General features: G+C 72.4%; 46 protein-coding genes, 2 tRNA genes and 1 riboswitch (2 of these 49 only partly in view). Of the genes, 30 read left to right on the forward strand and 18 right to left on the reverse strand.

What is annotated here, in order from left to right; genetic code table 11:
* Positions 1-1,988, forward strand: partial view of a phosphoenolpyruvate carboxylase gene (ppc, locus tag AB0E62_RS08305; RefSeq protein ID WP_362189887.1) — the 3' portion only. 745 nt of this gene lie to the left of the window's left edge; only the last 1,988 of its 2,733 coding nucleotides appear in the window; its start codon lies beyond the left edge, outside the window; it ends in the stop codon at positions 1,986-1,988.
* Positions 1,989-2,081: 93 nt separating this feature from the next.
* Here the strand turns inward: ppc and AB0E62_RS08310 are convergent, their stop codons facing one another.
* From AB0E62_RS08310 to AB0E62_RS08340, 7 genes are all read right to left on the reverse strand, one after another.
* On the reverse strand, positions 2,082-2,588 hold the full coding sequence (locus tag AB0E62_RS08310; RefSeq protein WP_362189889.1) for a hypothetical protein: 507 nt from the start codon (positions 2,586-2,588) through the stop codon (positions 2,082-2,084).
* Between the two features lie 92 nt (positions 2,589-2,680).
* Complete coding sequence (gene pth, locus AB0E62_RS08315) at positions 2,681-3,283, reverse strand: aminoacyl-tRNA hydrolase (protein WP_362189891.1); 603 nt, start codon at positions 3,281-3,283, stop codon at positions 2,681-2,683.
* Between the two features lie 70 nt (positions 3,284-3,353).
* Complete coding sequence (locus AB0E62_RS08320) at positions 3,354-3,947, reverse strand: 50S ribosomal protein L25/general stress protein Ctc (protein WP_362189894.1); 594 nt, start codon at positions 3,945-3,947, stop codon at positions 3,354-3,356.
* Positions 3,948-4,153: 206 nt separating this feature from the next.
* Positions 4,154-5,134, reverse strand: a complete 981-nt coding sequence (locus AB0E62_RS08325) for a ribose-phosphate diphosphokinase (protein ID WP_362189897.1) — start codon at positions 5,132-5,134, stop codon at positions 4,154-4,156.
* 154 nt (positions 5,135-5,288) lie between these two features.
* The gene (glmU, locus tag AB0E62_RS08330; RefSeq protein ID WP_362189900.1) at positions 5,289-6,737 is read right to left on the reverse strand and encodes a bifunctional UDP-N-acetylglucosamine diphosphorylase/glucosamine-1-phosphate N-acetyltransferase GlmU; all 1,449 of its coding nucleotides are present in this window, start codon (positions 6,735-6,737) and stop codon (positions 5,289-5,291) included.
* 115 nt (positions 6,738-6,852) lie between these two features.
* Positions 6,853-6,924, reverse strand: a tRNA-Gln gene (locus tag AB0E62_RS08335).
* A 29-nt stretch (positions 6,925-6,953) separates the two neighbouring features.
* Positions 6,954-7,811, reverse strand: a complete 858-nt coding sequence (locus tag AB0E62_RS08340; RefSeq protein WP_362189903.1) for a hypothetical protein — start codon at positions 7,809-7,811, stop codon at positions 6,954-6,956.
* A gap of 166 nt (positions 7,812-7,977) precedes the next feature.
* On the opposite strand from AB0E62_RS08340, the gene AB0E62_RS08345 reads away from it, so the two are divergent.
* Positions 7,978-9,291 carry a histidine kinase gene (locus tag AB0E62_RS08345; protein WP_362189906.1) on the forward strand — a complete coding sequence of 438 codons (1,314 nt, stop codon included), beginning with the start codon at positions 7,978-7,980 and terminating at the stop codon, positions 9,289-9,291.
* Positions 9,292-9,306: 15 nt separating this feature from the next.
* Here the strand turns inward: AB0E62_RS08345 and AB0E62_RS08350 are convergent, their stop codons facing one another.
* The gene (locus AB0E62_RS08350) at positions 9,307-9,837 is read right to left on the reverse strand and encodes an SUKH-3 domain-containing protein (protein WP_362189909.1); all 531 of its coding nucleotides are present in this window, start codon (positions 9,835-9,837) and stop codon (positions 9,307-9,309) included.
* 49 nt (positions 9,838-9,886) lie between these two features.
* Positions 9,887-10,402 carry a YwqJ-related putative deaminase gene (locus tag AB0E62_RS08355; protein ID WP_362189912.1) on the reverse strand — a complete coding sequence of 172 codons (516 nt, stop codon included), beginning with the start codon at positions 10,400-10,402 and terminating at the stop codon, positions 9,887-9,889.
* 290 nt (positions 10,403-10,692) lie between these two features.
* Between AB0E62_RS08355 and AB0E62_RS08360 the strand changes: the two genes are divergently transcribed.
* From AB0E62_RS08360 to AB0E62_RS08370, 3 genes are all read left to right on the forward strand, one after another.
* The gene (locus tag AB0E62_RS08360) at positions 10,693-11,688 is read left to right on the forward strand and encodes an SMI1/KNR4 family protein (protein WP_362189915.1); all 996 of its coding nucleotides are present in this window, start codon (positions 10,693-10,695) and stop codon (positions 11,686-11,688) included.
* Between the two features lie 10 nt (positions 11,689-11,698).
* Positions 11,699-14,371, forward strand: coding sequence for an SUKH-4 family immunity protein (locus AB0E62_RS08365; protein ID WP_362189917.1), 2,673 nt, complete (start codon positions 11,699-11,701; stop codon positions 14,369-14,371).
* A gap of 203 nt (positions 14,372-14,574) precedes the next feature.
* Entirely contained in the window at positions 14,575-15,462 is an 888-nt protein-coding gene (locus AB0E62_RS08370; protein WP_362189920.1) for a cellulose-binding protein, read from the forward strand.
* 15 nt (positions 15,463-15,477) lie between these two features.
* Here AB0E62_RS08370 and AB0E62_RS08375 read toward each other — a convergent pair whose 3' ends face one another.
* The gene (locus tag AB0E62_RS08375) at positions 15,478-16,974 is read right to left on the reverse strand and encodes an MFS transporter (protein ID WP_362189923.1); all 1,497 of its coding nucleotides are present in this window, start codon (positions 16,972-16,974) and stop codon (positions 15,478-15,480) included.
* Between the two features lie 444 nt (positions 16,975-17,418).
* On the opposite strand from AB0E62_RS08375, the gene AB0E62_RS08380 reads away from it, so the two are divergent.
* From AB0E62_RS08380 to AB0E62_RS08395, 4 genes are all read left to right on the forward strand, one after another.
* Positions 17,419-18,207 (forward strand): ABC transporter ATP-binding protein, encoded by a 789-nt coding sequence (locus AB0E62_RS08380; RefSeq protein ID WP_362189925.1) that lies wholly within the window; start codon positions 17,419-17,421, stop codon positions 18,205-18,207.
* Positions 18,204-20,783 (forward strand): FtsX-like permease family protein, encoded by a 2,580-nt coding sequence (locus AB0E62_RS08385; protein WP_362189928.1) that lies wholly within the window; start codon positions 18,204-18,206, stop codon positions 20,781-20,783. The genes AB0E62_RS08380 and AB0E62_RS08385 overlap by 4 nt, the downstream gene beginning before the upstream one ends.
* A gap of 248 nt (positions 20,784-21,031) precedes the next feature.
* Complete coding sequence (gene mfd, locus AB0E62_RS08390) at positions 21,032-24,568, forward strand: transcription-repair coupling factor (RefSeq protein ID WP_362189931.1); 3,537 nt, start codon at positions 21,032-21,034, stop codon at positions 24,566-24,568.
* A gap of 64 nt (positions 24,569-24,632) precedes the next feature.
* Complete coding sequence (locus AB0E62_RS08395) at positions 24,633-24,992, forward strand: MerR family transcriptional regulator (protein WP_362189934.1); 360 nt, start codon at positions 24,633-24,635, stop codon at positions 24,990-24,992.
* A gap of 31 nt (positions 24,993-25,023) precedes the next feature.
* On the opposite strand, the gene AB0E62_RS08400 is transcribed toward AB0E62_RS08395, so the two are convergent.
* Positions 25,024-25,800 carry an SDR family oxidoreductase gene (locus AB0E62_RS08400; RefSeq protein WP_362189937.1) on the reverse strand — a complete coding sequence of 259 codons (777 nt, stop codon included), beginning with the start codon at positions 25,798-25,800 and terminating at the stop codon, positions 25,024-25,026.
* A gap of 188 nt (positions 25,801-25,988) precedes the next feature.
* Here AB0E62_RS08400 and AB0E62_RS08405 point away from each other — a divergent pair, with 188 nt between their 5' ends.
* Together AB0E62_RS08405 and AB0E62_RS08410 are read left to right on the forward strand one after the other, a co-directional pair.
* Entirely contained in the window at positions 25,989-26,705 is a 717-nt protein-coding gene (locus AB0E62_RS08405; RefSeq protein WP_362189939.1) for an HNH endonuclease family protein, read from the forward strand.
* A gap of 49 nt (positions 26,706-26,754) precedes the next feature.
* The gene (locus AB0E62_RS08410) at positions 26,755-27,498 is read left to right on the forward strand and encodes an N-acetyltransferase (RefSeq protein ID WP_362189942.1); all 744 of its coding nucleotides are present in this window, start codon (positions 26,755-26,757) and stop codon (positions 27,496-27,498) included.
* A 31-nt stretch (positions 27,499-27,529) separates the two neighbouring features.
* On the opposite strand, the gene AB0E62_RS08415 is transcribed toward AB0E62_RS08410, so the two are convergent.
* Together AB0E62_RS08415 and AB0E62_RS08420 are read right to left on the reverse strand one after the other, a co-directional pair.
* Entirely contained in the window at positions 27,530-28,276 is a 747-nt protein-coding gene (locus tag AB0E62_RS08415) for a hypothetical protein (RefSeq protein WP_362189945.1), read from the reverse strand.
* Between the two features lie 137 nt (positions 28,277-28,413).
* Positions 28,414-29,136: a hypothetical protein gene (locus tag AB0E62_RS08420; protein ID WP_362189948.1), complete on the reverse strand. Its 723-nt coding sequence runs from the start codon at positions 29,134-29,136 to the stop codon at positions 28,414-28,416.
* A gap of 190 nt (positions 29,137-29,326) precedes the next feature.
* Here AB0E62_RS08420 and AB0E62_RS08425 point away from each other — a divergent pair, with 190 nt between their 5' ends.
* The 15 genes from AB0E62_RS08425 (at position 29,327) to AB0E62_RS08495 (ending at position 49,020) form a co-directional block, all read left to right on the forward strand.
* The gene (locus AB0E62_RS08425; protein WP_362189950.1) at positions 29,327-31,834 is read left to right on the forward strand and encodes an N-6 DNA methylase; all 2,508 of its coding nucleotides are present in this window, start codon (positions 29,327-29,329) and stop codon (positions 31,832-31,834) included.
* 159 nt (positions 31,835-31,993) lie between these two features.
* A complete protein-coding gene (locus AB0E62_RS08430) occupies positions 31,994-32,650 on the forward strand; it encodes a hypothetical protein (RefSeq protein WP_362189953.1) in 657 nt (218 codons plus the stop codon).
* A gap of 38 nt (positions 32,651-32,688) precedes the next feature.
* Positions 32,689-34,182, forward strand: a complete 1,494-nt coding sequence (locus AB0E62_RS08435) for a protein kinase (RefSeq protein WP_362190144.1) — start codon at positions 32,689-32,691, stop codon at positions 34,180-34,182.
* Between the two features lie 71 nt (positions 34,183-34,253).
* A complete protein-coding gene (locus AB0E62_RS08440; protein ID WP_362189956.1) occupies positions 34,254-35,081 on the forward strand; it encodes a glycoside hydrolase domain-containing protein in 828 nt (275 codons plus the stop codon).
* A 151-nt stretch (positions 35,082-35,232) separates the two neighbouring features.
* Positions 35,233-35,883: a SurA N-terminal domain-containing protein gene (locus AB0E62_RS08445; protein WP_362189959.1), complete on the forward strand. Its 651-nt coding sequence runs from the start codon at positions 35,233-35,235 to the stop codon at positions 35,881-35,883.
* A 221-nt stretch (positions 35,884-36,104) separates the two neighbouring features.
* Positions 36,105-37,145, forward strand: coding sequence for a nucleoside triphosphate pyrophosphohydrolase (locus AB0E62_RS08450; RefSeq protein ID WP_362189961.1), 1,041 nt, complete (start codon positions 36,105-36,107; stop codon positions 37,143-37,145).
* A gap of 356 nt (positions 37,146-37,501) precedes the next feature.
* Positions 37,502-38,791 (forward strand): cytochrome P450, encoded by a 1,290-nt coding sequence (locus tag AB0E62_RS08455; protein ID WP_362189964.1) that lies wholly within the window; start codon positions 37,502-37,504, stop codon positions 38,789-38,791.
* A gap of 168 nt (positions 38,792-38,959) precedes the next feature.
* Complete coding sequence (locus AB0E62_RS08460; protein ID WP_362189967.1) at positions 38,960-40,120, forward strand: transglycosylase family protein; 1,161 nt, start codon at positions 38,960-38,962, stop codon at positions 40,118-40,120.
* A 138-nt stretch (positions 40,121-40,258) separates the two neighbouring features.
* Positions 40,259-40,479, forward strand: a riboswitch (cyclic di-AMP (ydaO/yuaA leader).
* A 5-nt stretch (positions 40,480-40,484) separates the two neighbouring features.
* The gene (locus AB0E62_RS08465; RefSeq protein WP_362189969.1) at positions 40,485-41,246 is read left to right on the forward strand and encodes a transglycosylase family protein; all 762 of its coding nucleotides are present in this window, start codon (positions 40,485-40,487) and stop codon (positions 41,244-41,246) included.
* 1,001 nt (positions 41,247-42,247) lie between these two features.
* The gene (eno, locus tag AB0E62_RS08470) at positions 42,248-43,537 is read left to right on the forward strand and encodes a phosphopyruvate hydratase (protein WP_362189972.1); all 1,290 of its coding nucleotides are present in this window, start codon (positions 42,248-42,250) and stop codon (positions 43,535-43,537) included.
* A gap of 121 nt (positions 43,538-43,658) precedes the next feature.
* Positions 43,659-44,135 carry a septum formation initiator family protein gene (locus AB0E62_RS08475; RefSeq protein ID WP_362189975.1) on the forward strand — a complete coding sequence of 159 codons (477 nt, stop codon included), beginning with the start codon at positions 43,659-43,661 and terminating at the stop codon, positions 44,133-44,135.
* 28 nt (positions 44,136-44,163) lie between these two features.
* Positions 44,164-44,700 (forward strand): DUF501 domain-containing protein, encoded by a 537-nt coding sequence (locus tag AB0E62_RS08480; protein WP_362189978.1) that lies wholly within the window; start codon positions 44,164-44,166, stop codon positions 44,698-44,700.
* Positions 44,697-45,650 carry a Ppx/GppA phosphatase family protein gene (locus AB0E62_RS08485; RefSeq protein WP_362189981.1) on the forward strand — a complete coding sequence of 318 codons (954 nt, stop codon included), beginning with the start codon at positions 44,697-44,699 and terminating at the stop codon, positions 45,648-45,650. The genes AB0E62_RS08480 and AB0E62_RS08485 overlap by 4 nt, the downstream gene beginning before the upstream one ends.
* Before the next feature lie 488 nt (positions 45,651-46,138).
* Positions 46,139-47,518, forward strand: coding sequence for an NAD(P)/FAD-dependent oxidoreductase (locus AB0E62_RS08490; protein WP_362189983.1), 1,380 nt, complete (start codon positions 46,139-46,141; stop codon positions 47,516-47,518).
* 209 nt (positions 47,519-47,727) lie between these two features.
* On the forward strand, positions 47,728-49,020 hold the full coding sequence (locus AB0E62_RS08495; protein WP_362189986.1) for a cyclopropane-fatty-acyl-phospholipid synthase family protein: 1,293 nt from the start codon (positions 47,728-47,730) through the stop codon (positions 49,018-49,020).
* A gap of 95 nt (positions 49,021-49,115) precedes the next feature.
* Here AB0E62_RS08495 and AB0E62_RS08500 read toward each other — a convergent pair whose 3' ends face one another.
* On the reverse strand, positions 49,116-51,644 hold the full coding sequence (locus AB0E62_RS08500) for an FtsX-like permease family protein (RefSeq protein WP_362189989.1): 2,529 nt from the start codon (positions 51,642-51,644) through the stop codon (positions 49,116-49,118).
* Positions 51,644-52,414, reverse strand: a complete 771-nt coding sequence (locus AB0E62_RS08505; RefSeq protein ID WP_362189991.1) for an ABC transporter ATP-binding protein — start codon at positions 52,412-52,414, stop codon at positions 51,644-51,646. The genes AB0E62_RS08500 and AB0E62_RS08505 overlap by 1 nt, the downstream gene beginning before the upstream one ends.
* A gap of 415 nt (positions 52,415-52,829) precedes the next feature.
* Between AB0E62_RS08505 and AB0E62_RS08510 the strand changes: the two genes are divergently transcribed.
* The 3 genes from AB0E62_RS08510 (at position 52,830) to AB0E62_RS08520 (ending at position 55,342) form a co-directional block, all read left to right on the forward strand.
* A tRNA-Leu gene (locus AB0E62_RS08510) sits at positions 52,830-52,913 on the forward strand.
* A 247-nt stretch (positions 52,914-53,160) separates the two neighbouring features.
* Positions 53,161-54,336: a 4-hydroxybenzoate 3-monooxygenase gene (locus AB0E62_RS08515; protein ID WP_362189994.1), complete on the forward strand. Its 1,176-nt coding sequence runs from the start codon at positions 53,161-53,163 to the stop codon at positions 54,334-54,336.
* 148 nt (positions 54,337-54,484) lie between these two features.
* Positions 54,485-55,342, forward strand: a complete 858-nt coding sequence (locus tag AB0E62_RS08520; protein ID WP_362189997.1) for a Bax inhibitor-1/YccA family protein — start codon at positions 54,485-54,487, stop codon at positions 55,340-55,342.
* A 57-nt stretch (positions 55,343-55,399) separates the two neighbouring features.
* Here AB0E62_RS08520 and AB0E62_RS08525 read toward each other — a convergent pair whose 3' ends face one another.
* Complete coding sequence (locus tag AB0E62_RS08525; protein WP_030615555.1) at positions 55,400-55,630, reverse strand: DUF4287 domain-containing protein; 231 nt, start codon at positions 55,628-55,630, stop codon at positions 55,400-55,402.
* Positions 55,631-55,728: 98 nt separating this feature from the next.
* On the opposite strand from AB0E62_RS08525, the gene AB0E62_RS08530 reads away from it, so the two are divergent.
* A complete protein-coding gene (locus AB0E62_RS08530) occupies positions 55,729-56,040 on the forward strand; it encodes a hypothetical protein (RefSeq protein WP_362190000.1) in 312 nt (103 codons plus the stop codon).
* 61 nt (positions 56,041-56,101) lie between these two features.
* On the opposite strand, the gene AB0E62_RS08535 is transcribed toward AB0E62_RS08530, so the two are convergent.
* Both AB0E62_RS08535 and AB0E62_RS08540 read right to left on the reverse strand, forming a co-directional pair.
* Complete coding sequence (locus AB0E62_RS08535) at positions 56,102-56,887, reverse strand: hypothetical protein (protein WP_362190146.1); 786 nt, start codon at positions 56,885-56,887, stop codon at positions 56,102-56,104.
* Between the two features lie 300 nt (positions 56,888-57,187).
* A protein-coding gene (locus AB0E62_RS08540) for an acetyl-CoA C-acetyltransferase (RefSeq protein WP_362190003.1) crosses the window boundary here: on the reverse strand, positions 57,188-57,671 show its end. 737 nt of this gene lie beyond the right edge of the window; 484 of the gene's 1,221 nt are visible here — the last part of the coding sequence; the start codon falls outside the window, past its right edge; its stop codon occupies positions 57,188-57,190.

Raw genomic sequence — 57,671 nt, forward strand, 5'->3', positions numbered from 1 at the left:
ACCCCAACGTCACCCCCCAGGTCACCTGGGACATCCTCATCCTCCAGCACGAGCACGGCATCAACGACGCCCTCGAGACCATCGACGAACTGCGCGGCCTGCTCTCCAACTCCATCCGCTACGCCGGAGCCACCCAGGAACTGCTCGACTCCCTCCAGCAGGACCTGGAACTGCTCCCCGAGATCAGCCCCCGCTACAAGCGCCTGAACGCCGAGGAGCCCTACCGGCTCAAGGCCACCTGCGTCCGGCAGAAGCTGGTCAACACCAAGCGGCGCCTCGCCAAGGGCACCCCGCACGAGGACGGCCGCGACTACCTCGGCACCGGCGAGCTGCTGAAGGACCTCCGGATCATCCAGGCCTCCCTGCGCGAACACCGCGGCGGCCTGTTCGCCGACGGCCGCCTGGCCCGCACCATCCGCACCCTGGCCGCCTTCGGCCTCCAGCTCGCCACCATGGACGTCCGCGAACACGCCGACGCCCACCACCACGCCCTCGGCCAGCTTTTCGACCGCCTCGGCGAGGAGTCCTGGCGCTACGCCGACATGCCCCGCGAGTACCGGGCCAAGCTCCTCGCCAAGGAACTCCGCTCCAGAAGGCCGCTCGCCCCGAGCCCGGCCCCCGTCGACGCCGCCGGGGAGAAGACCCTCGGCGTCTTCCAGACGGTCAGGAAGGCCCTGGAGGTCTTCGGCCCCGAGGTCATCGAGTCCTACATCATCTCCATGTGCCAGGGCGCCGACGACGTCTTCGCCGCCGCCGTCCTCGCCCGCGAGGCCGGCCTGATCGACCTGCACGCCGGCTGGGCCCGGATCGGCATCGTCCCGCTGCTGGAGACCACCGACGAGCTGAAGGCCGCCGACACCATCCTGGAGGACATGCTCTCCGACCCGTCCTACCGGCGCCTGGTCGCGCTGCGGGGCGACGTCCAGGAGGTCATGCTCGGCTACTCCGACTCCTCCAAGTTCGGCGGCATCACCACCAGCCAGTGGGAGATCCACCGCGCCCAGCGCCGGCTGCGCGACGTCGCCCACCGCTACGGCGTCCGGCTGCGCCTCTTCCACGGCCGCGGCGGCACCGTCGGCCGCGGCGGCGGCCCCTCCCACGACGCCATCCTCGCCCAGCCCTGGGGCACCCTGGAGGGCGAGATCAAGGTCACCGAGCAGGGCGAGGTCATCTCCGACAAGTACCTCATCCCCTCCCTCGCCCGGGAGAACCTGGAGCTGACCGTCGCGGCCACCCTCCAGGCCTCCGCCCTGCACACCGCCCCCCGCCAGTCCGACGAGGCCCTCGCCCGCTGGGACGCGGCCATGGACGTCGTCTCCGACGCCGCCCACGCCGCCTACCGCCGCCTGGTCGAGGACCCGGACCTGCCGACGTACTTCCTCGCGTCGACGCCGGTCGACCAGCTCGCCGACCTCCACCTGGGCTCCCGGCCCTCCCGCCGCCCCGGCTCCGGCGTCTCGCTCGACGGCCTGCGCGCCATCCCCTGGGTGTTCGGCTGGACCCAGTCCCGGCAGATCGTCCCCGGCTGGTTCGGCGTCGGCTCCGGCCTGAAGGCCCTGCGCGAGGCCGGCCTGGACACCGTCCTCGCCGAGATGCACCAGGAGTGGCACTTCTTCCGCAACTTCATCTCCAACGTCGAGATGACCCTCGCCAAGACGGACCTGCGGATCGCCCAGCACTACGTCGACACCCTCGTCCCCGACCAGCTCAAGCACGTCTTCGACACCATCAAGGCCGAGCACGAGCTGACCGTCGCCGAGGTCCTGAAGGTCACCGGCGAGAAGGAACTGCTGGACGCCCAGCCCGTCCTCAAGCAGACCTTCGCCATCCGCGACGCCTACCTGGATCCCATCTCCTACCTCCAGGTGGCCCTGCTCAAGCGCCAGCGCGACGCGGTCGCGGCCGGCGTCGACCCCGACCCGCTGCTCTCCCGCGCTCTGCTCCTCACCGTCAACGGCGTGGCGGCGGGCCTGCGCAACACCGGCTGATCACCGTCCGGTCACCGGCCGGTCATCTGCGGAAAAAGGGTGCCCCCGAGGTCGTACGACCCCGGGGGCACCCCCCTTCTGTCCCGGTCCGGCTCACTGCACCGCCACGAACGCCGCCGTCAGCAGCCCCACACCGGCCAGCCCCAGCACCCACGCCGCCCGCGCCAGCCGCATCCCGCCCGCGACCACCACCGACGCCAGCAACAGCGCCCCGCCCAGCGGCAGCCAGGCCAGCAGGATCCCCGCCGGACCCGACCGCACCGCCTCACCGGTACCGGGCTTGAGCACCACGTCGTACGCCGTCCCCGTACGCACCGCCACGGACCGGTCCAGCTCCACCCGCGCCCGGGCCCGTCCCCCCGCCGACGCCGGGGTGAACGGCCCCGTACAGACGTCCCCGGCACACCGCGCCACCCTCATCGTGCCGGCCTCACGCCCCTTCGCGAACATCACATGCTGTGCGGTCCCCCAGGAACCCCACACCCCGGCGGACAGGATCAGCGCGGCGAGCGCACCCATCACGGCGACCCGGCCGAACCGCAACGCGGCCCCGGACGCCTCACGAGCGGTACTGGCGGTGGCAGGCATGGCCGGGATCATTGGCCATACCCCTACGACCGGTCAACTCCCGTGGGCGGCCCGGACGGACATGTCACCAGTTGTACGACACCCCGCCCGCCGAACACCCGCCCTCACGAGTTGTACGCGCTCTGCGCCCGCTCCAGCCCCTCCGCCACCAGAGCCTCCACCGCGTCCGCCGCACGGTCCACGAAGTAGTCCAGCTCCTTGCGCTCCGCCGACGAGAAGTCCTTCAGCACGAAATCGGCCACCTGCATCCGCCCCGGCGGCCGCCCGATCCCGAACCGCACCCGGTGGTAATCCGGCCCCATCGCCTTCGTCATCGACTTCAGACCGTTGTGCCCGTTGTCCCCGCCGCCCAGCTTCAGCCGCAGCGTGCCGTAATCGATGTCCAGCTCGTCATGGACCGCCACGATGTTCCCCACCGGAACCTTGTAGAAATCCCGCAACGCGTTCACCGGACCACCGGACAGGTTCATGAACGACATCGGCTTCGCCAGGATCACCCGACGGCTCGCCGGCCCCGCGGGACCGATCCGGCCCTCCAGCACCTGCGCCTGCGCCTTGCCCGCCCGCTTGAACTTCCCCCCGATCCGCTCCGCGAGCAGGTCCGCCACCATGAAACCGACGTTGTGCCGGTTCATCGCGTACTCCGGCCCCGGATTGCCGAGCCCGACGATCATCCAGGGGGCACTGGCGGGAGTGGTCACGTCCATCTCTCCTTGCATACGCGCCAGCCGCTGCCCCCCACGGGAACAGCGGCTGACGAAACGACGACTACGAGGATCAGGCCTCGGCGGCCTCTTCGCCCTCGCCGGCCTCGCCCGCGGTCTCCTCGGCCTGCGCGGCCAGGACCTGGAGGACGACCGCGTCCTCCTCGACGGCCAGCGTGGTGCCGGCCGGCAGGGGGATGTCCTTGGCGAGGATGGAGGCGCCGGCCTCCAGGCCCTCGATGGAGACGGTGACCGACTCCGGAATGTGCGTGGCCTCGGTCTCGACCGGCAGCGCGTTCAGAACGTGCTCCAGCAGGTTGCCGCCGGGCGCCAGCTCACCCTCGGTGTGCACGAAGATGTCGACGTTGACCTTCTCGCCCCGCTTGACCAGCAGCAGGTCCACGTGCTCCAGGAAGCCCTTCAGCGGGTCACGCTGCACGGCCTTCGGAATCGCCAGCTCGTTGGTCTTGCCGTCGATGTCCAGCGAGATCAGGACGTTCGGCGTACGCAGCGCCAGCAGCAGCTCGTGACCCGGCAGGGTCAGGTGCACCGGCTCGGTGCCGTGGCCGTACAGCACGACCGGCACCTTGTTCTCACGGCGGATACGACGGGCCGCACCCTTGCCGAACTCGGTACGCGACTCGGCGGCGAGCTTCACCTCGGACATAACAATCACTCCTCGCAGGAACTAGGAACGGACGTGGTCACCCGGCCACGAACGGCCTGCTACGAAGAGCGCGTCGATAACGGACCGCCGTATTCGCAGACGCGAGTACGGCCTCCCTCGCCGAGCAACTCCAGCAGTCTACTCGGAGAGGGAGGCCGCACCCAAAAGGATCAACCGCTAGCCCGCGCCACGGACCAGCAGAAACCTCACTGCTCGTCGAACAGGCTCGTCACCGAACCATCCTCGAACACCTCACGCACCGCACTCGCGATCGTCGGAGCGATCGACAGCACCGTGATCTTGTCCAGATCCCGGCCCAGCTCCGCCGGCGTCGGCAGCGTGTTCGTGAACACGAACTCACTCACCCGCGAGTTCTTCAGCCGGTCCGCCGCCGGACCCGACAGCACACCGTGCGTCGCCGTCACGATGACATCCTCCGCACCGTGCGCGAACAGCGCGTCCGCCGCCGCACAGATCGTGCCGCCCGTGTCGATCATGTCGTCCACCAGCACACACACGCGACCCTTGACCTCGCCCACGACCTCGTGGACCGTCACCTGGTTCGCCACGTCCTTGTCACGGCGCTTGTGCACGATCGCCAGCGGCGCACCGAGCCGGTCGCACCACCGGTCCGCCACCCGCACCCGGCCCGCGTCCGGAGACACCACCGTCAGCTTGTTCCGGTCCACCTTCCGGCCCACGTAGTCCGCCAGCAGCGGCAACGCGAACAGGTGATCCACCGGACCGTCGAAGAAGCCCTGGATCTGGTCCGTGTGCAGATCCACCGTCAGAATCCGGTCGGCACCCGCCGTCTTCATCAGATCCGCGATCAGACGCGCCGAGATCGGTTCACGACCCCGGTGCTTCTTGTCCTGCCGCGCGTAACCGTAGAACGGCACGATGACGGTGATCGACCGCGCCGAAGCCCGCTTCAGCGCATCGATCATGATCAGCTGCTCCATGATCCACTGATTGATCGGAGCCGTGTGGCTCTGGATCACGAAGCAGTCCGCACCACGCGCCGACTCCTGGTAACGGACGTAGATCTCACCGTTCGCGAAGTCGAAGGCCTTCGTCGGGACGACCCCGACACCCAGCTGCTGGGCGACCTCCTCGGCAAGCTCGGGGTGGGCGCGGCCGGAGAAGAACATCAACTTCTTCTCGCCGGTCGTCTTGATCCCGGTCACAGCACAGTCTCCTCAGAGGTTGTCTCAGCCAGCCGGCTGCTCTGCGACCTCTCGGCTGGGCAGGAGAGGCCGAATCAGCTGGTAAGGGTGCGGGGTGCACATGTGCGGATGTGCACTTATCACGGTACGCCGACTTTGACGCACACGTTTCCGGTCAGTCCTCGCTCTCGCCCCGCCGGGACACCGCCTCGGCCGCCTTCGCCGCCGCGCTCCCCGGCCGCTTCCGGGCCACCCAGCCCTCGATATTCCGCTGCTGACCACGGGCCACGGCCAGCGAACCCGGCGGTACGTCCTTCGTGATCACCGACCCGGCGGCGGTGTAGGCACCGTCCCCGACCGTGACAGGAGCCACAAACATGTTGTCCGAACCGGTCCGGCAGTGCGACCCGATCGTCGTGTGATGCTTGTCCTGCCCGTCATAGTTCACGAACACGCTCGCCGCGCCGATGTTCGTGTACTCCCCGATCGTCGCGTCCCCGACATACGACAGGTGAGGCACCTTCGTGCCCTCCCCGACCGACGCGTTCTTCGTCTCCACGTACGTCCCGATCTTGGCCTTCGCACCCAGCCGGGTACCGGGCCGCAGATACGCGTACGGACCCACGGACGCCCCCGCGCCGATCCGGGCCCCGTCGGACACCGTGTTGTCCACCCGGGCGCCCGCGCCCACGTGCGTGTCCTTCAGCCGGCTGTTCGGCCCGACCTCGGCCCCCTCGCCCAGATGCGTCGACCCGGTCAGCTGCACACCCGGCTGCACCACCGCGTCCCGCTCGAACGTCACGGTCACATCCACCCAGGTCGTGGCCGGGTCGACCACCGTCACCCCGTCCAGCATCGCCCGCGTCAGCAGCCGGTCGTTCAGGATGCGGCGCGCCTCGGCCAGCTGCACCCGGTTGTTGATGCCCGCGATCTCCCGGTGATCCTCCGCGATGGACGCGCCCACCCGGTGCCCCGCGTCCCGCAGGATCCCGAGCACGTCCGTCAGGTACTCCTCGCCCTGGCTGTTGTCCGTCCGCACCTTCTTCAGCGCGTCCGCCAGCAGCTGCCCGTCGAACGCGAACACACCGCTGTTGATCTCCCGGATCGACCGCTGGGCGTCGGTCGCGTCCTTGTGCTCCACGATCGCGGTGACGGCGCCCGTCGCCTCGTCCCGCACGATCCGGCCGTAACCGGTGGCGTCCGGCACCTCGGCGGTCAGCACGGTCACGGCGTTGCCGTCCGCGTGGTGCGTCTCGGTGAGCCGTCGCAGCGTCTCGGCGGTCAGCAGCGGGGTGTCGCCGCACACGACCACGACGGTGCCGTCCACGGCGCCGCCCAGTTCCTCCAGGCCCATCCGCACGGCGTGCCCGGTGCCGTTCTGCTCCGCCTGTACGGCGGTCCGGGTCTCCGGGTCGATCGCGGCGAGGTGGGCGGTGACCTGCTCACGGGCGTGGCCGACCACGACGACGAGGTTCTCGGGGGTCAGCGCGCGGGCGGCGGCCAGGACATGGCCGACGAGGGAGCGGCCGCAGATCTCGTGCAGGACCTTCGGTGTGGCCGACTTCATACGGGTGCCCTCACCCGCTGCGAGAACGACGACGGCTGCCGGGCGGATGGCACTCACGGGGTTGCCCTTCGGCTGGGGTGGGTGGGGTGACAGCCGCAGGATACCGGGGGGTGGGGCGGGGGGTATGGGGGCGGGCCCTGACGGTGGTGTCAGGGCCCGGTGATGGTGTGAGCTCCCCTGCCAGGACTCGAACCTGGAACAAATCATCCAAAGTGACCCGTGTTGCCCATTACACCACAGGGGAGTGTATAGACCACCTAAACGGACATTTCGCTAGCCCGCTGAGGTCGCCGCCCCTACTATGCCGCACCACCAGCCTTCGATGCGACGGTACAACTCGGCGCCCTTCAGGACTTTGATCACCAGGCAGCCGCGATAGGCGTCCCCGGTGTTCTTGCGGACCGTCTTGGGGTTGTGCTTCTTCAGGGTGGTCTTGTTGAAGGCCGAGATGTCGGCGCCGATCAGGTCGGCCCAGTAGCGCTCGGCCCCCTCGACGTCGGCGTTCTCGTGGATCATCACGTTGAATCGCAGGCGCTCGCGTTCCACTTGGAGCAGGTCGAGCCATGCCAGATAGACTTTGATCATCCCGGGATCGCTGTTCACGAAGATGACGTTCTCCCGGCGGGCGTATGGCTTGTCCTTGCTGCCCTCGGCCCAATACAGGCCCACGCCCACCAGGAAGAGTTCGCGTCCCGACAGCTCGCCGACCGACCGCTTGGCCTTCTCCTTCGTCCGGCGCCGTTCCTCGTCCCGGATGCGCAGCTTCTCCTCCCAGCCCCTGCGGGCGATGGCCGCCGCTTCCTCGCGGGTTCGTCGCCGCTCCGGCTTCGGCAGATCCCGTACCCACAGCGAGATCGAGCTCTTGGAGCACCCCAGCTCCAGCTGGATCCGGTCGTACGTCCAGCCCTGGAGGCGCAGCTCCCTCGCCCGGTCCCGCAGGTCGTCCTTGGCGTTCGGGCGCTTTGTCCACTCGGGTGGTGGCTCGCCCTCCAGGAGGCGGTTGAGGATGTCGTTGTTGTCGACGTGCAGCCGGTCGCGGATCTGGCGCCGGCTCAGTCCTTCCCGACGCAGCGCCACCGCCCGCTCCCGCAGCCCCTCGAAGTCGGTGTATTTGCCGAATGTCTGTGCCATGGACATACCGTCCGGCCGGAATGGGAGGTTCCGGGGTCGAACGGGAAAGGTTCATCAGTTCGAGGGATAGGGGGAGGTTTCGAGGGCGTTCGGTTACGGAGTGTGGTGTGTGGAGGCAGGGGAAAGTCACCGGAAAAGCCGCACCCGGCGCCCGTAGGCTGGAGGCATGACCACGACGGGGGAAGACCATGCCAGGGCCCTGACCGGCCCGTGGTGGTGGGCGAGGTGGCGCAGCGCGGTGCTCGACGGGGGTCTCGCGCTGCTGTCCGCCGCGGAGTGTGCCGCGGAGGGGGTTCCGTTCGCCCGGGAGGCGGGGATCCCGGTGTCCGTGGGCATCGTGTTCGGGCTGATCGCCGGTGCGGTGCTGCTGGTGCGCCGGAAGTGGCCGATCGCGGTGGTGCTGGTGGCGATCGCGGTGACGCCGGCCGAGATGGGCTTCCTGATGGGGGTCGTCGGCCTGTACACGCTGGCGTCGTGCGAGCTGCCGCGCCGGGTGATCGGTGCGCTGTCGGGAATGTCGTTGCTGGGCACGGCGGTGGTGACGTTCGTGCGGGTGCGGCAGGACATGGCGCGCGGTGATCTCACGCTGGGTGACTGGTTCCTGCCGTTCGCGGCGGTGACGACGTCGTTGGGGCTGACGGCTCCGCCGGTGCTGCTGGGGTTGTACGTGGGGGCGCGGCGGCGGTTGATGGAGAGTCTGCGGGAGCGGGCGGATTCGCTGGAGCGGGAGCTTCAGCTGCTCGCGGAGCGGGCGGAGGAGCGGGCCGAGTGGGCGCGCAACGAGGAGCGGACGCGGATCGCGCGGGAGATGCACGATGTGGTGGCGCACCGGGTGAGTCTGATGGTGGTGCATGCGGCGGCGTTGCAGGCGGTGGCGCGGAAGGATCCGGAGAAGGCGGTGCGGAACGCGGCTCTGGTGGGGGACATGGGGCGGCAGGCGTTGACGGAGTTGCGGGAGATGCTCGGGGTGTTGCGGGCGGGTGGGGAGGCGGTGCGGCGTCCGGGTGCGGTGCCGTTGGCCGCGATGGGGGAGGCGGCCGAGGCGGCGGCGTCGCGGGCGGCGGTGGCGTCGGAGGCGGTGGAGGGGCCGTGTCTGTCGGAGCTGGAGGAGTTGGTCGGGCAGTCGGCGGCCGCGGGGATGGTGGTGGATCTGTCGGTGGAGGGGGAGGTGCGGTCGTATCCGGCGGAGATCGAGCAGACGGCGTACCGGGTGGTGCAGGAGGCGCTGACGAACGTCCACAAGCACGCGGCGGGTGCGAAGACGTATGTGCGGTTGGCGCACCGGGTGTCGGAGATCGCGATGCAGGTGGAGAACGAGCCGCCGCCGGAGCCGGCGTCGGCGTCGGCGGCGGGGCTGCCGTCGGGTGGGAACGGTCTGGTGGGGATGCGGGAGCGGGTCGTGGCGCTGGGCGGGGTGTTCGTGTCGGGGCCGACGGACGCGGGTGGGTTCCGGGTGTCGGCGGTGATTCCGGCGGCGTGAGGGGTGGGTGCGGGGTCAGCCGGCGGTGAGGCGGACGGGCTGGACGCCGGTGAGGAGGGTGGTGAGGGCGTGGTCGATGTCGGGGCCCGCGTACCAGTCGCCGGTGTGGTCGATGGTGTAGACGCGGCCTTCGGTGTCGATGGCGAGGAGGGCGGCGGTGTCGGTTTCCTCGCCGAGGGGGCAGAGCTGGGTGCCGAGGGCGCGGCCGAGGTCGCCGAGGGTGCGGGCGAGGTGGAGGCCGTGCAGGGGGTCGAGGTGGAGGGTGGCGGGGGCGATCTGGCGGCCGGGGCCGGTGGGGGTGACGGTGAGGCCGCCGAATTCGGCCCAGGCTTCGACGGCGGCGGGGAAGACGGTGTGCCGGTGGCCGGCGGGTGAGGTGTGGGTGCGCAGGGCGTCGGCCCAGATCTCGGCCTGTTTGATGTCCCAGCGTCCGGGGTGCCAGCCGGCGGCGCGCAGGGCGGCGTCGACGGGTACGGGGAAGCGCGATGGGGGTCCCCCCGGTCGAGCGGAGCCGGGATGGGGGGAGGAGGTGCGGTCGGGGTGCATCTGCCCTTCGTTCGTCGAGCTTGCCGGGGTGGTTCGGGTGGTGGCGGGGTCAGCCGTCGGTGGGGGTGGGGTCGACGATGCGGATGCCGAAGTGGGCGCTGAGGGCGGTGCAGGCGCGGCAGGGGGTGGCGAAGCGGCCGTGCAGGGGGTCGCCGTCCTCGCGTATGCGGCGGGCGGTGAGTTTGGCGTGTTTGAGGGCTTTGCGGGCTTCGCCGTTGGTCATGGGTCTGCGGGCGGCGCGTTTGCTGCGTGCGGCGTCGGCGGTGGTGAGGTGCCGGGAGATGAGGATGGTTTCGGCGCAGCGGCCGGTGAAGCGGTCGCGTTGGGCGCTGGTGAGGGTGTCGAGGAAGTCCTGGACGAGGGGGTGCAGGGTGGGGGGCTGGTCGCCGCGGGCGGCGGTGCAGGTGAGGGTGGTGCCGCGGACGGAGAGGGCGGCGGCGACGGCGGGCAGGATGCCGTCGCGGCGGTGCCGGAGGGTGGGGGTGGGGGGTGTCTCGGTGCCGCTCCAGTCGATGCGAGGGTCGCCGGCCCGCACGTCGGCACCTCCGGTCTGCATGGTCGTCATGATCGTTTCCCTCCCCTGGGGCATCCCCCCGAAGGACTTAGGGTGCCAAATGCCGTGGCTGGTGGGGAAGCTGGGGCGGTGTGACACGCCCGTTCCGGGGCGTGCGGTGACGGTGGGGTGACGGCCGGTCACGGCGGTGGGCGGGGGTGTGGCCGGGGGGGCGCGGGCGGGGGGTGTGGGCGGGTTGCGGCGGGCCGGTGACCGGGGTGGGCGTACCGCATAGGCTGGGCGGCGTCCGCGATCGACACCGCCGTTTACGGCCAGAGAGAACGCCGCAGGGGGCATCCGCCATGACGACAGGTCGGCTGGGGCAGCGAGCCGCGCCGCCGAACGCGGCCTACGCCGGGCAGGTCGTGCACTTTCCGGATCCGGTGCGGGCGGCGCGTCACCCGAGAGGGGTACGGGTCGATGAGCGGGGTTACCCGGATTTCTCGCCGTACGCGCGGGTGGCGGTGGAGATCGCCGAGCCGCCGGAGGGGTTCGGGGTCGATGAACTGCGGCTGACGGACTATGTGTCGGCGAACGCGGCGCTGGCGGCGACGGGGCACGAGTGGTGGGACACGGTGCCGAAGGTGGCGACGCCCCATGGCTGGACGTGGCATCACGTGGCGGGTACGCGGCGGCTGGAGCTGGTTCCGGTCGAGGTGAAGGCGTTGCTGAGGCATCACGGCGGGGTGGCGACGGCGGCGGTGGACCACGCGAAGCGGGGGACGCGGCCGTTGCAGGAGTCGCGGCCGGCGCACTTCGGGCTGCCGAAGTCGGGGGTGGCGGTGTCGGAGGCGCAGGTGCAGGGGGTCGAGGAGGAGCTGGGGTACCGGTTGCCCGGTGCCTACCGTTCGTTCCTGAAGGCGGCGGGCGGTTGTGCGCCGGTCGGTACGGCGCTGGACGCCGGGCTGGGTCTGCTGGTGGACCAGCCGTTCTTCACGGTGCGGGACGAGGCGGCGGTCAACGACCTGGTGTATGTGAACAAGTGTCTGCGGGACCACCTGACGAAGGATTATCTCGGGGTGGGGTTCGTGCAGGGCGGGCTGCTCGCGGTGAAGGTGAAGGGTGAGCGGGCCGGTTCGGTGTGGTTCTGCGCGTACGACGATGTGCGGGACGTGGATCCGTCGTGGTCGCCGGCGGAGCGGGTGGAGCGGCTGCTGCTGCCGTGCGGTGACGACTTCGACGCGTTCCTGTCCCGGCTGGCGGGCAGTCCGCCGGAGTTGGAGACGGTGGCGGGTCTGATGGTGGACGGCGGATTCGCCCGGGTCGTCCCGGTGTCTTCCGGTCCGGTGGGGGAGTGAGCTGCAGGCGATGGTGACGTACGCGCAGGCGCAGGAGCGCGCCGAGGAGTGGATCAACGGCGACGTGCCCGTGTACCAGCACCGTGAGGTGCGGGTGCGGGAGTTCGAGCTGGGGTTCGTGGTGTGGGGTGAGGACCGGGCGGAGGGTCCGCGGTCGGACGCGGGGGGCCAGCGGCTGGTGATCGCCCGGGACAGCGGGGAGGCCACGCTGTGGCCGGCGCTGCCGGTGGGTGAGGTGATCCGCCGGTACGAGGAGGAGTACGGCCGGGCCGGCGAGCCGCAGGACGCGGTTCCGGCGCCGGTGCGGCTGGACCTCAACCAGACGTCGTTCCTGCTGACTCCGCCGGAGTGGTTGCAGGAGGCGGCGGACAAGCTGGGGCTGGGAGAGCGGGGGGCGGATGGTGCGCCCTCGGCTTCGGCTCCTTCCTCGGCTTCGGCTTCGGCTTCGGCTCCGTCCTCGGCTTCCGCTTCCGCTTCGGCTTCGGCTTCGGCTTCGGCGGAGTCCGATGGTGGTACGGCGCCGGGCACTCCGGGCGCGTCCGGTGCGCCGGGAGTGCCCGCTTCCGCGGAGGTGCCCGCGGGTGCCACGCCCTGGGCCGGGACCGACACGAACGCGGGGTCCGGTGAGGACGACCGTTCCGTACCGCTGCCCGCGACGGTGTTCGCGCCCCCGTTGAGCGACCCGGACGACGCGGCGCGTCCCCCGGCGGTCGCGGCGGACGCGCCGACGGCGTTGATGTCGGGCGGCAGTCAGCTGCCGCCGACGGCGGTCGCGCCGGCGCAGACGGCTCCGGGTACGCCTCCGCCGGGTGTACCCCCGTACTCTCCGGCGCCCGGCGCTGTGCCTCCCGCGGCTCCCGGTGCGCCGGGGCACGGCTATCCGCCGGCGCCGGGCGGCGCGCCGCAGCCCCCTGCGGGGCCGGGTGCGCCCGGGCGTCCGCTGCCGCCCCACGCGGGGGACATCGCGGACGCCGCGACGAGCAAGGCGGCGCCGCCGCCGAGGAAGGGGCGCGGGGGAGTGGGTGCGCCGCCTCCGCCTCCGCCGCCGGGCGCTCCGGGCATGCCGGGCGTGCGCCCGGGGAGTGCGACGCCGCCGCCCGCGCCGGGTGCCCCCGGTGGCGGGTACGTACCGACGCAGCTGGTGTCGGCGCTCGGGCCGGAGGGTTCCGAGGGGCAGGCCGGTCCGGGGAGCGCGGAGGGAGCGGGGGCGCCGGGCGCGCCGAACGTTCCGGGTGCCCCCCGTCCGCCCGCCGCGCCGCCGGGCGGCCCGGGTGGTACGCCTCCGGGCGGTGTGCGCCAGGCGGTCACGATGCCGGCCGACCCGAGCCGACCGGGCACAGCCGCCCCGCAGCCTCCGGGTGCCCCCGGCATGCCTCCGGTGCCGGGCGCCCCCCAGCCTCCCGCGGGCCCCCACGCCCCGGGCGCCCCCGCTCCGGGCCCGTCGGGCGCCCAGGGCGGTCCGGGTGCCCCCGGTGCCGTGCACCAGGCCGAGACCATGCTGGCCGCTCCTCCCATGGCCGGTCCGCACGCCGGTCCGCACGCCGCGCCGCCGCCCCCGCCCGCTCCCGGCATGCCCCCGGGTGTTCCGGGCGCCCCGGCCCCCGTGCCGCCCGGCGCGATGCCTCCGCCCGGCGCGATGCCTCCGCCCGGCGCGATGCCTCCGCCGGGTGCACCCGTGCCGGGGCAGGCTTACGGGTATCCGCAGGGGCAGCCGATGGTGGGCCCGGGCTATCAGGCCGTGCTGCGTTACCGTGCGCAGGACGGTTCCGAGCAGCAACTGATCCGGCGTTCGGCGCCGGGCGTGCCGCACCCGGAGTGGCAGATCTTCCACGAGCTGCGGGCCATGAACGTACCGCCGGACCAGGTGCTGGAGCTGCACACCGAGCTGGAGTCGTGTGAGCTGCCGGGTGCCTACTGCGCGCGGATGATCCGTGAGCAGTGGCCGCAGGCGCGGATCACGAGCATCGCGCCGTACGGCACGGACCACGCGAGCCGGCGTCAGGGCATGCACCAGTTGCTGGCGCACCAGGGTGAGTTGCACCAGGTGGCGGACGGTCCCGCGCGGCCGGCGCCGGTGCGGGCGCCGCTGCCGCCGGTGCAGGCCGTGCCGCCGGTGCCGCCGGAGGGGGTCGCGCAGGAGCTGGCGGCGGCGTTCGGGCCGGGGATCTTCCGGTTCGAGCAGCAGGCGGTGTCCCGGCAGGGCGTGCCGCCCGTCGTGGCGCACACCCTGGTGGTGGCCGGTCTGCCGCTGGACATGGGCCCGTTCTTCTGGGCGCAGGCGCAGCCGGGCCGTCCGGTGCCGACGCTGGCGGAGCTGGCGGCCGAGCGCGGGGTGGCGGCGGCGCCGGACGCGGGCTCGTACCTGGTGATGGGCACCGATTTCGGCAAGGCGCTCTGTGTGCAGTACGGGACGGCGAACATCGTGGCCGTGCCGGTGGAGGCGGGGCCCGGGGGTGCGCCGGTGCCGCCGCAGTTCGTGAACTCCGGGCTGCCGGAGTTCGCGCGCTGCCTGGCGCTGCTGGGGCGGATGTGGCGCCTGAGGTACGGGCTGAACCAGGAGCAGGCGGGCCGCTGGACCGTCGACTTCCAGGCGCAGCTGGCCGCGCTGGACCCGGCGGCGCTCGGTTCGCCGGAGAGCTGGTGGTCGGTGCTGCTGGAGCAGATGTGGGACGGGCTGTTGTAGCCCGTTCGGCGCAGGGGCGGTCGCTGTGCGCCGTCGTCGGGCCCTCCACGCGGGTGCGTGGAGGGCCCGGTGCGTGTCCGGTGTGCGTTCCGTGTGCGCGCGCCGTTCTGCGGAGTGTCGGATGGTGACCCCTTATGTCCGATCCATCAAGATATGCACGAAATCATCCTGTCGTGCAGGTCCGGTGGAGAGGAGTCCCCAGGGTGAGCAGCGCATCGATGCCGCCGCACGGCTTCGCGACCGTCCGGGGGCGCGGCTACCGCCCCGACCAGGTCGACGCCTGTCTGGAGGCGCTGTCCGAGGAGCGGGACGCCGCCTGGGAGCGGGCCGCCCGGCTGACCGTGCTGGCCAAGGACATGGAGGCGGAGGCGGCCCGGCTGCGCGAGACGGTCGCCCGGCTCCAGCCGCAGACGTACGAGACGCTGGGGGAGGGGGCGCAGCGGCTGTTCCAGCGGGTGCAGAGCGAGGCGGCGGACCTCCGGGAGCGCACCCGGCGCGCGGCCGGGCAGCACGTCGCGCGCGCCGAGGCGGAGGCCGAACGGGTCCGCCGGGAGGCGCGGGAGGCGGCGGACGCGGTCCGCGCGGCGGCCGACGAGCACGCGCGCGGGCGGATCCTGGCGGCGCGGGGCGAGGCCAACGGCATCCGGGTCGGGGCCCGGCGCGAGGTGCGGGCGGCGCGCATGGAGGCCCTTGCCCTGGTGCGCGAGGCACGGCAGCGCGCCGCCGGGATGCTGGCCGAGCACTCCAGGGAGAACGCCGGCCGCTGGGCGGCGGCCGAACGGGAGGCGGCGGAGCGGGCGGCCGAGCTGGACGCCCGGCACGCCGAGCGGGCGAGCCGGGCCGAGGCCGCGCTGGCGGCGGCCGGGCGGGCCGTGGAGGAGGCCGGCGCGTACGCGCGCCGCTGCGAGGAGCGGGCCCGCGCACGCGCCGCCGAGATCGTCGCGGACGCGCGCGTGCGCGAGGAGCGCATCGCCCAGGAGACCGAACGGGTGCTGCGCGAGCACGGCGACACCTGGGACGCCGTCCAGGCGCACGTGGACTTCGCGCGCGACCGTCTGATGTCGCTGACCGGCAGGGCCGTCAACGAGTAGGCCGGGCCCGCCGGTTCACTCGGGGAGCACCGGGAACCGTCGCGGCGCGACCAGCAGCAGCACCGCGAACGCCAGGGCCGCCGCGCCCGCCGCCCCGAGGTAGACGGCGTGGACGGCGTCGGCGATGGCCCGCCGGGTCGCCTCCGGGGCCGTGCCGGCGTCCAGCGCGCGGGTGACGGAGTCCAGGTCGCCGGCCCCGCCCAGGCGTGCGGCCAGTACCCCGTTGGCGACGGCGCCGAACAGGGACGCGCCGAGGGTCTGGCCGGTCTGCCGGCAGAACAGCACCGAGGCGGTCGTGGTGCCCCGCTCCGACCAGCCCACGGTCGACTGCACCCCGACGATCAGCGGCAGCTGGAACAGGCCCAGCGCCCCGCCCAGCAGCAGCATCAGCAGCGTCGGCTGCCACCAGGCCCCGGGATACGGCAGGAACGGGAACGCCAGCAGGATCAGCGCGCCGAGGCCGATGCCGAGCAGCGCGGTGTCCCGGAAGCCGATCCGCCGGTACACGTGCTGGCTGAGCGCGGCGGACACCGGCCAGCTCAGCGTCCACACCGACAGCACGAACCCGGCGGCCACCGGGCCGAGTCCGAGCACCGACTGGGCGTACGTCGGCAGGAACACCGCGGGCGCCACCATCAGCAGGCCCAGCGCGCCGAGCGCCAGATTGACGGCGGCGATCGTCCGGCGCCGCCACACCCACCCCGGGATGACGGGCTGCGCGGCCCGCCGCTCCACCGCCACCACCACGGCGACCAGGGCCAGGCCCGTGCCGAACAGGGCCAGTGACGGCGCCGACAGCCACGGCCAGGCGACCCCGCCCTGCACCAGCGCGGTCAGCAGCACCCCGCCGCACGCGAACACCGCGAGCGCGCCGGCCCAGTCCACGCGTGCGCGGCCGGCGTTCTCCCGTCCGGGCTCGTGCAGGTGACGCACGATCAGCCACAGGGCGGCGGCGCCGATCGGCAGGTTGATCAGGAAGATCCAGCGCCAGTCGGCGTAGGCGGCGAGCACTCCGCCGAGCCCGGGGCCCGCCACCGCGGAGACCGCCCAGACCGTGGACAGCCGGGACTGGATCCTCGGGCGCTCCGCCAGCGGGTACAGGTCGGCGGCGAGCGTCTGCACGGTGCCCTGCAGCGCTCCGCCGCCCAGGCCCTGGACGATCCGGAACGCGATCAGCGCGCCCATGTTCCAGGCCGTCGCGCACAGCAGCGAACCCGCGAGGAAGACGGCCGCGCCCACCACCAGCACCGGTTTGCGGCCGAAGGTGTCGGAGAGCTTGCCGTAGACGGGGAGGGTGACGGTGACGGCGAGCAGATAGCCGGAGAACAGCCAGGAGAAGACGGAGAACCCGCCCAGGTCGCCGACGATCTGGGGCACGGCCGTGGAGACCACGGTGGAGTCCAGCGCGGCCAGGGCCATCGCCAGCATCAGCGCGGCCACCACCGCCCTCCGGCGCCGTTCCCCCTGGCGCCGGGCGGCGCCGCCGCGTATCGCGGGTGTCGTACTCCCCACCGCAGACCCCTCCCCTGCTTCCCGTCGGAAGCTACCCAGGTGCCCCCTGCACCTATGTCCGGGACGCCAGCATTCCACGGGCGACGGGCCGGGGCCGGGCGGGGCGCGGGGTGGAGGCCGCGCCCGCCGAAGGGTGGAGGCGTCCCCGAGAACCCCTCCACCCGTCGGTGGAGTCCCCCTAGGGGTTCCTCCGTACCCCGGCTCGGGGCGGGGTCGTCCCGGCGGAGGAGGAGCCCGGCCGGGTGCGCTCCGTAACCTGGTGGCACGCCGCTGGGGGGCGGCGGACCGCACCGGCGGGGGTGGGGTTTTCCCCCCGTGAAGACGGGGCTCCGCACCAGCGCGCGACACCCCCGCCGACCGCGAGACTCATCGACGTACTCAGGACGACACCCGGAACCACCGGGCGCTGTGCACCGACCTGTCGACCGACATAGGAGACATCACGTGACTTCGGCTGTAACGATTCCCAGGCACGGGGGTACTGGAGGGCGTACGGCCGTTGCCGCGCGGGCGCGGCAGGTCGTGAAGGCGTACGGGACGGGGGAGACGCGTGTCGTCGCGCTGGACGGCGTGGACGTGGACATCGCCCGCGGCCGGTTCACCGCCATCATGGGCCCTTCCGGGTCCGGCAAGTCGACCCTGATGCACTGCCTGGCCGGCCTGGACACGGTGACGAGCGGCCACATCCACCTGGACGAGACCGAGATCACCGGCCTGAAGGACAAGAAGCTCACCCAGCTGCGCCGGGACCGCATCGGCTTCATCTTCCAGGCGTTCAACCTGCTGCCCACGCTGAACGCCCTGGAGAACATCACGCTGCCCATGGACATCGCCGGCCGCAAGCCCGACCGGGCCTGGCTGGAGCGGGTGGTGGAGACCGTCGGGCTCGCCGGGCGCCTCAAGCACCGCCCCACCCAGCTCTCCGGCGGCCAGCAGCAGCGGGTCGCCGTGGCCCGCGCCCTCGCCGCCCGCCCGGAGATCATCTTCGGGGACGAGCCGACCGGAAACCTCGACTCGCGCGCGGGCGCCGAGGTGCTGGGCTTCCTGCGCCGCTCGGTGGACGAACTCGGCCAGACCATCGTCATGGTCACCCACGACCCGGTGGCCGCCTCCTACGCCGACCGGGTGCTCTACCTCGCCGACGGCCGCATCGTCGACGAGATGTACCAGCCGACGGCCGAACAGGTCCTGGACCGCATGAAGGACTTCGACGCCCGGGGGCGTACGTCGTGACCGTCCTGAAGACCTCGATGCGCAACTTCCTCGCGCACAAGGGACGCATGGCGCTGTCGGCGGTCGCCGTGCTGCTGTCGGTGGCGTTCGTGTGCGGCACGCTGGTGTTCACCGACACGATGAACACCACCTTCGACAAGCTGTTCCAGGCCACGGCCTCCGACGTCCAGATCAGCGCCAAGAGCGCCTCCGACACCGGGCAGACCACCTCCCGCACCGGCAGACCGCCGGTCCTGCCGGCCTCCGTCGTCGGCGAGGCCCGCTCCGCCCGGGGCGTGAAGTCGGCCGAGGGCACGGTGTTCTCCACCTCGGTGACCGTCGTGGACGCCGACAAGGACAAGCTGTCGCCCAGCAGCGGCGGACCCACCATCGTCGGCAGCTGGAACGGCAACGACGCCCGCACCATGGAGATCACCTCCGGTACGGCACCCAAGGGCCCCGACCAGGTGATGGTCGACGCCGACACCGCCGACCGGCACGGCCTCAAGCGCGGTGACGAGATCGGCCTCATCACGGCCCTCGGCACGCACCACGCACGCGTGTCCGGCACCGCCGCCTTCAAGGTCACCAACCCCGGCGCGGCGATCTTCTACCTGGACACCAGGACCGCCCAGCAGACCCTCGTCGGCCGCACCGGCGTCTACACCAACGTCAACGTCACCGCCGCCAAGGGCGTGAGCGACGAGCAGCTGAAGAAGAACGTCGTCGCCGTCCTCGGCCACGGCTACAAGGTGCAGACCGCCAAGGAGGTCGCCGCCGCCAACCAGAAGCAGCTCCAGAGCTTCCTGGACGTCATGAAGTACGCGATGCTCGGCTTCGCCGGGATCGCCTTCCTGGTCGGCATCTTCCTGATCGTCAACACCTTCTCCATGCTGGTCGCCCAGCGCACCCGGGAGATCGGCCTGCTGCGCGCCATCGGCTCCTCCCGCAAGCAGGTCAACCGCTCGGTGCTGGTCGAGGCCCTGCTGCTGGGCGTGGCCGGCTCCGTCCTCGGTGTCGGCGCGGGCGTCGGCCTCGCCATCGGCCTGATGAAGCTCATGGGGCAGATGGACATGAAGCTGTCCACCGACGACCTGACGGTGGCCTGGACGACCCCCGCGCTCGGCCTGCTCCTGGGCGTGGTCGTCACCGTCCTCGCCGCGTATCTGCCCGCCCGGCGCGCCGGCACGGTGTCCCCGATGGCCGCCCTGCGCGACGCCGGCGCCCCCGCCGACGCCCGCTCCGGTGCCGTCCGCGCCGCCCTCGGCCTGCTGCTGACCGCCGCCGGCGGCTGGAGCCTGTACATGGCCGCCACCGCGGACCAGGCCAAGACCGGCTCCGGCTGGCTGGGCCTGGGCGTGCTGCTCACCCTGATCGGCTTCGTCGTCGTCGGCCCGCTGCTCGCCGGCGGCCTGGTCCGCGTCCTCGGCGCGGTCCTCCTGCGGATCTTCGGGCCCGTCGGCCGGATGGCCGAGCGCAACGCGCTGCGCAACCCGCGCCGCACCGGCGCCACCGGCGCCGCCCTGATGATCGGCCTGGCCCTGGTGGCCTGCCTGTCGGTGGTCGGCTCCTCCATGGTGGCCTCGGCCACCGACCAGCTCGACAAGACGGTCGGCACCGACTTCATCGTCCAGGAGGACAACGGCGACATCATCAACAAGCAGGCCGTCCAGGCCGTCAAGGACACGCCGGGCCTGGCCCGGGTCACCGAGTACAAGCTCCTCGACGCGGCCCTGACCACGCCGGACGGCCGCACCACCAAGAAGGAGACGATCAACGCGGCCGACCCGACGTACGCCCAGGACGTGCGCACCAAGACCGTCGCCGGCACCCTCGCCGACGCCTACCGGCCGGACTCGATGTCCGTCTTCGAGGGCTTCGCCGAGGACCACGGCATCAAACTCGGCTCCACCGTCGCCGTCCACTTCGAGGACGGCCGGACGGCGAAGCTGACCGTCCGCGCGATCACCAGCGACGAGGCCGTCGTCGACAAGGGCGCGATGTACGCCTCCATCGCCACGGTCGCCAAGTACGTCCCCGCCGACCGGATGCCGCTGGACGACCTGCTGTTCGCCACCGCGAAGGACGGCCAGGAGAAGGCCGCCTACCAGGCGCTGAAGTCGGCGCTGCACGAGTTCCCGCAGTACACCGTGCGCGACCAGACCGACTACAAGCAGGAACTGAAGGACCAGATCGGCCAGCTCCTGAACATGATCTACGGCCTGCTGGCGCTCGCGATCGTCGTGGCGGTCCTCGGTGTGGTGAACACCCTGGCCCTGTCCGTGGTCGAGCGCACCCGGGAGATCGGCCTGATGCGGGCCATCGGCCTCTCCCGCCGCCAGCTGCGCCGCATGATCCGCCTGGAGTCCGTGGTGATCGCCGTCTTCGGAGCCCTGCTGGGCCTCGGCCTCGGCATGGGCTGGGGCGCCACCGCGCAGCAGCTCCTCTCCCTGGAGGGCCTGAAGATCCTCGACATCCCCTGGCCGACGATCACCGGGGTGTTCATCGGCTCGGCCTTCGTGGGCCTGTTCGCCGCGCTGGTCCCGGCGTTCCGGGCGGCCCGGATGAACGTGCTGAAGGCGATCGCGACCGACTAGCACACCGGCCCCGCCCACGGCCACCGCACACGGGGGCTGCGGGGGAACACCCGGCGCCGGGGAGTCCTCAGGACTCCCCGGCGCCGCGTCGTGCGCACGCGGTCACCCCGGGTTGTCCACAGGGTCCTTGCCCAGGGTTGTCCACAGCCCCCCGCGTCCCCGCCGACACCGTCGTACGCTGGACAGCCCCGGCCCGTCGCACGAGTCGGGCCCTTCGTGTTGCCGACCCCCGGACGGAAAAAGCCTCCATGAGCCTGCACGGTCTGCTCGACGCCGTCGTCAAGGACTCCGCCCTCGCGGAAGCGATGCGCGCGGCAGCGGACGGCAACCGCCCGCACGTCGACCTGGTCGGCCCCCCGGCGGCCCGGCCCTTCGCCGTCGCCGCCCTGGCCCGGGACGCCGGCCGCCCGGTGCTGGCGGTCACCGCGACCGGCCGCGAGGCCGAGGACCTGGCCGCCGCCCTGCGCTCCCTGCTGCCGCCCGAGGGCGTCGTGGAGTACCCCTCCTGGGAGACCCTCCCGCACGAGCGGCTCAGCCCCCGCAGCGACACCGTCGGCCGCCGCCTCGCCGTCCTGCGCCGCCTCGCCCACCCCAGCGCCGACGACCCCGGGGCCGGCCCTGTCTCCGTCGTCGTCGCCCCCGTGCGCTCCGTGCTCCAGCCGCAGGTCAAGGGCCTCGGAGACCTGGAGCCGGTAGCCCTGCGCGCCGGCCGGAGCGCCGACCTGGACGACGTCGTCGAAGCCCTCGCGGCCGCCGCCTACGCGCGCGTGGAGCTGGTCGAGAAGCGCGGCGAGTTCGCCGTGCGCGGCGGCATCCTGGACGTGTTCCCGCCCACCGAGGAACACCCCCTGCGCGTCGAGTTCTGGGGCGACGAGGTCGAGGAGATCCGCTACTTCAAGGTCGCCGACCAGCGCTCCCTCGAAATCGCCGACCACGGCCTGTGGGCGCCCCCCTGCCGCGAGCTGCTGCTCACCGACGACGTCCGCGCACGCGCGCGTGCCCTCGCCGAGGACCACCCCGAACTGGGCGAACTGCTCGGCAAGATCGCCGAGGGCATCGCGGTGGAGGGCATGGAGTCCCTGGCCCCCGTCCTGGTCGACGACATGGAGCTGCTGCTCGACGTGCTGCCCAAGGGCGCCATGGCCGTCGTCTGCGACCCGGAGCGGGTCCGCACCCGCGCCGCCGACCTCGTCGCCACCAGCCAGGAATTCCTCCAGGCGTCCTGGGCGGCCACCGCCGGCGGCGGCGAGGCCCCCATCGACGTCGGCGCGGCCTCCCTGTGGTCCATCGCCGACGTCCGCGACCGCGCCCGCGAGCTGGACATGATGTGGTGGTCGGTCTCCCCGTTCGCCGCCGACGCCGACGCCATGGGCGACGCCGACACCCTCAAGCTCGGCATGCGCGCCCCCGAGACCTATCGCGGCGACACCGCGCGCGCCCTCGCCGACACCAAGGGCTGGCTCGCCGACGGCTGGCGCACGGTGTTCGTCACCGAGGGCCACGGCCCGGCCGCCCGCACCGTCGAGGTCCTCGGAGGCGAGGGCATCGCCGCCCGCCTGGACGCCGACCTCGGCGCACTCGCCCCCTCCGTGGTGCACGTCTCCTGCGGCTCCATCGAGTACGGCTTCGTCGACCCGGCGCTCAAGCTCGCCGTGCTCACCGAGACCGACCTGACCGGGCAGCGCACCGCCGGCCGCGAGGGCGCCCGCATGCCGGCCCGCCGCCGCAAGACCATCGACCCGCTCACCCTGGAACCGGGCGACTACATCGTCCACGAACAGCACGGCGTCGGCCGCTACATCGAGATGGCGCAGCGCACCGTGCAGGGCGCCACCCGCGAGTACCTGGTCGTGGAGTACGCGCCCGCCAAGCGCGGCCAGCCCGGCGACCGGCTGTACATCCCGACCGACCAGCTGGAGCAGATCACCAAGTACGTCGGCGGCGAGGCACCCACCCTGCACCGCCTCGGCGGCGCCGACTGGACCAAGACCAAGGCCCGCGCCAAGAAGGCCGTCAAGGAGATCGCCGCCGACCTGATCAAGCTGTACAGCGCGCGCATGGCCGCCCCCGGCCACGCCTTCGGCTCCGACACCCCCTGGCAGCGCGAGCTGGAGGACGCCTTCCCCTACGCCGAGACCCCGGACCAGCTCACCACCATCGCCGAGGTCAAGGAGGACATGGAGAAGTCGGTCCCGATGGACCGCCTGATCTGCGGCGACGTCGGCTACGGCAAGACCGAGATCGCGGTCAGGGCCGCCTTCAAGGCCGTACAGGACGGCAAGCAGGTAGCCGTCCTGGTCCCCACCACCCTGCTGGTGCAGCAGCACTACGGCACGTTCTCCGAGCGGTACGCGCAGTTCCCCGTCAACGTGCGCGCCCTGTCCCGCTTCCAGACCGACACCGAGGCCAAGGCCGTCCTGGAGGGCCTGAAGGACGGCTCGGTGGACGTCGTCATCGGCACCCACCGCCTGTTCTCCTCCGAGACCAAGTTCAAGGACCTCGGCCTGGTCATCGTCGACGAGGAGCAGCGCTTCGGCGTCGAGCACAAGGAGCAGCTCAAGAAGCTCCGCGCCAACGTCGACGTGCTGACGATGTCCGCGACCCCGATCCCGCGCACCCTGGAGATGGCGGTCACCGGCATCCGCGAGATGTCCACGATCACCACACCCCCCGAGGAGCGCCACCCGGTGCTCACCTTCGTCGGGCCGTACGAGGAGAAGCAGATCGGCGCCGCCATCCGCCGCGAACTGCTGCGCGAGGGCCAGGTCTTCTACATCCACAACCGCGTCGAGTCCATCGACCGCGCGGCGGCCAGGCTCCGCGAGATCGTCCCCGAGGCACGCATCGCCACCGCCCACGGCCAGATGTCGGAGTCCGCGCTGGAACAGGTCGTGGTCGACTTCTGGGAGAAGAAGTCCGACGTACTGGTCTCCACCACGATCGTGGAGTCCGGCATCGACATCTCCAACGCCAACACCCTGATCGTGGAGCGCGGCGACACCTTCGGCCTGTCCCAGCTGCACCAGCTGCGCGGCCGGGTCGGCCGTGGCCGCGAGCGCGGGTACGCCTACTTCCTGTACCCGCCGGAGAAGCCGCTGACCGAGACGGCGCACGAGCGGTTGGCGACCATCGCCCAGCACACCGAGATGGGCGCGGGCATGTACGTGGCGATGAAGGACCTGGAGATCCGCGGCGCCGGCAACCTGCTCGGCGGCGAGCAGTCCGGCCACATCGCGGGCGTCGGCTTCGACCTGTACGTCCGCATGGTCGGCGAGGCCGTCGCCGACTACCGGCGCCAGCTCGAGACCGGCGAGGCCGAGGAGGAGGCGCCGCTGGAGGTCAAGATCGAGCTGCCCGTCGACGCGCACGTCCCGCACGACTACGCGCCCGGCGAGCGCCTGCGCCTCCAGGCCTACCGCTCGATCGCCTCCGCCAACAGCGAGGAGGACATCAGGGCCGTCCGCGAGGAGCTCACCGACCGCTACGGCAAGCTGCCCGAACCGGTGGAGAACCTGCTGCTGGTGGCCGGCCTGAGGATGCTCGCGCGCGCGTGCGGCGTCGGCGAGGTCGTGCTCCAGGGCACCAACATCCGCTTCGCGCCGGTCGAACTGCGCGAATCGCAGGAGCTGCGGCTCAAGCGGCTCTACCCCGGTACGGTCCTCAAGCCGGCCGCCCACCAGGTGCTCGTCCCGCGCCCGAAGACAGCCAAGGTCGGCGGCAGGCCGCTGGTCGGCCGCGAACTGCTGGCCTGGGTCGGCGAGTTCCTCACCTCGGTCCTGGGCTGACCGGTGCCGGGTCGGGGAACGGCGGACGACAGCCGGGGCAGGCGGACGGGCACGGGGGGCGCGCGTGCGGATCGGTGAGCTGGCCGAGGCCACCGGAACGACACCGCGCGCCCTGCGCCACTACGAACAGCAGGGGCTGATCACGTCCACGCGCGCGGCCAACGGCTACCGCGCGTTCGACGCCGGCCCGGTCGTACGGGTGCGCAACATCCGCCGGCTGCTGGGGGCGGGCCTCACCCTGGACGACGTACGGGTGTTCCTGCCCTGCCTGGACGGCGACATCACCGCCGGCCCCGCCTCCGCGAAGGCGCTCAGGGTGGCCCGGGACCGGCTGGCCGTCCTGGACGCCCGCATCGCCGCCCAGACGGAGCTGCGGAACCGGCTGGCGACGGCGTTGCGGGAGGCGGGGGCCGGGGTCCCCTGACGGGGTGCCGGGCCTCCTCGGAAGGGACCGGTCAGGAGACGAGCGCGCCGCCGTCCACGGGCAGCACCACCCCCGTCACGAACGACGCCCCCGGGGAGGCGAGGCGGGTGATGGCCCAGGCGACCTCCTCGGGGCGGCCGATCCGGCCGAGCGGGGTGTGGGCGAGCTGCCACTGCCGGATGCCGGCCCGCTGCTCGGGGGTGTGGCCGGCGTGGTCGGCGATCGGCGTCTCGATCGCGCCCGGGGCCACCGCGACCACCCGGATGCCGTGCGGCGCCAGTTCCACCGCCCAGCTGCGGGTCAGCACCTCCAGGGCCGCCTTGCCCGCCGCGTACAGGGAGTTGCCGGGCCAGCCCCGCTGGCCCACCGCCGTCGTCACGTTCACCACGACCCCCCGGCTCTCCTGAAGCGCGGGCAGCGCGGCCTGGGTGAGCAGCACGGGCGCGAGGAGGTTGGTCTCCAGCAGCGGCCGTACCGACGCGCGGGTGTAGCCGCGCAGGGAGTCGGCGGTGACCACGGCCGCGTTGTTGACCAGGACGTCGATCCTGCCGTGGCGCTCCAGCGTGCCCCGTACGACGGTGGCGGGCCCGTCCTCGGCGGTCAGGTCGGCGGGCAGCGGTGTGATCCCGGGGTGCCCCTCGGCGGTCTCGGCCAGCGGCGCGGAACGGCGGCCGACGGCGACGACCCGGTCGCCCCCGGCGGCGAACGCGCGCGCGGTCGCCCGGCCGATGCCGGTGCCCGCGCCGGTCACGAGCACGGTACGAGGGTGAGCGGAGGGGCTGGTGCCCAAGGTGCTGTTCTCGGTCATGCCGGGATCGTCCGACCCTGACGCCGGTGACAAGGTCAAGCGGCAACGCCGCGCCGAACAAAACCACTCTTGTCCTGCTATTGACTGATTACGCCCCATCTGCTGGGCGCGGACGGGAAGTTACCGTGGAACGCGGAACGACCCGCCCCGCTCGGAGGGCGGACCAGCACGAGCAAGGGGGGCGCACCGTGACGCGTCTGAGGGGCGGGGTGGTCACCGCCGTGGCCCTGCTGGTGGCCGTGACCGGCTGCACGGCCGAGCAGGACAAGGGATCCGCCGGGCCCGGGGGCAAGGGAGGCGGCGGCGCGGCCCTGACCGCCGCCGGCTCACTGACCGTCAAGGGCCGCGCTCCCAAGACCGGTTACTCCCGCGACCGGTTCGGCTCGGCCTGGGCGGACACCGACTCCAACTCCTGCGACACCCGTGACGACATCCTCAAACGCGACCTGAAGGACGTGAAGGTCACCGGCGGCACCTGCAAGGTCACCTACGGCCTGCTGGACCCCGACCCCTACTCCGGCAAGGAGATCACCTACCGGCGCGGCCGCAGCCAGGTGGACATCGACCACGTCGTGGCCCTTTCCGACGCCTGGCAGAAGGGCGCCAAGTACTGGGACCCCGGCAAGCGCATCGCCCTCGCCAACGACCCGCTCAACCTCCTGGCCGTCGACGCGCGCACCAACCGCGGCAAGGGTGACGGCGACGCGGCCACCTGGCTCCCGCCCAACAAGGACTACCGGTGCGAGTACGTCGCCGCGCAGGTGGCGGTCAAGAAGAAGTACGGCCTGTGGGTCACCGCCGCCGAACAGTCGGCCATGAAGAAGGTCCTCGCCGGCTGCCCGGACCAGAAGCTGCCCACCGGCGGCAACCCGACCCGGGCACCCGAGCGCTTCCGGGCCCGCTGACCGGGTGAACCGCTGTCCCGGCGGGCCCGTCCGGTCTACCGTGATCCGCATGGAGATCAAGGTGAGCAGCCTCGCCGAGCGGCCCGACCGGCTGCCGGAGGTGCTCGACATGCCCGACACCTGGCCGGAGTTCGTCACCCATGACCTCGTGGGCGCCGCCCACTACGGCCGCATCCCCACCGAACTGCCGGAATACGCCCTGTTCGCCGAGGACGAGGACGGCCGGGTCGTCGCCCACGCCTACAGCGTGCCCTTCGCCCTGCACGCGCCGGGCCGGGGCACCCTGCCCGCCCGGGGCTGGGACCAGGTCCTCGCGTGGGCGTTCGCCGACCTGCGCCGCGGCACCCGCCCGGACACGGTGAGCGCCATCTCGGTCACCATCGCCCCGCACGCCCAGGGCCGGGGACTGTCCGCCGTCCTGCTCTCCGCGCTGCGGGACAACGCCCGCGCCCGGGGCTTTGGCGAGGTCGTCGCCCCCGTCCGGCCCAGCGCCAAGCACCGCGAACCGCACACCCCGATCACCGAGTACGCCCACCGGGTCCGCCCCGACGGGCTGCCCGAGGACCCGTGGCTGCGCGTCCACGCCCGGGCCGGCGCCACCGTCGACTCCGTCGCCCCGGCCTCCATGACCGTCGGCGGCTCGCTGGAGGAATGGCGCCGCTGGACCGGGCTGCCCTTCGACCGCCCCGGCGACATCGAGGTGCCCGGCGCGCTGGTCCCGGTGCGCTGCGAACCGGAGCGCGGGTACGCCGTCTACGTCGAACCCAACGTCTGGATGCGGCACCCGCTGTGACCCCGCGCCGGGCCCGGCCCCGTACCGGCCCTTACAGCGCGTCCAGGTCGATGACCTTCCCCGTGGGCTTGTCCGCGGGGACCGGCCGGTCGAAGTCGCTGAAGGACAGGTGGACCTGCTCCTTGGCCGTGGCAGCGCTTTCGATCCGCAGCACGTACGGCTTGCCCTCCGTCGCCACGAACGCCCTGTAGTCGTCCTTGCCGTCCTTCTCGTGCAGGACGATCGCGGGCTTGCCGTCGACCTTCGTCGTCTTGCCGCGGGTCGCCGACTCGTCGCCGTCCTCCATGGCGCCGAGGACCGTGTCCAGGTCGCAGAAGCTCGCGATGTCCTTGGCGTCCTGGCCCTTGGCGGCCATCTTGGTCCACTTCCCGGCGAGCATGCCGACCGCTGTGTCGGTGTCCTCCTTGGACTCGCCCTCGCTCTGGGCCCGCAGGAACTTCTCGTCGTACTTCATGTAGAGCGTGCCGCCGGACTTGATCAGGTCGGCCTTGCCCTCACCGTCCATGCTCACCGTGCCCGCGCACCGGCCCTGCTTGTCGAGCGCCATGTCGATGTCGATGAAGCCCTTGCTCTCGTCGTCGGGAACCCGGCCCTTCACGCGCAGCGACGAGGAACCGGTGGTGGCCTTCATCGCCCGCTCGACTATCTGACCGCCGCTCAGCCCGGCGAACGGGCCCTTCGGCTTGCCGGCCGAGTCGTCCCCCGACTGGCAGCCGGTGGCGAGGCCGGCGGTGGCCGCGGCGGCGAGACAGAGAGCGGCAAAAGCGGTACGACGCATGAGGGTTCCTTGTTGGAGAGTGGTACTGATGAGCGGGGAGCCGGACGGCTCCGTCAGGGTGAGCGGTACGGGGATGAGCCGCGCGGAGGCGGACGGCGCGGGGAGTGGAGGTCCCCGCGCCGGGGTGGGCGAACGGGTCAGGCCTTCTTCCAGTCGCCGCAGTCGTTCGTCTTGAAGTAGGCATCCGAGGCGCTGATGGTGACGACGGCCGTGCCGGTCACGTTGTCGTTGGCGAGGATCGAGTCCATGCCGTCTTCGGCGTCCTTGGCGCGCTCCCAGTAACAGGAGTCGTCGGCGTTCCCGGTCGACCTGTAGGTGCCCGGCGCGATGTCCGTCCCCACCTTGAACATGCCCCCGTCGCCTTCCACGGAGGTGGCGGGCGTGCCCTTCGCGTTGGGGTCCACGGCGGCCCAGTCGGCGCAGCCGCTGGACTTGAACACCTTGTCGGTGGCTTTGACGGTCACGTAACTCGTCCCGCTGACATTGTCGTTGGCGAGCACGGAGTCCGGTTCACCGGAGGCGTCCTTGGCGCGCTCCCAGTAGCACATGTCATCCGTGTTGCCGGTCGTGCGGTACGTCCCCGGCTTGATGTCGGTGCCCACCCGGTAGGTGCCGTCGCCTCCGAAGGCGGCCTTCGCCCCCTCCTCCCCCTCGGCCGTCCCGGTGCCGTCGGAGTCGTGCGAGCCGCCGCCCGCGTCCTTTCCGTCGCCGGGCCGGTGCCCGGCCGAGGTCGAGGAGCCGGCCTTGGCGCCATCGCCGGTACCGCCGCTCTTGTCGCCGCTGCCGGCGGTGGCGGACACGGTCCCGATGACGGCGATCCCCACTACCGCGCCGATCGCGAGCCTGGCTTTCATGCCCATGGCGAATCCCTCCCCGAATGCGGCGGCCTCCCCCTCCGGCGACCGCTCGTTCGCTGGGTCAATAACAACAGAGCTTGTGAACCGAGTCAACACGGTTCACACCTTGGTGTGAGTACACGGACGTGAACTCCTGGATCTTTGTGTACGCCGGTATGCTCGGCGCACACACGGGACGAGGGGAGCGAAGCCGGTGCAGGACAACGCGACAGAGGTGACCGCAGCGGGAATCGCCCGACTCGCCGGAGTGGGCCGGGCCGCCGTCAGCAACTGGCGCCGCCGGCACGCCGATTTCCCCAAGCCGGTCGGCGGCACCGAGACCAGCCCGTCCTTCGCCCTCGCCGAGGTCGAGGCCTGGCTGCGCAAGCAGGGCAAACTCGCGGAAGTACCGCTGCGCGAACGGGTCTGGCAACAACTCGCCGGCCACCCGGAAGGCCCGTTGACGGCCTTGGTGCACACCGGTTGCGTGCTGCTGCTGATCCATGAACGCCCCACGGTCTGGCTCGACGCGAGCGCCGGCTCGGACGCGCGGCTGGCCGCGATGCTGCCGGGCGCCCTGGAGAAGGTGCTGGCGCCGCGGGTGGGGGGCGTGCGGGGGCGCGGGGGTGCGGGCGGGGGTACGGGCGCTGTTGGTGCCGGTGCCGGTGCCGGTGTCGGTGTCGGTGGCCGTGGCGGTGCTGGTGGCCGTGGCGGTGGTGGTGTGAGCGGGGCTTTCGGGCGGGTTGAGGTGGGTGGTGCGGGCAACGCGGGGGGTGTGAACCGGGGTTACACGGGTTCTGCTGTGAACAGGGGTTCCGCCGCGCCCGGTGTGAACTCGGTCCCGGCGGCATCCGGTGTGAACGCCGGTCCGACACCGACCGGTGTGAATCCGGCGCACCCGGCGGTCGGTGTGAACTCAGGCCCCTCAGCGCCCGCTGTGAACTCCGCCCCCACCACCCCCGCTGTGAACCCCTCACCGACGGCACCGATTGTGAACCCGTCCCCCACATTTCACACCGAAGCAGCCCCCAACAACCCGCCAGCGCAGCCCACCCCACCCCCCGTTCACACTCCACCCCCGGTACACATCCCCCACCCCGCCCTCACCACCCCCACCGGCCCCCAACTCCTCCCCTCCGCCCCCCTCCTCCGCGGCGCGGCCGAACTCGCCGCCGAGATCGGCGCCCGGCAGACCTTCGAGTTCCTGCTGGGCCGGCACCTGGACGCCAACCCCCGCCAGTACACGCTCACCCCGGCCGAGCTGGCGGGCCTCATGGCCGACCTGGCCGGCCCGGCCCGCACCGTCCTGGACCCGGCCTGCGGCACCGGCGCCCTGCTGCGCGCCGTGGACCCGCGCCCCGGCCAGGAGCTGTACGCCCAGGACAGCGCGCCCGAACTCGCCGCGCTCAGCGCGCTGCGGCTGGCGCTGCACAGCCGGGCCGCCGTGCGCGCCGCCGTGGGTAACACCCTGCGCGCCGACGCCCACCCCGGGCTGCGCGCCGACGCGGTGCTGTGCCATCCGCCGTTCAACGAGCGCAACTGGGGCCATGACGAACTCGCCTACGACTCCCGCTGGGAGTACGGCTTCCCGGCGCGCACGGAGTCCGAGCTGGCGTGGGTGCAGCACGCGCTGGCCCGGCTGACCGATGGCGGTACCGCCGTCCTGCTGATGCCGCCGGCCGCCGCCTCCCGCCGTTCCGGGCGCCGGATCCGGGCCGATCTGCTGCGCCGGGGCGCGCTCCGGGCGGTGGTCGCGCTGCCGGTCGGCGCGGCCCCGCCGTACAACATCCCGCTGCACCTGTGGGTGCTGCGCCGGCCCGACCGGACACCGGCGGCGCCCGAGGTGCTGCTCGTGGACACCGGACGGTTCGCCGGGGAGGCGCGCGGCGGCCCGGACTGGGAGGCGGTGCGGGAGGCCGTACTGGACGCCTGGCGTGCCTTCGCGCGCGCGGGGCGGCTCGCCGAGCGGCCCGGACTGGCCCGTTCCGTGCCGGTCATCGAACTCCTCGACGACGACGTGGACCTCGCCCCCGCCCGCCATCTGCCGCCGGCCGCGGTGGCCGACGGCGCGGAGCAGCTCACGCAGGTCCGTGAACGCCTGGGGGAGACGCTGCGGCTGACCGCGGACCTCACCCCGCCGCCCGCCGGCCCGGCCGCGCCCGCGCGCTGGCCGCTGACCACCGTCGGCGAGCTCGCGCGCGGGGGCGCGCTGGTGATGCGCAGCGGCGGAAACGGCGGCCACGCGCGCGTGCCGGTGCTCACCGACCACGACGTCCTCGCCGGGACGGCACCCTCCGGCACGCTGCCCGAGAGCGAGGAGGAAGCCGTGCTGACCGAGCCGGGCGACGTCGTCGTACCCGTGCTCGGCGGGGGCGCGGTGGCGCGCGTGATCGACGCGGCGACGGGGGGCGCCGCCCTGGGGCGCAACCTGGTGCTGCTGCGCCCCGATCGCACGGCGCTCGATCCGTGGTTCCTGGCCGGGTTCCTGCGCGGTACCACCAACAACCGGCAGGCCAGCAGCTACGCCTCCACGGCGACCCGGCTGGACGTGCGCCGCCTCCACCTGCCCCGCCTCCCGCTGGAGGAGCAGCGGCGCTACGGCGCGCGGTTCCGCGCACTGGACGAGTTCGAGCGGGTGCTCAGGCACGCGAGCCGCCTCGGGGAGCAGTTGGTGCGCGGGATGTACGACGGGCTCACCGACGGCACCGTGGCACCGGACTGAGCCCGGGCCGGCGGCCGGACAACGGTTCGGTACAACCCTGATCAGTTGTCCGTGCCGGGCCATATGCTCGAAGCGACCATCACACGAGTGGCGTGATCCGCGCGTCCGCGGGCCGCGCCGGGCGGGCGGGTACGCCCACGTCCAGGATCGGGAGCAGCCATGCAAGGCCACGGCTACGGACAGCCGGCGAAGCAGCCGCCGCACACCGGGTGGCTGGTTCTGCTGCGTGTGCTGTTCGTGGCGCTCGGGATCCTCTCCCTCGGCTTCCTGTCCTGGGCGATGCTGCTGCGGCTGGCGATCGTCACGCGCCGGTCGCTGGACTGGGGGCTGTTCGTGGCGGTGCTGACCGCCGACGTCCTGGGCTTGACGCTGCTGGGCGCCGAGCCCGGCGACGAGATCCACACCGTGGGCGGCTATGTGGGCCTGCTGCTGGTGCTCGGCACGCTCGTGGGCACGATCGCGTACTACCTGGCGGCGGACATCCACCACTTCGTGGTGCGCCGGCAGGCGTACCCGGCGGCGCCCGGGCCCGCGCCGTACGGCTACCCGGCCCCCGCGGTGCCGTACGGCGCGACGACCGTACCGACCGCGCCGGCCGCTCCGCCGATACCGGTCGCGTCGGCCGCTCCGCCGATACCGGCCGCCCCTCTCCCGCACCAGGCGTCCGGCGGGCCGCACGCGCCCGTGCCCGGTCCCCCGCCGGCCGCCCCGCCGCAGCGGCCCCCGGCGCCCGCGCGGATCGACCAGGTGCGCGCGGAGCTGGACGAGCTGAGCGACTACCTGCGCCGGCAGGACGGCCACGAGGGCGGCCGGTGAGCGGGGGCACCGGACGCGTCGTCGCCGGCCGCTACGAACTGGCCACGCTCATCGGCCAGGGCGGCATGGGCCAGGTCTGGACGGCGTACGACCGGCGGCTGGACCGGCGCGTGGCGGTGAAGCTGCTGCGCCCGGACAAGGTGGCGGGCCAGGAGGCGGACGAGCTGCGCCGCCGTTTCCTGCGCGAGTGCCGGGTCACCGCGCAGGTGGACCACCCCGGCCTGGTGACGGTGCACGACGCGGGCAGCGAGGGCGACGAGCTGTTCCTGGTCATGCAGTACGTCGACGGCGCCGACCTGTCCGACCACCTCGCCGAGCACGACCCGTACCCATGGCCGTGGGCGGTCGCGGTGGCCGCGCAACTGTGCGCCGTGCTGAGCGCGGTGCACGCCGTGCCGATCGTGCACCGCGACCTCAAGCCGCGCAACGTGATGGTGAAGCAGGACGGCACGATCACCGTGCTCGACCTGGGCGTGGCCTCGGTGATGGACACGGACACCACCCGGCTCACGCACACCGGCTCCCCGATCGGCTCGCCCGCCTACATGGCGCCCGAGCAGGCGATGGGCGGCGCGGTCGGCCCGTACACCGACCTGTACGCGCTCGGTGTGCTGCTGCACGAACTGCTCAGCGGCGAGGTGCCGTTCGCCGGGTCCACGGCGCTCGGTGTGCTGCACCGGCACCTGTACGAGCCGCCGCTGCCCGTGCGCCGGATCCGCCCCGAGGTGCCCGAGGCACTGGAGACCCTGGTGCTGCGGCTGCTGGCCAAGGACCCGCAGCACCGGCCGGCGTCCGCGCAGGAGGTCTACGAGGACCTGGCGCCGCTGCTGCCCGCGCGCGGCACACCCACCGGGGCGCCCCTTGACCCCACGCGCCCCTTCCTGCGTCCGCACGCCCCCTGGCCGGACCGGGCGCGGACCCCCGCGCACCAGCCCGCACCCGTCGCGCCCGCGCCGCCGGTGGCCGAGAAGCCCGACGTCGCCGCCGCCGTGGACGAGGTCAAGCGGCTGCTGGGGGAGGGCCGTATCACCCAGGCCGTGGACATCCTGGGCGCGATCCTGCCGGCCGCCGCCGAGCAGCACGGCGAGCGCTCCCCGGTCGTACGCACCCTGCGCAAGCAGTACGCGGCCACACTCCTGGACGACGGCCAGTACCGGCGCGCGCTGCCCGAACTGCGCCGGCTCGCCGACGAACGCGCCGCCGAGGCCGGCCAGGCGGACGCGCAGTCGCTGCGCTACCGCTACGAAGCCGCGCAGTGCCTGGAGCAGCTGGGCGAACCGGCGGCGGCCCTCGCCGAGTACCGCGCGCTGCTGCCGTACTACGAGAACCAGTACGTCTCCGGGGACCCGCAGCTCGCCCACGAGGTGCGCCGGCGCGTCGGCCATCTGCTGCTCGCGCTCGGCGACCGGCAGGCCGCCCACGACACGCTCGTGCGGCTGGTGATGGACGTCGAGCGGCTGCACGGCCCCGGTCATCCGCTGGCCGTGGAGGTCCGGCGGACCCTTCAGTGGCTCGGACAGGTGCGCGGATAGATTGTCCGTCGCTTCGTCTTCGTCAGGCACGCACGGGCGCGAGCCGCCGTGCACGAACAGGGGTGGGATTCATGGCCGGACACCGGCAGTCCAAGAAGCGCAGATACATCGCGTGGGGAGTGGCCGGCGCGGCGGTGGTCGTGGGCGGCGGCATCGCCGCCCAGACCTCCATGGCCGCCACCAGCTGGCCCGCGCAGAAGACGTTCACCGGCCGCGCGTTCGACACCTGCACCGCGCCCTCGCTGTCCGCGATGAAGGCCTGGCACACCGGCTACTACGGCGCCGCGGCCGTCTACGTGGGCGGCAAGAACCGCGGCTGCGCCCAGCCCAACCTCACCGCGTCCTGGGTGAAGTCGGTGAACTCCCTCGGCTGGAAGCTGATCCCGATCTACGTCGGCGCCCAGCCGCCCTGCCAGACCGGCTCCAGCCCCGAGAAGCTGACCGCCTCGACGGCCGCCTCCCTGGGCGCGAAGGACGCCGCCGACGCCGTGGCCAAGGCGTCCGCGCTCCGCATGAAGGCCGGCAGCCCCATCTATCTCGACATGGAGGCGTACGACATCAAGAACAAGGCGTGCAACGACGCCGTCCTGACGTACGTGCGCTCCTTCACGAAGACGCTGCGCGCCAAGACCTACCGCGCCGGCTACTACGGCTTCACCAGCTCCAGCGCCAAGGCCGTCGCCACCGCCGCCGACAAGAAGGACCTGCCGGGCAACCTCTGGTACGCGCTGTACGACAAGAAGGACACGACGACCGCGGACTGGCCGTGGGGTGCCGGCCAGTTCACCCCGCACAGCCGCGGCCACCAGTACCTGGTCAACAGCAAGGAGACGCGCGGCGGCGTCACGCTGACCGTCGACCGGGACTCCTGGGACGCGCCGGTCGCCATCATCGGCTGACCCGGCGGTCCGCTCCCGGGGCGGCGCGGCGGTGCCCGAAGCGGGCGCGAATCGTTGGTCGAATGGGTTGGCCGCGGCCTGCCCACTGCCTACCATCGATCACCGCAAGACTTTGTGCACCGTCGCACAATCTCCCCCCAGGAGGTCTACCTTGCACCGCCGCCGTCGCACCGCGCTCGTCCTCACCGCCGCGATCGCCGCCGCGGCCCCCCTGCTGACCGCCTGCGGAAGCGAGGCGCACCCGGGCGCCGCGGCCGTCGTCGGCGGGCAGCGGATCACCGTCGCCCAGCTGGAGAACCGGGTGGCGGAGGTCCGCCGGGCCCAGCGGGCCGCGGTGCCGGACGAGACGCAGTACCAGCAGGTCGTCTCCTCCACCAGCAGCCTCACCCGCGACACCCTGCACAACATGGTGCTCGACCGGGTGCTGCACCGCGCCGCCCGGGACGAGGGCATCACGGTCACCCGGGCGGAGATCCAGCGGATGCGCGCCGGCCTGGAGCAGCAGACCGGCGGCGGCAAGGGCCTGGAGACGGCCTGGCTGCAGAAGTACGGCATCGCGCCGGCCCGCCTCGACGACAATCTGCGCCTGCAACTGGAGGCCCAGAAGCTCGCCGCCAAGCTCGGCACGGACACCAGCCGGCCCGAGTTCTGGCAGGCCCTGTCCAAGGCGTCCACGAACCTCCACGTCGACCTCAACCCGCGCTACGGCACCTGGGACGTGCAGAAGAGCAGCCGGGTGGACGCCAAGACGCCGTGGATCCGGGAGGTCACGGCGACGGGCGGAGAGCCGGTGACGGCGTAGGCGGGGGCCGGGCGGGGCGGCGCCCCGGTCCGGAACCGGAATCCGGAACCGGAATGCGGAACCGGAATCCGGAACCGGAATGCGGAACCGGAATCCGGAACCGGAATGCGGAACGGAAACCGGAATCCGGAATCGGGGTCTCCGGTCGTACGATCACACGAGCGCCCCGGTCCTGTGGATAGCTCGATCCACCCTTTCGCGCCGTGGGTTACGTTCGGATCGTGAACGAATCCAGCGCCGAAGCCCGCCCCGAACCCAGCCCCGCCCCCGGCCGGGAAGCCGCCCCCGGCCGCGTCGTCCTGCTGACCACCAGCCACCGCGTCGCCCCCGGCCTGCTGTCCTGGCCCGCCTGGCAGGCCCTGCGCGCCGCCGACGCCGTGCTGTGCGCGGACGGCGCACACCCGCAGCTGCCGTATCTGCGGGAGGCCGGGATAGCGGTGGCAAAGGAGTCCCCCACCGCGAGGGAACTGGTCGACGCCTGTGCCGGCGGGCGGACGGTGGTGGTCGTGGCGACCGGTGAGGGCGAACCGGAGCTCACCGACGGCCTCGCCCGGCTGGCCGGCTCCGGCCGGGTCGCCATGCCGGAGCTGGAGCTGCTCCCCGCCTCCTACGACCTGCCCGGCGCCCGCCTGCTGGACCTGGTGCAGGTCATGGACCGCATCCGCGCCGAATGCCCCTGGTCCTCCCGGCAGACCCACGAGGGCCTGGCCAAGTACGGCATCGAGGAGGCCTACGAACTGGTCGAGGCGATCGAGGCCGGCGACCGCACGGAGCTGCGCGAGGAACTGGGCGACGTCCTCCTCCAGGTCGTCTTCCACTCCCGGATCGCCGAGGAGCACCCGGAGGCGCCGTTCTCCATCGACGACGTGGCCGGCGGCATCGTCGCCAAGCTCATCCGCCGTCACCCGCACATCTTCGGTGACGAGCAGGCCGAAACCCCGGAGGACGTCAGGGCGCAGTGGCTGCGCGTGAAGGCCGACGAGAAGCGGCGCACGTCGGTCACCGACGGCGTCCCGCTCGGCCAGCCCGGCCTGGCCCTGGCCGCCAAGCTCGCCTCCCGCGTCCGCACGGCGGGCCTGGAGGTGCCCCTGCCCCGCGGTGAGGGCATCGGGTACGAACTGCTGGCCCTGGCGGTCCGCGCCGAGGCGGACGGCGTCGACCCCGAGGCGGCCCTGCGAGCGGCGGCCCGGGTGTACCGGGACGCGATCAAGGACAGCGAGGCGGCACGCACGGCCGGCGGCGCGGAGGGGGACGAGGGGTAGGCAGGGTCCCCGGCCGGCGGCGCGGAGGGGGACGAGGGGTGGGCGGGGTTCCCGGCCGGCACCTGGAGGGGCGCTGTGCGGGGCCGGTGGTGGAGGAAGGCGAGGGGCGGGCGGCCCGGCACCTTGAGGCGGCACACACAGCCGGCGGTGGAGAGGGGACGAGGGGCGGGCGGCCCGGCACCTGGTGAGGCGGTGTGCGCGGCCGGTGGTGGGGAGGGGGGACGAGGGGTGGGCGGGGGTTTCCGTCCGGCACCTCCGGAGAGGGCCCGCTGCCGGTACCGAGGCCGCCGTCCCTCGGCCGCCCCCGCCCGGAAGGCCCTCGGCGAGCCGCCCGGCACTCCGGATACCGTCGAGGAGTGACCGACCAGCACCACCCCGACCAGCCGGCGTCTGCCGACCAGCCGGCCCCCGCCCTCTTCACGTGGGAGTTCGCCGCCGACCCCTACCCCGCCTACGCCTGGCTGCGCGAGCACGCCCCCGTGCACCGCACACGGCTGCCGAGCGGTGTCGAGGCGTGGCTGGTCACCCGGTACGCCGATGCCCGGCAGGCCCTGGCCGACCCGCGGCTGAGCAAGAACCCGGCGCACCACGACGAGCCCGCGCACGCCAAGGGCAAGACCGGCATCCCCGGTGAGCGCAAGGCCGAGCTGATGACGCATCTGCTGAACATCGACCCGCCGGACCACACCCGGCTGCGCAGGCTGGTCAGCAAGGCGTTCACCCCGCGCCGGGTCGCCGAGTTCGCCCCACGGGTGCAGGAGCTGACCGACCAGCTCATCGACCGGTTCGCGAAGACGGGCTCCGCCGACCTGATCCACGAGTTCGCCTTCCCGCTGCCCATCTACGCCATCTGCGACCTGCTCGGCGTCCCGCGCGAGGACCAGGACGACTTCCGGGACTGGGCGGGCATGATGATCCGGCACGGGGGAGGACCGAGGGGCGGGGTCGCGCGGTCCGTCAAGAAGATGCGCGGCTACCTCGCCGAGCTGATCCACAGGAAGCGCGCGGCGCTGTCCGCCACGCCCGCGCCCGGCGAGGACCTGATCTCCGGCCTGATCCGGGCCTCGGACCACGGCGAGCACCTCACCGAGAACGAGGCCGCCGCCATGGCGTTCATCCTGCTGTTCGCCGGCTTCGAGACGACCGTCAACCTCATCGGCAACGGCACCTACGCGCTGCTCACCCACCCCGGCCAGCGCGCCCGCCTCCAGGACTCCCTGGCCCGCGGCGAACGGGACCTGCTGGAGACGGGCGTCGAGGAACTGCTGCGCTACGACGGCCCGGTGGAACTGGCCACGTGGCGGTTCGCCACCGAGCCGCTGGCCCTCGGCGGGCAGCGCATAGCGCCGGGCGACCCGGTGCTCGTCGTCCTCGCCGCCGCCGACCGGGACCCGGAGCGGTTCGCCGACCCGGACGTGCTCGACCTCGGCCGCCGCGACAACCAGCACCTCGGCTACGGCCACGGCATCCACTACTGCCTGGGCGCGCCGCTCGCCCGGCTGGAGGGGCAGACCGCGCTGGCCACCCTGTTCACCCGCCTGCCCGACCTGCGGCTGGCCGCCGATCCGGCCGACCTGCGCTGGCGCGGCGGGCTCATCATGCGCGGCCTGCGCACCCTGCCGGTGGAGTTCACGCCGACCGCCTGAACACAGGTCCTCCAGGAGAAGGTGACACTTTCTCAACTCTGTGATCTTCACGTGATCTGTGCGGCATGAACTTGTGACAAGTGATCGTCTGCCGATACGTTCACCCATCAGCGCGGCGAGCGGCTTCGACCGCCGCGCCGGTCCTGCTGTCGCTCGAAAGGCTTCTGCATGCTCTCCGGGAACGGTCGACACCGTCGCCCCCGCCAGGCTCCGGCCCTCCTCGTCGCGGCCGGAGTGACCGGCTCCGCCATCGCCATCCCGCTCCTCGGCGCCGCGAGTGCCAACGCGGCCGACGGCACCACGTGGGACAAGGTGGCCGAGTGCGAGAGCGGCGGCTCCTGGAGCGCGGACAACGGAAACGGGTACTACGGCGGCCTGCAGATCTCGCAGGACGACTGGGACGCGTACGGCGGTGGCCAGTACGCGGCCAGCGCCGACCAGGCCAGCCGTCAGCAGCAGATCGCCGTCGCCGAGAAGATCCTCGCCGACCGGGGCACCGCCCCCTGGGCCACCTGCGCCCTGCTGTCCGGTCTGACGCAGAACTCGGGGTCCGTGGACGTCGACACGGGCGTCGGCGGCTCCCATGACACCGGTGCCCCGAAGGACCCGTCCGGACCGGCCGGCACCTCCGGCACGGACAAGACTCCGGGGACCTCCGACCCGTCCGGCCGGCCGGACGCGACGCCCTCCACCGGCTCCGGCACCGGCCCGGGTTCCTCCGCGGAGCCGACCGAGGCGCCCACCTCCGAGGATGACAAGGGCGACAAGGGCGACAAGGGCGACAAGAACAACAAGAGCGGCAAGGAAGGCAAGGGCGACAAGGGCGGCAAGGAAGCGGGTCAGGCCGCCGACGACGCCGGCGAGGCGGCGGGCGAGGGCGCGGACGCGACCCCCGGTCCCGCCGGGACCGGCACCCCCGAGGCCGCCGGGACCTCCACGCCCGACACCGGCGGCTCCCAGACTCCCGGAGGGGCCCCGACGGCCACCCCGGACGCCGGGACCGTGCGCAACCCGCAGCAGGCGGCCGGTTCTTGGAGCCTGGTCGACACCGGCGCCGTCGGCACCGGCGGCCGGCACCGGGGACCCAGCGCGGACGAAAAGGTGACAAAGGGTCAGAACGGGGCCCCGTCCGGCCGGCACGCCTCCCGCGGACCGGACACCTACACCGTCCGCCAGGGCGACTCCCTGTCCTCCATCGCCGACTCCCTTGACGTCGACGGCGGATGGCACGCGTTGTACACCGGCAACAAGAAGGCCATCGGCGCCGACCCGAATCACATCACCGCCGGTCAGACCCTGGATGTCCAGGGCGAAACGGGCGCAAAGTAGCGGGACTTGACGTCCTGTTTAACGCCCTAATGTCCGGTTTGGCGAAAGTGTGGGATGAGTCTCAGAAGCCCTGATCGTCTTTGAAATTCCGGCGATCACCTGTCTACGGTCGAGGCCGCTCGTTCACCGCGAGCCCCGGCATCCACCACGCCGAATCCTGCCAGTGGTTGCCCGGGAACAGTCGTCGCGAACAAGCGCCGTAGGCAGGAGCGGGGGACCCAAGGTAGGCGCCGGGCCCAGCAGTTGAGCTGGGACCGGCTGGGGGTGAAGCCGCGTCACGCGCAAGCGGATGACGCGGCCGGGCAACTCAACCGGCCCGAACCCGACAGCTCACCTCGTAGGCGTCGGTGAGGGGAATCGATCCATGCTGTTTACCGGCAAGGGCAAGCACCGTCGTCCGTCCAAGGCCGTCCGCGCCATCACGCTCGCCGGTGTCACCGGTGCCGCCGTCGCCGCTCCGCTGATGGCGGCCGGCAACGCCTCCGCCGCCACCGCCTCCCAGTGGGACGCGGTCGCCCAGTGCGAGTCCGGTGGCAACTGGTCCATCAACACCGGCAACGGCTACTACGGCGGTCTGCAGTTCTCCGCCTCCACCTGGGCCGCGTACGGCGGCACGCAGTACGCCTCCACCGCCGACAAGGCGAGCAAGTCGCAGCAGATAGCCGTCGCCGAGAAGGTCCTCGCCGCCCAGGGCAAGGGTGCCTGGCCGGTCTGCGGCACGGGCCTGTCGGGCGCCGCCTACAACGGCTCCGCCCCGAGCGCCCCGGCGCCGTCCACCCCGTCGTCCACCCAGGGCTCGGGCACCTCCACCCGCTCCGCCGACCAGCAGGCCGCCTCCCGCTCCGCCGAACGCCCGGCCGCCTCGACGAACAAGAGCACGGGCACCGGCAACAGCACGAGCACCGGCAGCACCGGTGGCAGCGCGGGCAAGACCGTCACCACCCCGACCGGCAAGAAGGTCAAGAAGGGCGACGGCGAGTACAAGGTCGCCCAGGGTGACACGCTCAGCACCATCGCCGCCCGGCACAAGGTCGCGGGCGGCTGGCAGAAGCTGTTCGAGCTGAACAAGGACATCGTCCAGGACGCCGACCTCATCTACCCGGGCCAGCAGCTCCACCTGAAGTAGCCCCCGGGCCCCCAGGGTCCGCGCATCCCGGCGGCCCCTCCGAGGCCCCGTGCGGGCCACCCCCGTCCCCATGGGCCCCCGCCCCGGCGCGTCTTCCCCCGTACGCGCCGGGGCGGGGTTTTTCCGCACACGCCCCAGAGCCCCCGCCCGGCGCCCCCGTCCCGGGGTGCCTGCCCCGGCGCCCCCGTCCCGGGGTGCCTGCCCCGGCGCCCCCGTCCCGGCGCGTCTGTCCGGCGGCCCCGTTCCGGGGTGTCTGCCCCGGCGGCCCCGTTCCGGTGTGTCTGCCCGGTGGCCCCGTCCCGGGGTGCGTGCCCCGGTGGCCCCGTCCCGGCGTGCCCGCCCGGCGCCCCCGCCCCGGCGTGTCTGCCCGGCGGCCCCGTCCCGGGGTGCCCGCCCGGCGCCCCCGCCCCGGCGCCCCCGCCCCGAGGTGCCTGCCCCGGCGGCCCCGTCCCGGGGGTGCCTGCCCCGGCGGCCCCGTTCCGGGGTGCCTGCCCGGGTGGCCCTGTTCCGGGGTGCGTGCCCCGGTGGCCCCGTTCCGGCGTGCCCGCCCGGCGCCACCGCCCCGGTGTGTCTGCCCGGCGGCCCCGTTCCGGGGTGCCTGCCCTGGCGCCCCCGTCCCGGGGTGCCCGCCCGGTGGCCCCGTCCCGGGGTGCCCGCCCGGCGCCCCCGCCCCGGCGTGTCTGCCCAGCGGCCCCGCCCCGGCGCCCCGCCTCGAGGTGCCTGCCCCCGGCGCCCCCGTCCCGAGGTGCCCGCCCGGCGCCCCCGCCCCGGCGCGCCCGCTCAACGCCCCGCCCCCGCCCCGGCGCGCCCGCTCAACGCCCCCGGAGAGGCGTCCTGGCCCCGGAGCGATCCGGACCTTTGTTTTGAGCTGAAACAAAAGGTACGGTCGCCCTGTCCACGGGGCGGTCGGTCGCGGGCCGAGCGGCCCGGGACGGTTAGGCTCTAGTCGCAAGGCACACCAGCCCCGCACTTCCAGCGTCACATCCAAGAAGGAGATGCTCGTGCCGTCCATCGACGTCGTCGTAGCCCGGGAAATCCTGGACTCCCGAGGCAACCCCACGGTCGAGGTCGAGGTCGGCCTCGACGACGGCAGCACGGGTCGTGCCGCCGTGCCGTCCGGCGCCTCGACCGGCGCCTTCGAGGCCATCGAGCTGCGCGACGGTGACCCGAACCGCTACCAGGGCAAGGGCGTCGAGAAGGCTGTTCTCGCCGTCATCGAGCAGATCGGCCCCGAGCTGGTCGGCTACGACGCCACCGAGCAGCGCCTGATCGACCAGGCCATGTTCGACCTGGACGCCACCGACAACAAGGGCTCCCTCGGCGCCAACGCCATCCTCGGCGTCTCGCTCGCCGTCGCCCACGCCGCCTCCGAGGCCAGCGACCTGCCGCTCTTCCGTTACCTGGGCGGCCCGAACGCGCACCTGCTGCCGGTGCCGATGATGAACATCCTGAACGGCGGCTCGCACGCCGACTCCAACGTGGACATCCAGGAGTTCATGATCGCCCCGATCGGCGCGGAGTCCTTCTCCGAGGCCCTGCGCTGGGGCACCGAGGTCTACCACACCCTGAAGAAGGTCCTGAAGAACAAGGGCCTGTCCACCGGCCTCGGCGACGAGGGCGGCTTCGCCCCGAACCTCGGCTCCAACCGCGAGGCCCTGGACCTCATCCTCGAGGCGATCAAGGAGGCCGGCTACACCCCCGGCGAGCAGATCGCCCTGGCGCTCGACGTCGCCGCGTCCGAGTTCTACAAGGACGGCTCGTACGTCTTCGAGGGCAAGAACCGCACCGCCGCCGAGATGACCGAGTACTACGCCGAGCTGGTCGAGGCGTACCCGCTGGTCTCCATCGAGGACCCGCTGTTCGAGGACGACTGGGAGGGCTGGAAGACCATCACCGACAAGCTCGGTGACAAGGTCCAGCTCGTCGGCGACGACCTGTTCGTCACCAACCCGGAGCGCCTGGCCCGGGGCATCGAGGAGGGCGCCGCCAACGCCCTGCTGGTCAAGGTCAACCAGATCGGCTCGCTGACCGAGACCCTGGACGCCGTCGAGCTGGCCCAGCGCAACGGCTTCAAGTGCATGATGTCCCACCGCTCGGGCGAGACCGAGGACGTCACCATCGCCGACCTGGCCGTCGCCACCAACTGCGGTCAGATCAAGACCGGCGCCCCGGCCCGCTCCGAGCGCGTCGCCAAGTACAACCAGCTGCTGCGCATCGAGGAGATCCTCGACGACGCCGCGGTGTACGCCGGCCGCAGCGCCTTCCCGCGGTTTCGCTCCGCGAACCAGTAGGCACAGCAAGGGCTGAGCCGACCCCACCTGGGGCAAGTCCTAGCCAGTCGTACGTACGTCCCCGGACCCGGTCCCGTACCGTGTCCGGGGACGTACGCGCGTGTGACGGGAGGCGGGGAAGATGGGCGTGAAGGACCGTGACCGGTTCTCCACCGCGACCAGGATCAGGCTGCTCGGCGAGCAGACCGCGGCCCGCGTCTACCGCTCGCAGAGCAAACGGCAGGCCCGCCGCTCCCGGCTCACCGGCCGCGCGGCGCTGCTCGCGCTGGTGCTGTGCACGATGGTCGTCGCCCTCGCCTACCCGATGCGGCAGTACGTCTCCCAGCGCGCGGAGATCGCCGACCTCCAGCACCGGCAGCGGCAGGCCCGCGAGCGGGTCGAGCAACTGCGGGACCTCAAGGCGCGCTGGCAGGACGACGCCTACGCCGAGCAGCAGATCCGTCGCCGGCTGCACTACGTACGGCCCGGCGAGACCGGGTACGTGGTCGTCGACCCCGGCGCGGCCAAGCAGTCCCGCGCCGACCTCGGGGCCGCCCGCCGGCCCTGGTACGCGAACGTCTGGGAGGGCGTCGACAAGTCCGACGCCTCCGACCAGTGAACCGACAGAAAGTCTCCGACAGCCAGTCATGGAAACCCCTCCGCCGCCCACTCCGCGCACCGAGCCCACCGACGCGGACGTAGAGGCCTTCAAGCAGCAGCTGGGCCGCCCCCCGCGGGGCCTGCGGGCCATCGCGCACCGCTGCCCGTGCGGTCAGCCGGACGTCGTGGAGACGGCGCCGCGCCTGCCCGACGGCACGCCCTTCCCGACGCTGTACTACCTGACGTGCCCGAAGGCGTCCTCCGCCATCGGCACACTGGAGGCGAACGGCGTGATGAAGGAGATGACCGAGCGGCTCCAGAGCGACCCGGAGCTGGCCGCCGCCTACCGGGCCGCGCACGAGGACTACATCCGGCGCCGGGACGAGATCGAGGTGCTCCAGGGCTTCCCGAGCGCGGGCGGCATGCCCGACCGGGTGAAGTGCCTGCACGTCCTCGTCGCCCACTCGCTGGCCGCCGGACCGGGCGTGAACCCGCTCGGCGACGAGGCCCTGGCGATGCTGCCCGAGTGGTGGCGCAAGGGCGCCTGCGTGACCCTGGACGAGACCGAGGGGGACGAGAAGTGACCCGTGTGGCCGCCGTCGACTGCGGCACCAACTCCATCCGGCTGCTGGTCGCCGACGCCGACCCGGCGACCGGGCAACTGACCGAGCTGGACCGCCGGATGACGATCGTACGGCTCGGCCAGGGCGTCGACCGCACCGGCCGGCTCGCCCCCGAGGCGCTGGAGCGCACCTTCGCCGCCTGCCGCGAGTACGCCGGGGTCATCAAGGAGCACGGCGCCGAGCGGGTCCGCTTCGTCGCCACCTCCGCCTCCCGGGACGCCGAGAACCGCGAGGACTTCGTGCGCGGGGTGCTGGACATCCTCGGGGTGGAGCCGGAGGTCGTCACCGGCGACCAGGAGGCCGAGTTCTCCTTCACCGGCGCCACGAAGGAGCTCACCGGCCGCACCGACCTCGCCCGCCCCTACCTGGTGGTGGACATCGGCGGCGGCTCCACCGAGTTCGTCGTCGGCGACGACCGGGTGCGCGCCGCGCGGTCGGTGGACATCGGCTGTGTGCGGATGACCGAGCGGCACCTGGTGCACGGGGGCGAGGTCTCGGACCCGCCCACCGGGGAGCAGATCGCCGCCATAAGGGCCGACGTGGAGGCCGCCCTGGACCTGGCCGAGCGGACGGTCCCGCTGCGCGAGGCGCGCACCCTGGTGGGTCTGGCCGGATCCGTGACCACGGTGTCCGCGATCGCCCAGGAGCTGCCCGCGTACGACTCCGCGCGCATCCACCACTCCCGGATCTCCCGGGACCGGGTGCGGGAGATCACCGAGTGGCTGCTGCGCTCCACGCACGCCGAGCGCGCCGCCGTCCCGTCGATGCACCCCGGCCGGGTCGACGTCATCGGCGCGGGCGCCCTGGTCCTGCTCGCGATCATGGAGCGCACCGGCGCCGAGGAGGTCGTGGTGAGCGAGCACGACATCCTGGACGGCATCGCCTGGAAAGCGGCAGAGGACCTGGAGTAGCAGTCCGCGCCCTGCCCGGCGGCATCGCGTGGGCGGTGGCGTGGCACCCTTTTGTTACTCGGGGGTAGCCGACCGCTGAGCAGGTTGGATAACGTTTGAGCGGTCCGGAGGGCCCCCTCGGGGGCCCTCCGTCGCATGCGGGCGGAAAAGTTCGTGAAGTTCTTCACAAGGAATTGGGTCCCGAGGGGTCGCCGAACAGGGCCGGTTGGCCCTTCCGGGGCATCAAAGACCGTTTGAACATGTTCAGATGAAGGGCGTGAGCGGGCCCTGGAGGAGGTTGTTCCGGAGGCGTCACGACACTCTCACGGCCACCCCGCGACTCCGGAGAGGCTGCTCACGCGGCCTTGACAACGGGGCGAACCGCCGCGCGGTTCGCGCCGGTCCGCACGGTCCGGGCTATGCGGGGCGCGGAGTTTAACACAGGCCCTGTCGGTTCTTGTGAAGGGGCGCACGAGCACCCCCCCTGGGGCGGGTGGATACTCGATGGCATGAGCACCACGGAGCGTCCCAGGATCCTCGTAGTAGGCGGTGGGTACGTAGGCCTGTACGCAGCTCGGCGCATCCTCAAGAAGATGCGCTACGGCGAGGCGACCGTCACGGTCGTCGACCCCCGGTCGTACATGACCTACCAGCCCTTCCTCCCCGAAGCCGCCGCCGGCAGCATCTCCCCTCGGCACGTCGTCGTCCCGCTGCGACGCGTGCTGCCGAAGGCGGAGGTCCTCACCGGTCGGGTCACCACCATCGACCAGGACCGCAAGGTCGCCACGATCGCCCCGCTGGTGGGCGAGGCGTACGAGCTGCCCTTCGACTACCTGGTCATCGCCATGGGCGCGGTCTCCCGCACCTTCCCGATCCCCGGCCTCGCCGAACAGGGCATCGGCATGAAGGGCATCGAGGAGTCCATCGGCCTGCGCAACCACGTCCTGGAGCAGCTGGACAAGGCCGACTCCACGACCGACGAGGAGATCCGCCGCAGGGCGCTCACCTTCGTCTTCATCGGCGGCGGCTTCGCGGGCGCGGAGACCATCGGCGAGGTCGAGGACATGGCCCGGGACGCGGCCAAGTACTACAAGAACGTGTCCCGCGAGGACATGCGTTTCATCCTCGTCGACGCCGCCGACAAGATCCTGCCCGAGGTCGGCCCCAAGCTCGGCCAGTACGGCAAGGAGCACCTGGAGAGCCGGGGCGTGGAGATCTACCTCTCCACCTCGATGGACTCCTGCGTCGACGGTCACGTGGTGCTGAAGAACGGCCTCGAGGTCGACGCCAACACCATCGTGTGGACGGCCGGCGTCAAGCCGAACCCGGCCCTCGCCCGCTTCGGTCTGCCGCTCGGCCCGCGCGGCCACGTCGACTGCGAGCCCACGCTCCAGGTCAAGGGCACGGACTACATCTGGGCCGCCGGTGACAACGCACAGGTCCCGGACCTCGTCGGCCGCAAGGCGGGCAACGAGAACGCCTGGTGCCCGCCGAACGCCCAGCACGCGCTGCGCCAGGCCAAGGTCCTCGGCGACAACGTGATCTCCGGCATGCGGGGCTTCCCGCAGAAGGAGTACGAGCACGCCAACAAGGGCGCCGTCGCCGGCCTCGGCCTGCACAAGGGCGTGGCGATGATCGTCATGGGCAAGATGAAGATCAAGCTCAAGGGCCGCCTCGCCTGGTACATGCACCGTGGCTACCACGGTCTGGCGATGCCGACCTGGAACCGCAAGATCCGCATCTTCGCCGACTGGACCCTCGGCATGTTCCTCAAGCGCGAGGTCGTCTCCCTCGGCGCCATGGAGAACCCGCGCGAGGAGTTCTACGAGGCCGCCAAGCCGGCGCCGGTCGCCGCCGCCAAGCCGGAGGAGAAGGCCAAGGCCTCCTGACCTCCCGTCACCTGTCCTGTCCCGAAGGGGCCGCCTGCCATCCGTGGTGCGGGCGGCCCCTTCGGCCTGTCCGGCACCCGGCCGCCCCCGCGCGCGGCGCGCGCCCGCTTTTTACCCAGCCGCAACACGGCGTGGGGACTACCGCCCGGCCCCGCATGTGTTTACGTGGTGTTGGCATTCCGGGATCGTCCGTCACGGAGGTGTGCGTCATGGCCGACGCCGCGCAGCGGCTGAGGAGTCTTGCCGAGCAGGTGCTGGGGGCCCCGCTCCCGGTGCGGCTGAAGGCCTGGGACGGCTCGCAGGCCGGTCCGCCGGACGCGCCGGCGCTCGTGGTGCGCAACCGCCGCGCCCTGCGCCGCATGCTCTTCAAACCCGGCGAACTGGGCCTCGCCCGCGCCTGGGTCTCCGGTGACCTGGACGTCGAGGGCGACCTGTACACCGTGCTGGACGCGATGGCGGGCCTGATCTGGGAGCGCGGCGAGGACGCCCGCACCCTGCGCCAGGCCGTACGCGACCCCGCCGTCCGGGCCGCCGCCCGCGACCTGCTGAAACTGGCCGGACCCCCGATCCCGCCCACCCCGCCGCGCGAGGAGATGCGCAGACCCCGCCGGCACCTGCACACCCGCCGCACCGACAAGCGGGCCATCAGCCACCACTACGACGTCGGCAACGACTTCTACGAGATCGTCCTCGGCCCCTCCATGGTGTACTCCTGCGCCTACTGGGAGGAGGACGGCACCCTGGAGACCGCCCAGCGCGACAAGCTCGAACTGGTCTGCGCCAAGCTGGGCCTGAAGGAGGGTCAGCGGCTGCTGGACGTCGGCTGCGGCTGGGGCTCCATGGCCATCCACGCGGCCCGTGAGCACGGGGTGAGCGTCGTCGGCATCACCCTCTCGCAGGAGCAGGCCGCGTACGCCCGCAAGCGCGTCGCCGACGCGGGGCTGACCGACCGGGTGGAGATCAGGGTCCAGGACTACCGGGACGTGGTGGACGGCCCCTACGACGCGATCTCCTCCATCGGCATGGCGGAACACGTCGGCGCCGAACGCTACCTGGAGTACGCCCGCCAGCTGTACGCCCTGCTGGTGCCCGGCGGCCGGCTGCTGAACCACCAGATCGCCCGCCGCCCGCAGCGGGACGAGTCGGCGTACCAGGTGGACGACTTCATCGACGCCTACGTCTTCCCCGACGGCGAACTCGCCCCCATCGGCACCACCGTCACCCAGCTGGAGCGGGCCGGGTTCGAGGTGCGGGACGTGGAGGCCATCCGCGAGCACTACGCCCGCACCCTGCGCCGCTGGGTGGGCAACCTGGAGGACGACTGGGACCGGGCGGTAAGGCTCACCAGCCCCGGCCGGGCCCGGGTGTGGCGGCTGTACATGGCCGCCTCCGCCCTCGCCTTCGAACGCAACCGGATCGGCGTCAACCAGGTCCTCGCGATCCGCACCCCCGTCTCCGGCGCCTCCGGTCTGACGCTGCGGCCCCGCACCTGGCACGGCTGACCGCCCGCACCGGACAGCCGGTACGCACGGCAAGGGGGCCCCTTCCCGAGGGGCCCCCTTCATCGTCGTACGACGGCTGCTGCGCCGGCGACCGGCTACTCGGCCTTGATCGCCGCGAGCATGTTCAGCCGGGCCGCGCGGCGGGCCGGCCACAGGGCGGCCAGGACGCCGATCAGGCCCGCCAGCAGCAGGAAGACCGCCATCCGGCCCCACGGCAGCTGCAGTTCGTACGTCGGTATCTCCGTGGCCAGCAGCTCGCCGGCCGCCCAGCCGAAGAACACGCCCAGGCCGAGGCCCAGCACGCCGCCGAACAGGGAGATCACCAGGGACTCCAGGCGGACCATCCGCTTGACCGCCCGGCGGTCCAGACCGATCGCGCGGAGCATGCCGATCTCCTGCGCGCGCTCGAAGACGGACATGGCCAGCGTGTTGACGACGCCCAGCACGGCGACGATCACCGCCATGCCGAGCAGGCCGTAGACCATGTTCAGCACCTGGGTGAACACATTCCCGATCTCACGGGAGATGTCCTGCTTGTCCTGGATCTTGACCGCCGGGTTGACGCCGAGGGTCTTCACCAGTCCGTCCTTGGCCGCGTCGGACGCGCCGTCCGCCATCTTGACCATGACCCGCATGTCGGCCGGGTCGGCCAGGTGCGGGGTGAGGACCTTGTTGTCGAGGATGATCCCGTTGAACATGTCGTTGCCCTCGTAGACCCCGGCGACGGTCAGCCGGCGGGCCGCGCCGTCCTCGAAGTGCGCGGTGAGCCGCGAACCGGGCTTCCAGCCGTGCTTCTCGGCCCGGTCCTCGTCCACGACGATCCGTGTGCCGCCCACCGAGAGGGAGCCGGCGGTCACCTTCAGGTCGGTCAGCTTGCCGATGGCCGCGCCGTCGACGCCGGTCAGCCACTGGGTGCCGCCGTCGATGCGGGACTCGCCGTTGCGCAGCGGGCTGCTGGCGGTGACCCCGTCGGCGGTGGCGAGCTTCTTCGCCACGTCGGGGGAGAGCGGGCCCTGATTGGCCATCGAGACGACGTAGTCGGCGCGGATCGCCGAGCTGGCCATCCGGTCGATGGAGCTCTGCAGGCTGCCCGCCATCACCGTCATGCCGGTGATCAGGGTCAGGCCGATCATCAGCGCCGAGGCGGTGGCCGCGGTACGGCGCGGGTTGCGCACCGAGTTCTGACGGGCCAGCTTGCCCGACACCCCGAAGGCGCGCAGCAGCGGCGCGGCGGCGGCGATCAGCGGGCGGGACAGCAGCGGGGTCAGCACGAACACACCGACGATCAGCAGGACCGCGCCGATGCCCATCGGGCCCTGGGCGGCGTCGGCGTCCATGTTCGTGGCCATGAGGATCACCGCGACGCCGGCGGCCGCGAACAGCGAGCCGAGCGTGTTGCGCAGCACCAGGGACTTGGTGGTGGCCTTGGCGTGCAGGCTGCTCATCGCCGCCACCGGCGGGATCTTCGCGGCCCGGCGGGCGGGCAGCCAGGCGGCGAGCACGGTGACGAGGATGCCGACGGCGAGGGCGGCGACCACCGCACCGGAGCCGATCACCAGCGGTCCGTCGGGCACGGTCTCGCCGAAGGAGCCCAGCAGGGAGCGCAGGCCCGCGCCGATGCCGATGCCGGTCACCAGACCGGCCACGCCGGCGACCGCGCCGACCGCGAACGCCTCGATGAGCACCGAGCGGGTGACCTGGCGGCGGGAGGCACCGACCGCCCGCAGCAGGGCCAGCTCGCGGGTGCGCTGGGCGACCAGCATGGTGAAGGTGTTGGCGATGATGAAGGTGCCGACGAACAGGGCGATGCCCGCGAACACCAGCAGGCTCTTCTTCAGGCCGCTCAGGGAGTCGGCGATCGCCGCCGCCTGGTCGTCGGCGAGCCGCTCGCCGGTGGTGGTCTCCACCATCCCCGCGGGCAGGGCCTTGTCCAGCGTGGCCTTCAGCGCCTCCTGGCTGGTTCCGGCAGCCGCCCGCACGTCGATCTCGTCGTACGTGCCCTTCTTGCCGAACAGGGACTGCGCGGTCGGCGTGTCGAACAGCGTGAGGCTGCCGCCGGCGGCCACGTTGCCGTCGTCGGTGGTGAAGATGCCGCTGACGGTGGGGGTGAGGACCGGGCCGTCGACGGAGAGGCGCACGGTGTCGCCGACCTTGAAGCCGGCCCGCTTCGCCGTCGCGGAGTCGATCAGCACCTCACCCTTGCCGCGCGGGGCGTGACCGCTGACCAGGGGGTAACGGGGGTCCTTCGTGCCCCAGTAGTTGCCGCCGGCCGACTGCCAGTCGCCGCCGACGAGTTCGCCGTCCTTGCCGGCGACCGCGGTGAAGCCGGTGACGACACCGGTGGCGGAGGCGGCCCCGGGGACCTTGGCGGCCCGGTCGAGCAGCGCCTGCGTCAACTCGGGCGTCCTGCCGACCTGGTCGCCCTTGGAGTCCTGGTACCTGGGCTGTACGGCCACGTCGACCTGGTCGAAGCCCTTGGCGAAACTCTTCTGGTAGGCGTCGGAGAGGGTGTTGGTGAAGACCAGCGTGCCGGAGACGAACGCCACGCCGAGCATGACGGCGAGCACGGTCATCAGCAGCCGGGCCTTGTGCGCGAGGACGTTGCGCAGGGCGGTGCGGAACATCAGCTGGTACGGCCCTTCGCGTCGAACTGCTTCATCGTGTCGAGGACGGACTCGGCCGTGGGGCCGTACATCTCGTCGACGATCCGCCCGTCGGCCAGGAAGATCACCCGGTCGGCGTAGGCGGCGGCCACCGGGTCGTGGGTCACCATGACGACCGTCTGGCCCAGCTCGCGCACGGAGTTGCGCAGGAAGCCGAGGACCTCGGCGCCGGAGCGCGAGTCCAGGTTGCCGGTGGGCTCGTCGCCGAAGATGATCTCGGGCCTGGAGGCGAGGGCCCGGGCCACGGCGACGCGCTGCTGCTGGCCGCCGGACAGCTGGGAGGGCCGGTGGCCGAGCCGCCCGGACAGCCCCACCATCTCGATGACCTGGTCCAGCCACGCCTTGTCCGGTTTCCGCCCGGCGATGTCCATCGGGAGGGTGATGTTCTCCAGCGCGGTCAGCGTCGGCAGCAGGTTGAACGCCTGGAAGATGAAGCCGATCTTGTCCCGGCGCAACTTGGTGAGCTGCTTGTCCTTCAGGGAGCCCAGCTCGGTGTCGCCTATCCGCACGGAGCCGGAGGAGAAGGTGTCCAGGCCGGCCACGCAGTGCATCAGCGTGGACTTGCCGGAACCCGACGGGCCCATGATGGCGGTGAACTCGGCGGCCCGGAAGTCGACGGAGACCCGGTCCAGGGCGACCACCCGGGTCTCGCCCTGCCCGTAGATCTTCGACAACTCCATGGCGCGTGCGGCCACGGCGGTGGTCCGGCCGGCGGTGGGTGTGGTGGTCACGGGGCGGTGCTCCTGTCGGGACGACGTGTTTCCTGGGGACCGTTCCATCGTCCCGGCGCGCCGCGGGCGGGGAGTCAGCCGCTGTTCCGGTTCCGGGGGGCGACCCGGGTCGGACGGGAGGCCGTCGTGTCATACCTGGGGAGGACGGCCGACCCTGAGACGGCGCCGGGACGCCCCGGCGGCCGGCCGGTGTCCTGTTAACAGGGTGACCGGTCTTGTTCGGGCGGTGAAATTCCGTCATTTCGCGTACAGGCGCACACGTCCCGGGCCAGGCTATTGGCAAGTGCGGATGGCTCGTTCCGTCCGCTGATGCACCCTCAGACGTCAATAAAATAAGACAACATCGGTGCACCCATCCGCTGTTCGGGCGATGGGTCCCGATAGGCTCGGACCCCTTGTTGCGGAGCCCTGGCAAGCCCGGATGGTGGAATGCAGACACGGCGAGCTTAAACCTCGCTGCCCCTTCGCGGGCGTGCCGGTTCGAGTCCGGCTCCGGGCACTCTCCGCCGCATTGCACCTTTTGTGCGGGTGTGACCCCTGTGTGACGGCGTCTCGCCTCCGTGCATCGCACAACGCGCGCCCCCCTCCGCGTCCTTGATGCCGGAATCCTCCCCCGGCCCTCGGGTGAGCCGTTCGCGGGGATGTGCGGCGTGACCATTGACAGTGAGGTACGCGGAGCGGAGACTCGCGGGCAGTTGGTGAAGGAAATTTCACCAGACGAACAGTCCTGAGAGAAGGGGACGGCGATGCGCACCACCGTGGGGATCATCGGGGCGGGACCGGCCGGGCTGCTGCTCGCGCGGCTGCTCCATCGCGCCGGGATCGAGTCGGTCGTCCTCGAGAGCCGCGACCGCGCCTACGTCGAGCAGCGGCAGCGGGCCGGGATCCTGGAACAGGGCACGGTGGACGTGCTGCGCGCGGCCGGCGCCGGGGAGCGGATGGACCGGGAGGGACTGCGGCACGACGGGATCGAGCTGCGCTTCGGCCGGCGCCGGCACCGCGTCGACTTCCCCGCGCTCACCGGCGGGCGGTCCGTGACCGTCTACGCCCAGACCGAGGTCTGCAAGGACCTCATCGCGCTCCAGCTGAAGGAGGGCGGGCCGCTGCTGTTCGAGGCCGAGGCGCTGGCCGTCCAGGGCGCCGAGGGCGACCGGCCGCGCGTCCCGTTCCGGCACCAGGGGCGCGAGGACGTGCTGGAGTGCGACTACGTCGTCGGCTGCGACGGGTTCTGGGGGGTGGCCCGCAAGGCCGTCCCGGCCGGGGTCTCCCGGGTGTTCGAGCGGTCGTACCCGTACGCCTGGCTCGGCGTCCTCGCCGATGTCGCCCCCTCGCACGACGAACTCGTCTACGCCCGCCACGACCGCGGCTTCGCCCTGCTGTCCATGCGGTCCCCGGCCGTCTCCCGGCTCTACCTCCAGGTCCCCGCGGGCACGGAGGCCGGGCAGTGGAGCGACGAGGAGATCTGGGACGAACTGGAGCGGCGGCTGGAGACGGACGACGACTGGCGTCTTGAGCGCGGCCCCCTCACCCAGAAGTCGGTCACCCCGATGCGCTCCTTCGTGCACGAGCCGATGCGGCACGGCCGGCTCCTCCTCGCCGGCGACGCCGCCCACATCGTGCCGCCGACCGGCGCCAAGGGACTGAACCTCGCCGTCGGCGACGTCGTCACCCTCGCCCGGGCCCTCGCCCACGAGCGGGAGACCGGCTCCCCGGACCTCCTCGACGCCTACTCCGCCACCTGTCTGCGCCGCGTCTGGCAGGCCGAACGCTTCTCCTACGACATGACGACCCTGCTGCACCGCGCCCCGGACGCCACCCCCTTCGATGCCCGGCTCCAGCTCGCCCGGCTGGAGCGCATCGCCTCCTCCCGCGCCGCCGAGACCGACCTGGCGGAGGCGTACACCGGGTTCCCGCTCGCCTAGCGGAACGCCCGTGGCCGGGAATCGGACGTGCGCGTAGCGTGTTGGGCAGCATGCAAGGGGAAGGATCCTCCTCAAGTATCATGGTCGATCCTTTGCCAATCCATTACTCTTGAGCCAAGACTGCACTCGGCAGTCATGGAGGAGTGAAATGAGGAGCAGCAACCCGGTCTTCTCGCGACGGGGCTTCAGCCGCGACAACGGCTACGCCGGCTTCAACACCGCGCCGCAGGCCGGGTACGCACAGGGCAACCCGTACGCGCAGGACCCGTACGCGCAGAATCCCTACGCCCAGAACCCGTACGCGCAGGCGGACGTCCAGGCGCCGGCCACCACCGACCGGATGACCATGGACGACGTCGTCGTCCGCTCGGCCCTCACGCTCGGCACGGTCGCCGTCGGCGCCGTCCTCGCCTGGGCGCTGCTGCCCGTCTCGGGCACCAGCTACGGCCTGGCCGTCGGCTCCGCGCTGATCGCGTTCGTGCTGGCCATGGTGCAGAGCTTCAAGCGCACCCCGTCGCCCGCGCTGATCCTTGGCTACGCCGCCTTCGAAGGCGTCTTCCTCGGCGTCTTCAGCGAGATGTTCAACAGCCGCTGGAGCGGCGCCCCGTTCCAGGCGGTGCTCGGCACGATGGCGGTCTCGGGCGCCACCCTGCTGATCTACAAGGCCGGCTGGATCCGCGTCACCGCCCGGTACGCCCGCATCGGCATGTCCATCGCGATCGCCTTCATGGCCGTCATGGCGGTCAACCTGCTGCTGGTCGTGTTCGGCGTCGCCGACGACGGCGGGCTGCGCAGCTTCGGCCCGCTCGGCGCGCTCGTCGGCATCCTCGCGATCGTGCTCGGCGCGTTCTTCCTGACCCTCGACTTCAAGCAGATCGAGGACGGCATCGCCTACGGCGCCCCGCGCAACGAGTCCTGGCTCGCGGCGTTCGGCCTCACCATGACCCTGGTGTGGATCTACGTCGAGATGCTGCGGCTGGTGGCCATCTTCAGCAGCAACGACTAGCGGCGGTCACGAACGCGACGAAGTGCCCCGGGTGCGTCACCCGGGGCACTTCGGCGTTCAGAGCAGCCTGCGCGCCGCCCTCCTCAAGTCGTACTCGTGCACGATCGCCTTGGCGTGGCCGTACGCCAGGTCGTACTCGTGCCTGAGCCAGCTGACCTTCTCCTCGAAGCGGAACAGGGCCGGGCCTTCTTCTACGGCACGCAGCCAGTCGGACACCTCACGACCGGTGCAGTGCGGGATACGGGCGAGCAGGTTGCGGTGGGTCTCCTCGGAGAAGACGTGGGACATCGGCGCCTCCGGTACAAAGGGGATGTAAGCCGGTCCTTCACGTCACCGTGCCTGAGCGTTCGCGTATTGGCAACAGTGCGGCACGTTACCCTCGGCGGGTGGTTGATACGACGCCCTTGACCCAAGCAGTGGACCACTTCGCCGACCGGTTGCGGGCCGCACCGCAGAGCCGGCTCCAGCGCGGGGCCGCGGCGGAGGCGCTGGCACTGGCCCGGGAGCTGTCCGGCTGGGCCCAGCGGGAGGAATCGCCCGGCACCGAGCCCCGTGAGATGCCGGACGCCGGGATGTTCGCCGCCGCCGACCAGATCCTGGTGGCCGCCCATGACCTCGCGGTCGTGCTGGACCGCGAGGAGCAGGTCGCCGAGGCGGTACGCCTGGTGGAGGAGGCCCGGCAGCGGGCCGGGGTCTGAAGCGCCCCCACGGGTCCACGGGTACTACGGGGCCAGGGGTGGGCCGGGAGTGCTACGGGTACTACAGGGACGCGATCACCCGGTCGGCCAGGATGTAGACCGTCTCCTCGCCGCACGCGAAGGTCAGGGTGTACGCGCCCGAGACGCCCGAGCCGCCCAGGAGGTACGGCGCCTCGCCCGACTCCAGGGCCGCGGCCAGCCGTTCCGCCGTCTCGCGGTGGCCCGGGGTCATGCACAGCGTGGTGCCGTCGGCGAAGACGTAGACGTCCAGCGTGCCCAGCGGGCCGGGGCGCACGTCGGCGAGCCGCACCTGCTCGGCGGCCAGCTCCTCCAGAGCGGCCACCGTGCGCTCGTGGTCGTTGACGGCCGGCGGCTGCGCCGGGACGAAGTCCGGGTGCGAGGGGTGCCGGCGGCGGGCGGCGGCCAGCTCCGGGGACTCGCCCGCGGAGAACTCCTCGGCGTCGGCGCCCGGCTCGGACACCGGCTCCAGCGGCTCCAGCCCCGCGAAGTCCGCCTGCCGGGGCAGGAAGAGATCGGCGTCGGGCAGTCCGAACAGCATCGGCGCGTCGGAGGCGTCACGGGCCTCCTGGGCCGCCCAGAAGGCGCGCGCCTCGGCCAGCTCCCGCTCCCGCTCCTCGGCGAGCGCGTCAGCCACGGCCGCCCGTATCCGCTCGGCCTCCGTGGCGGCCCGGGCGCCGGGCAGCAGGGCGCGCGCGGTGGCCGCCCGCTCGTCGGCGAGCTGCTGCTGCAGCTCGGTGAGCTGGCGGCGCAGCCTCAGGACGGTGCGCAGGACGGCGACGCCCACGGCGCCGGTGGCTGCCGTGGTGAGCAGCAGGGCGATCGGCATGGCGCTCACTGACGTACTCCCGGTTCAAAGTCGACCCCCGACTTCCTACATCAGCTTGAAGGGCGGACTAACCAGCTGTCAGTGCGTAACGTCACGAAACGGGCAGGACGTACGGCACCTGGTTGCGTCGCGTACCAGGCCGGTCGGCGCTGACCTGCGGCGATATGCCGGGCAGGCGAGATAGGTCACATCCTGGGGGAGATTGGATCACGGAAAGACCCAAAACCGTGGGGTTTCCCCGGTTCTGGGCCCTTCTGCGACGTACCGTGCCAGGTCCGCTACGGACGGTGGCCCCCTGGGTCAGCTGAGGCGCTCGATGACCATCGCCATGCCCTGGCCGCCGCCGACGCACATCGTCTCCAGGCCGAACTGCTTGTCGTGCCACTGGAGCGAGTTGATGAGCGTGCCGGTGATCCGGGCGCCGGTCATGCCGAAGGGGTGGCCGACGGCGATGGCGCCGCCGTTGACGTTCAGCTTGTCGAGGTCGATGCCGAGGTCCCGGTAGGAGGGGATCACCTGGGCGGCGAAGGCCTCGTTGATCTCGACCAGGTCGATGTCGTCGATGGTCAGGCCCGCGCGCTTCAGTGCCTGCTTGCTCGCCTCGACCGGGCCGAGGCCCATGATCTCGGGGGAGAGGCCGGAGACGCCGGTGGACACGATCCGGGCGAGCGGGGTCAGGCCCAGCTCGCGCGCCTTGGTGTCGGACATGATGACCAGCGCGGCGGCGCCGTCGTTGAGCGGGCAGCAGTTGCCGGCCGTGACCAGTCCGTCGGGGCGGAAGACC

Origin of the sequence: Streptomyces sp. NPDC038707 (assembly GCF_040636485.1) — a bacterium.
Classification (GTDB): domain Bacteria; phylum Actinomycetota; class Actinomycetes; order Streptomycetales; family Streptomycetaceae; genus Streptomyces.

Coding starts and splice junctions, on each gene's coding strand:
- AB0E62_RS08310 (WP_362189889.1), bottom strand. CDS start 2,588: ATGATCCCGGCCATGCCTGCCACCGCCAGTACCGCTCGTGAGGCGTCC.
- pth (WP_362189891.1), bottom strand. CDS start 3,283: ATGGACGTGACCACTCCCGCCAGTGCCCCCTGGATGATCGTCGGGCTC.
- AB0E62_RS08320 (WP_362189894.1), bottom strand. CDS start 3,947: ATGTCCGAGGTGAAGCTCGCCGCCGAGTCGCGTACCGAGTTCGGCAAG.
- AB0E62_RS08340 (WP_362189903.1), bottom strand. CDS start 7,811: ATGGCACAGACATTCGGCAAATACACCGACTTCGAGGGGCTGCGGGAG.
- AB0E62_RS08345 (WP_362189906.1), top strand. CDS start 7,978: ATGACCACGACGGGGGAAGACCATGCCAGGGCCCTGACCGGCCCGTGG.
- AB0E62_RS08350 (WP_362189909.1), bottom strand. CDS start 9,837: ATGCACCCCGACCGCACCTCCTCCCCCCATCCCGGCTCCGCTCGACCG.
- AB0E62_RS08355 (WP_362189912.1), bottom strand. CDS start 10,402: ATGACGACCATGCAGACCGGAGGTGCCGACGTGCGGGCCGGCGACCCT.
- AB0E62_RS08360 (WP_362189915.1), top strand. CDS start 10,693: ATGACGACAGGTCGGCTGGGGCAGCGAGCCGCGCCGCCGAACGCGGCC.
- AB0E62_RS08365 (WP_362189917.1), top strand. CDS start 11,699: ATGGTGACGTACGCGCAGGCGCAGGAGCGCGCCGAGGAGTGGATCAAC.
- mfd (WP_362189931.1), top strand. CDS start 21,032: ATGAGCCTGCACGGTCTGCTCGACGCCGTCGTCAAGGACTCCGCCCTC.
- AB0E62_RS08400 (WP_362189937.1), bottom strand. CDS start 25,800: ATGACCGAGAACAGCACCTTGGGCACCAGCCCCTCCGCTCACCCTCGT.
- AB0E62_RS08410 (WP_362189942.1), top strand. CDS start 26,755: ATGGAGATCAAGGTGAGCAGCCTCGCCGAGCGGCCCGACCGGCTGCCG.
- AB0E62_RS08415 (WP_362189945.1), bottom strand. CDS start 28,276: ATGCGTCGTACCGCTTTTGCCGCTCTCTGTCTCGCCGCCGCGGCCACC.
- AB0E62_RS08420 (WP_362189948.1), bottom strand. CDS start 29,136: ATGGGCATGAAAGCCAGGCTCGCGATCGGCGCGGTAGTGGGGATCGCC.
- AB0E62_RS08430 (WP_362189953.1), top strand. CDS start 31,994: ATGCAAGGCCACGGCTACGGACAGCCGGCGAAGCAGCCGCCGCACACC.
- AB0E62_RS08440 (WP_362189956.1), top strand. CDS start 34,254: ATGGCCGGACACCGGCAGTCCAAGAAGCGCAGATACATCGCGTGGGGA.
- AB0E62_RS08460 (WP_362189967.1), top strand. CDS start 38,960: ATGCTCTCCGGGAACGGTCGACACCGTCGCCCCCGCCAGGCTCCGGCC.
- AB0E62_RS08465 (WP_362189969.1), top strand. CDS start 40,485: ATGCTGTTTACCGGCAAGGGCAAGCACCGTCGTCCGTCCAAGGCCGTC.
- AB0E62_RS08475 (WP_362189975.1), top strand. CDS start 43,659: ATGGGCGTGAAGGACCGTGACCGGTTCTCCACCGCGACCAGGATCAGG.
- AB0E62_RS08480 (WP_362189978.1), top strand. CDS start 44,164: ATGGAAACCCCTCCGCCGCCCACTCCGCGCACCGAGCCCACCGACGCG.
- AB0E62_RS08490 (WP_362189983.1), top strand. CDS start 46,139: ATGAGCACCACGGAGCGTCCCAGGATCCTCGTAGTAGGCGGTGGGTAC.
- AB0E62_RS08495 (WP_362189986.1), top strand. CDS start 47,728: ATGGCCGACGCCGCGCAGCGGCTGAGGAGTCTTGCCGAGCAGGTGCTG.
- AB0E62_RS08500 (WP_362189989.1), bottom strand. CDS start 51,644: ATGTTCCGCACCGCCCTGCGCAACGTCCTCGCGCACAAGGCCCGGCTG.
- AB0E62_RS08515 (WP_362189994.1), top strand. CDS start 53,161: ATGCGCACCACCGTGGGGATCATCGGGGCGGGACCGGCCGGGCTGCTG.
- AB0E62_RS08520 (WP_362189997.1), top strand. CDS start 54,485: ATGAGGAGCAGCAACCCGGTCTTCTCGCGACGGGGCTTCAGCCGCGAC.
- AB0E62_RS08525 (WP_030615555.1), bottom strand. CDS start 55,630: ATGTCCCACGTCTTCTCCGAGGAGACCCACCGCAACCTGCTCGCCCGT.
- AB0E62_RS08535 (WP_362190146.1), bottom strand. CDS start 56,887: ATGCCGATCGCCCTGCTGCTCACCACGGCAGCCACCGGCGCCGTGGGC.